The organism is Fulvivirga imtechensis AK7, from assembly GCF_000331535.1.
GTDB lineage: Bacteria > Bacteroidota > Bacteroidia > Cytophagales > Cyclobacteriaceae > Fulvivirga > Fulvivirga imtechensis.
In genome coordinates, this window is the sequence record NZ_AMZN01000006.1 from 230686 (window position 1) to 288356 (window position 57671).

At 42.9% G+C, this 57671-nt stretch carries 46 protein-coding genes (2 of these 46 only partly in view); 24 read left to right on the top strand and 22 right to left on the bottom strand.

Features of this window, described 5'->3' with window-relative positions:
- Positions 1-104, top strand: the end of a protein-coding gene (locus tag C900_RS02795) for a helix-turn-helix domain-containing protein (RefSeq protein WP_040495333.1). Its footprint begins 763 nt before the window's first position; the window shows 104 of its 867 coding nt (coding positions 764-867); the start codon falls outside the window, past its left edge; its stop codon occupies positions 102-104.
- 19 nt (positions 105-123) lie between these two features.
- Here the strand turns inward: C900_RS02795 and C900_RS02800 are convergent, their stop codons facing one another.
- Both C900_RS02800 and C900_RS02805 read right to left on the bottom strand, forming a co-directional pair.
- Entirely contained in the window at positions 124-348 is a 225-nt protein-coding gene (locus C900_RS02800; protein ID WP_009578054.1) for a ferredoxin, read from the bottom strand.
- On the bottom strand, positions 345-1592 hold the full coding sequence (locus C900_RS02805; protein WP_009578055.1) for a peptidase U32 family protein: 1248 nt from the start codon (positions 1590-1592) through the stop codon (positions 345-347). The genes C900_RS02800 and C900_RS02805 overlap by 4 nt, the downstream gene beginning before the upstream one ends.
- 173 nt (positions 1593-1765) lie before the next feature.
- Here C900_RS02805 and C900_RS02810 point away from each other — a divergent pair, with 173 nt between their 5' ends.
- The 5 genes from C900_RS02810 to C900_RS02830 all read left to right on the top strand — a co-directional run bounded on the left by C900_RS02810 (position 1766) and on the right by C900_RS02830 (position 8605).
- Complete coding sequence (locus tag C900_RS02810) at positions 1766-4447, top strand: cation-translocating P-type ATPase (RefSeq protein ID WP_009578056.1); 2682 nt, start codon at positions 1766-1768, stop codon at positions 4445-4447.
- 149 nt (positions 4448-4596) lie between these two features.
- Entirely contained in the window at positions 4597-5679 is a 1083-nt protein-coding gene (locus C900_RS02815; RefSeq protein ID WP_040495335.1) for an efflux RND transporter periplasmic adaptor subunit, read from the top strand.
- Positions 5680-5683: 4 nt separating this feature from the next.
- Positions 5684-6943, top strand: coding sequence for an ABC transporter permease (locus tag C900_RS02820; RefSeq protein WP_009578058.1), 1260 nt, complete (start codon positions 5684-5686; stop codon positions 6941-6943).
- Positions 6940-7629 carry an ABC transporter ATP-binding protein gene (locus C900_RS02825; RefSeq protein ID WP_009578059.1) on the top strand — a complete coding sequence of 230 codons (690 nt, stop codon included), beginning with the start codon at positions 6940-6942 and terminating at the stop codon, positions 7627-7629. The genes C900_RS02820 and C900_RS02825 overlap by 4 nt, the downstream gene beginning before the upstream one ends.
- 316 nt (positions 7630-7945) lie before the next feature.
- The gene (locus C900_RS02830) at positions 7946-8605 is read left to right on the top strand and encodes a YHS domain-containing protein (RefSeq protein WP_009578060.1); all 660 of its coding nucleotides are present in this window, start codon (positions 7946-7948) and stop codon (positions 8603-8605) included.
- Between the two features lie 8 nt (positions 8606-8613).
- Here C900_RS02830 and C900_RS02835 read toward each other — a convergent pair whose 3' ends face one another.
- The 3 genes from C900_RS02835 to C900_RS02845 all read right to left on the bottom strand — a co-directional run bounded on the left by C900_RS02835 (position 8614) and on the right by C900_RS02845 (position 11977).
- Positions 8614-9303, bottom strand: coding sequence for a peptidoglycan DD-metalloendopeptidase family protein (locus tag C900_RS02835; protein ID WP_009578061.1), 690 nt, complete (start codon positions 9301-9303; stop codon positions 8614-8616).
- Between the two features lie 75 nt (positions 9304-9378).
- Complete coding sequence (locus C900_RS02840; RefSeq protein WP_009578062.1) at positions 9379-11628, bottom strand: efflux RND transporter permease subunit; 2250 nt, start codon at positions 11626-11628, stop codon at positions 9379-9381.
- Between the two features lie 130 nt (positions 11629-11758).
- Positions 11759-11977: a hypothetical protein gene (locus tag C900_RS02845; protein ID WP_009578063.1), complete on the bottom strand. Its 219-nt coding sequence runs from the start codon at positions 11975-11977 to the stop codon at positions 11759-11761.
- A gap of 451 nt (positions 11978-12428) precedes the next feature.
- On the opposite strand from C900_RS02845, the gene thyA reads away from it, so the two are divergent.
- A complete protein-coding gene (gene thyA, locus C900_RS02850) occupies positions 12429-13223 on the top strand; it encodes a thymidylate synthase (protein ID WP_040495338.1) in 795 nt (264 codons plus the stop codon).
- A 4-nt stretch (positions 13224-13227) separates the two neighbouring features.
- On the opposite strand, the gene C900_RS02855 is transcribed toward thyA, so the two are convergent.
- Positions 13228-14163, bottom strand: coding sequence for an SMP-30/gluconolactonase/LRE family protein (locus tag C900_RS02855; protein WP_009578065.1), 936 nt, complete (start codon positions 14161-14163; stop codon positions 13228-13230).
- A gap of 70 nt (positions 14164-14233) precedes the next feature.
- Complete coding sequence (locus C900_RS02860) at positions 14234-15055, bottom strand: aminotransferase class IV (protein WP_009578066.1); 822 nt, start codon at positions 15053-15055, stop codon at positions 14234-14236.
- 167 nt (positions 15056-15222) lie between these two features.
- On the opposite strand from C900_RS02860, the gene sdaAB reads away from it, so the two are divergent.
- From sdaAB to C900_RS02895, 6 genes are all read left to right on the top strand, one after another.
- Positions 15223-15900, top strand: coding sequence for an L-serine ammonia-lyase, iron-sulfur-dependent subunit beta (gene sdaAB / locus C900_RS02865; RefSeq protein ID WP_009578067.1), 678 nt, complete (start codon positions 15223-15225; stop codon positions 15898-15900).
- A gap of 13 nt (positions 15901-15913) precedes the next feature.
- The gene (locus C900_RS02870; RefSeq protein ID WP_040495340.1) at positions 15914-17371 is read left to right on the top strand and encodes a TolC family protein; all 1458 of its coding nucleotides are present in this window, start codon (positions 15914-15916) and stop codon (positions 17369-17371) included.
- Between the two features lie 4 nt (positions 17372-17375).
- A complete protein-coding gene (locus C900_RS02875; RefSeq protein WP_009578069.1) occupies positions 17376-18785 on the top strand; it encodes an efflux RND transporter periplasmic adaptor subunit in 1410 nt (469 codons plus the stop codon).
- A 1000-nt stretch (positions 18786-19785) separates the two neighbouring features.
- Positions 19786-20544 (top strand): glycosyltransferase family 2 protein, encoded by a 759-nt coding sequence (locus tag C900_RS02885; RefSeq protein WP_009578073.1) that lies wholly within the window; start codon positions 19786-19788, stop codon positions 20542-20544.
- A complete protein-coding gene (locus tag C900_RS02890; RefSeq protein WP_009578074.1) occupies positions 20541-21368 on the top strand; it encodes a glycosyltransferase family 2 protein in 828 nt (275 codons plus the stop codon). The genes C900_RS02885 and C900_RS02890 overlap by 4 nt, the downstream gene beginning before the upstream one ends.
- Entirely contained in the window at positions 21368-22351 is a 984-nt protein-coding gene (locus C900_RS02895; protein ID WP_009578075.1) for a glycosyltransferase family 4 protein, read from the top strand. Before C900_RS02890 ends, C900_RS02895 begins: the two co-directional genes overlap by 1 nt.
- Positions 22352-22664: 313 nt before the next feature.
- Here the strand turns inward: C900_RS02895 and C900_RS02900 are convergent, their stop codons facing one another.
- Genes C900_RS02900 through accC form a run of 4 tightly spaced genes read right to left on the bottom strand, consistent with a single transcriptional unit; the run spans position 22665 to position 26941 of the window.
- Entirely contained in the window at positions 22665-23588 is a 924-nt protein-coding gene (locus C900_RS02900) for a CPBP family intramembrane glutamic endopeptidase (RefSeq protein ID WP_009578076.1), read from the bottom strand.
- Entirely contained in the window at positions 23585-24169 is a 585-nt protein-coding gene (locus tag C900_RS02905; RefSeq protein ID WP_009578077.1) for a Maf family nucleotide pyrophosphatase, read from the bottom strand. The genes C900_RS02900 and C900_RS02905 overlap by 4 nt, the downstream gene beginning before the upstream one ends.
- Positions 24132-25433: a DUF1015 domain-containing protein gene (locus C900_RS02910; protein ID WP_009578078.1), complete on the bottom strand. Its 1302-nt coding sequence runs from the start codon at positions 25431-25433 to the stop codon at positions 24132-24134. Before C900_RS02910 ends, C900_RS02905 begins: the two co-directional genes overlap by 38 nt.
- Before the next feature lie 8 nt (positions 25434-25441).
- A complete protein-coding gene (gene accC, locus C900_RS02915; RefSeq protein WP_040495407.1) occupies positions 25442-26941 on the bottom strand; it encodes an acetyl-CoA carboxylase biotin carboxylase subunit in 1500 nt (499 codons plus the stop codon).
- A 168-nt stretch (positions 26942-27109) separates the two neighbouring features.
- Between accC and C900_RS02920 the strand changes: the two genes are divergently transcribed.
- A complete protein-coding gene (locus tag C900_RS02920) occupies positions 27110-28357 on the top strand; it encodes an aminotransferase class I/II-fold pyridoxal phosphate-dependent enzyme (RefSeq protein ID WP_040495409.1) in 1248 nt (415 codons plus the stop codon).
- A 109-nt stretch (positions 28358-28466) separates the two neighbouring features.
- Positions 28467-28643 carry a hypothetical protein gene (locus C900_RS02925; protein WP_009578081.1) on the top strand — a complete coding sequence of 59 codons (177 nt, stop codon included), beginning with the start codon at positions 28467-28469 and terminating at the stop codon, positions 28641-28643.
- Positions 28644-28958: 315 nt separating this feature from the next.
- Here the strand turns inward: C900_RS02925 and C900_RS02930 are convergent, their stop codons facing one another.
- Positions 28959-29627: an HAD family hydrolase gene (locus C900_RS02930; RefSeq protein WP_009578083.1), complete on the bottom strand. Its 669-nt coding sequence runs from the start codon at positions 29625-29627 to the stop codon at positions 28959-28961.
- 163 nt (positions 29628-29790) lie between these two features.
- On the opposite strand from C900_RS02930, the gene C900_RS02935 reads away from it, so the two are divergent.
- Positions 29791-31014 (top strand): DEAD/DEAH box helicase, encoded by a 1224-nt coding sequence (locus C900_RS02935; RefSeq protein ID WP_009578084.1) that lies wholly within the window; start codon positions 29791-29793, stop codon positions 31012-31014.
- 78 nt (positions 31015-31092) lie between these two features.
- Here C900_RS02935 and C900_RS02940 read toward each other — a convergent pair whose 3' ends face one another.
- The 8 genes from C900_RS02940 to C900_RS02980 all read right to left on the bottom strand — a co-directional run bounded on the left by C900_RS02940 (position 31093) and on the right by C900_RS02980 (position 42771).
- The gene (locus tag C900_RS02940) at positions 31093-32241 is read right to left on the bottom strand and encodes a hypothetical protein (protein ID WP_009578085.1); all 1149 of its coding nucleotides are present in this window, start codon (positions 32239-32241) and stop codon (positions 31093-31095) included.
- A 71-nt stretch (positions 32242-32312) separates the two neighbouring features.
- Positions 32313-33845, bottom strand: a complete 1533-nt coding sequence (locus C900_RS30510) for an MFS transporter (RefSeq protein ID WP_009578086.1) — start codon at positions 33843-33845, stop codon at positions 32313-32315.
- A gap of 422 nt (positions 33846-34267) precedes the next feature.
- Positions 34268-35614, bottom strand: coding sequence for an alpha-amylase family glycosyl hydrolase (locus C900_RS02950; protein WP_009578087.1), 1347 nt, complete (start codon positions 35612-35614; stop codon positions 34268-34270).
- 266 nt (positions 35615-35880) lie between these two features.
- Positions 35881-38304 (bottom strand): glycoside hydrolase family 31 protein, encoded by a 2424-nt coding sequence (locus C900_RS02955; protein ID WP_009578088.1) that lies wholly within the window; start codon positions 38302-38304, stop codon positions 35881-35883.
- Between the two features lie 347 nt (positions 38305-38651).
- Positions 38652-38945 (bottom strand): hypothetical protein, encoded by a 294-nt coding sequence (locus tag C900_RS02960; RefSeq protein WP_157493862.1) that lies wholly within the window; start codon positions 38943-38945, stop codon positions 38652-38654.
- A gap of 500 nt (positions 38946-39445) precedes the next feature.
- Positions 39446-40246: a M57 family metalloprotease gene (locus C900_RS02970; RefSeq protein ID WP_009578090.1), complete on the bottom strand. Its 801-nt coding sequence runs from the start codon at positions 40244-40246 to the stop codon at positions 39446-39448.
- A 397-nt stretch (positions 40247-40643) separates the two neighbouring features.
- Positions 40644-42401 carry a M56 family metallopeptidase gene (locus C900_RS02975; protein ID WP_009578092.1) on the bottom strand — a complete coding sequence of 586 codons (1758 nt, stop codon included), beginning with the start codon at positions 42399-42401 and terminating at the stop codon, positions 40644-40646.
- Complete coding sequence (locus C900_RS02980) at positions 42394-42771, bottom strand: BlaI/MecI/CopY family transcriptional regulator (RefSeq protein WP_009578093.1); 378 nt, start codon at positions 42769-42771, stop codon at positions 42394-42396. The genes C900_RS02975 and C900_RS02980 overlap by 8 nt, the downstream gene beginning before the upstream one ends.
- A 991-nt stretch (positions 42772-43762) precedes the next feature.
- On the opposite strand from C900_RS02980, the gene ade reads away from it, so the two are divergent.
- From ade to C900_RS02995, 3 genes are all read left to right on the top strand, one after another.
- On the top strand, positions 43763-45382 hold the full coding sequence (gene ade, locus C900_RS02985; RefSeq protein ID WP_009578094.1) for an adenine deaminase: 1620 nt from the start codon (positions 43763-43765) through the stop codon (positions 45380-45382).
- 103 nt (positions 45383-45485) lie between these two features.
- Positions 45486-46190 carry a TVP38/TMEM64 family protein gene (locus C900_RS02990; protein ID WP_009578095.1) on the top strand — a complete coding sequence of 235 codons (705 nt, stop codon included), beginning with the start codon at positions 45486-45488 and terminating at the stop codon, positions 46188-46190.
- A gap of 59 nt (positions 46191-46249) precedes the next feature.
- Complete coding sequence (locus tag C900_RS02995; RefSeq protein ID WP_009578096.1) at positions 46250-47440, top strand: thiolase C-terminal domain-containing protein; 1191 nt, start codon at positions 46250-46252, stop codon at positions 47438-47440.
- 9 nt (positions 47441-47449) lie between these two features.
- Here C900_RS02995 and C900_RS03000 read toward each other — a convergent pair whose 3' ends face one another.
- Positions 47450-48859 (bottom strand): aminotransferase-like domain-containing protein, encoded by a 1410-nt coding sequence (locus C900_RS03000; protein WP_009578097.1) that lies wholly within the window; start codon positions 48857-48859, stop codon positions 47450-47452.
- 284 nt (positions 48860-49143) lie between these two features.
- On the opposite strand from C900_RS03000, the gene C900_RS03005 reads away from it, so the two are divergent.
- Positions 49144-50556, top strand: coding sequence for a pyridoxal phosphate-dependent decarboxylase family protein (locus tag C900_RS03005; RefSeq protein ID WP_009578098.1), 1413 nt, complete (start codon positions 49144-49146; stop codon positions 50554-50556).
- An 822-nt stretch (positions 50557-51378) separates the two neighbouring features.
- Here the strand turns inward: C900_RS03005 and C900_RS03010 are convergent.
- Positions 51379-51681 carry an antibiotic biosynthesis monooxygenase family protein gene (locus C900_RS03010; RefSeq protein WP_009578100.1) on the bottom strand — a complete coding sequence of 101 codons (303 nt, stop codon included), beginning with the start codon at positions 51679-51681 and terminating at the stop codon, positions 51379-51381.
- A 194-nt stretch (positions 51682-51875) separates the two neighbouring features.
- Between C900_RS03010 and C900_RS03015 the strand changes: the two genes are divergently transcribed.
- From C900_RS03015 to C900_RS03030, 4 genes are all read left to right on the top strand, one after another.
- Positions 51876-54182, top strand: coding sequence for a TonB-dependent receptor plug domain-containing protein (locus C900_RS03015; protein ID WP_009578101.1), 2307 nt, complete (start codon positions 51876-51878; stop codon positions 54180-54182).
- A 491-nt stretch (positions 54183-54673) separates the two neighbouring features.
- Positions 54674-55711: an HNH endonuclease gene (locus C900_RS03020; RefSeq protein ID WP_009578103.1), complete on the top strand. Its 1038-nt coding sequence runs from the start codon at positions 54674-54676 to the stop codon at positions 55709-55711.
- Positions 55712-55879: 168 nt separating this feature from the next.
- Entirely contained in the window at positions 55880-56521 is a 642-nt protein-coding gene (locus C900_RS03025) for a hypothetical protein (protein ID WP_009578105.1), read from the top strand.
- Positions 56522-56798: 277 nt separating this feature from the next.
- Positions 56799-57671, top strand: partial view of an amidohydrolase family protein gene (locus C900_RS03030; RefSeq protein WP_009578106.1) — the 5' portion only. Its footprint extends 843 nt past the window's final position; only the first 873 of its 1716 coding nucleotides appear in the window; it begins with the start codon at positions 56799-56801; its stop codon lies beyond the right edge, outside the window.

Below are 57671 nucleotides of genomic sequence, written 5' to 3' on the forward strand. Positions count from 1 at the left end.
TCGCCTTTCATACCGGCTTTGAAACCACCTCTCACTTCATCAGGTGCTTTCGCAAACAATTCGGGCTTCCTCCTTTGCAGTTTAGACAGCAGAATTGTGCATAACGCCAGATTCCTGTGGCCGCTATTCATTTACCTTTATTATATTCACAGGGCAATGCGTGGCGGCTCTCAGATTTTCCGGCAACTCAATATCACTGACTAAGACGGAATAGGTGTTCTTTTTCTGCTTTCCGCCAACAAGTATACTTTTTCCGTCCTGGCGGGATATACGCCAGCGATCGGGAGCAGCCTCTACACAGGCATTGCAGCCAATGCACTTGTCGCGATACTGGATGATCCTGATCATGAATTGCTTACGATTTTGTACAGTTTATCGTTAGGTCTTACTGCCTCGGGTAATGGCATGGAGAATGGTATTCCTTTCGAAACTGTTTCCACAGGCTGGTCTTCTACACGTAGTTCTGTAACGGTGGCCTGGACTATGCCGGTTTTTGGCCCTGTTATTAATATTTTATTTCCCTTTTTCAGAGATTGTGTTTCAATTTGAAATTCACCAACACCCAACTTGCTGAAATACTTTACACTCGTTCCTAAAAACACCTTTCTTTCTGTGGCTTTTGAACCATAGCTATCGCTCCATTCTCCCATCTTTTTCCCCAGGTAGTAACCATCCCAAAAACCACGGTTAAAAACTGTTGCCAGTTGATTTTTCCATGCTTCAATCCTCTCCTGCGTGTAGGTGCTACTGTTGATGGCGGCTACTGCTTCTTTGTAGCAACGAGTAGTAGTATATACATAGTCTGCTGCACGTCCTCGGCCTTCGATTTTCAATACCTTTACACCACTATTGATCACCTGGTCTAAAAAGTTGATAGTGCAGAGATCTTTCGCACTCATGATATATTCATTGTCGATCTCCAGCTCAATGCCTTCCTCTTTATCAGTGACAATATACTCTCTCCTGCAGTTTTGAATGCAAGCTCCTCTGTTGGCAGATGCATAGTGAGAGTGCAGACTAAGGTAGCATTTCCCCGAAACAGCCATACATAAAGCGCCATGAGCAAATATCTCGATCTCCACTAGTTTTCCGGACGGCCCGGTGATCTGTCTTCGTTCAATTTCACGAATAATCGTAGCAGTCTGGCTGAGAGTAAGCTCCCTGGCCAGCACCATTACATCGGCATACTCCACATAGAATTCTACTGTTTCTATATTGCAGATATTGGCCTGCGTGGATATATGGACCGGCATTCCTATTTTTTTAGCATAAGCCATGACTGCATGGTCTGAGGCAATAATAGCCGAAATGCCCGCTATCTTAGCCGCTGTAGCGATAGAACGCACCAGGTTCAGATCATGATCATAAATAACGGTGTTAAGGGTAAGATACGACCTGACATTACGATCTCTACAAAGCTTGCTTACTTCTTCTATATCTTCCAATGTAAAGTTATTGGAGGAGCGTGCTCTCATGTTCAACTGCTCCACGCCAAAGTAAATAGCATCCGCACCGGCCTTTAGTGCGGCACTGAGCGATTCAAACGATCCGGCCGGTGCCATTACCTCTACATTATTCCAATGATTCGACATTTGATCTGGTAGTTTTTGGTCGCAATTTTCTGAAATCTATCATACTTTAACTATGACAAAAGTCATATTTCCTCCTTTTATTGTCCGTTAGTTTTGATTTTGAATTTCAGAATGGAACAGAGGCGGTTATAGAAAGGAGCGACAGTTGAAGCGAGCTTTAGATTTTAAGAGATATGGAGGAAAAGTTATGGCATACATTGCCCGCTAATGAGGCTTTGAAGCAACTCAACTCTTCTGTTTCCGGACTTTCCACTGATGAGGCACACATTAGACAAAGCGCCTACGGTAGAAATGTGCTGCCAGCCAAACACAGACTTACTCTTTTCGAGATCATATTGCATCAGTTTCTGAGTCCTCTGATATACGTGCTGTTAATGGCAGCAGTGGTATCTGTTGTGCTCGAAGAATATTCAGATGCCGGCTTTATACTTTTAGTACTGGTTATCAACGCTGTTATAGGCACTTTTCAGGAATGGAAAGCTGAATCGAAGGCTTCTGCATTGCAGGAGATGATAAGGCTTAAAACGAAAGTAAAACGTGATGGAAAAGTATCGCTACTGGACAGTGAGGCTTTAGTGCCGGGTGATATTGTGATGCTGGAATCGGGTGACAAAGTGCCTGCAGATATTCGCATTGTAAAGGAGAATAACCTTACCGCAGAAGAAGCCATCCTAACAGGAGAGTCGATGGCAGTTAGCAAAGATGCCGAGGCTGTTGTGCAGGGAAGAGCTCCGGTGTCAGAGCAAATGAACATGTTGTTTGCAGGAACCACAATTACTACCGGACGTGGAACAGGCCTGATCGTATCCACCGGTAGTTCAACTGAAATTGGCAAGATCGCCTCTTCTCTCGAACAACTGTCTACCGGAAAAGCGCCGCTGGTTAAGCGTATGGAGATCTTTACAAAGCGGATAAGTCTTTTCATCCTATCTGCGTGCCTGATACTAGGTGTGGTAGCATATTATGGAGGCTTCCCGGTCAGAGAGATCTTCTTCTTTATTGTTGCTATGGCAGTATCGGCCATTCCGGAAGGCCTGCCTATAGCCATGACTGTGGCGCTTTCGATAGGCGCTTCACGTATGGCGAAAAGGAGTGTGATCATCAGGAAGCTGACCGCTGTTGAGGGGTTAGGGAGTTGTACGTTTATAGCTACCGATAAAACCGGCACGCTAACTGTAGATCAGCAAACGGCACGGGCTATACTAACAGAGCAGGGTAAAAATTTCAGGATTACAGGCGAAGGATATAATGGGGATGGTGTGGTAATGGATAACCTAAACAGAGAGGTGACCTGCCATAAAGATGAAGTACTGACACGCATAGCCAGGGCAATTGTGATTTGCAACGAGGGCTGGTTAGAACACGAAAATGGCAACTGGAATTATGGAGGAGATCCCATTGATGTAGCAATGCTGGCTCTGTCATTTAAACTCAAAACTTCACCTGAAAAGATCCTGAAAGAAGTGGAAAAGGTAATGGAAGTTCCTTTTGAGTCTGAAAGAAAATACTCGCTTGTTTACTACAAAGATCAGGGTAAACTAAGGGTAGCTATTAAAGGGGCAATTGAAAAACTTAGAGAGGGAATAGACAAAAAAAAATATGATCAGGTAATGCAGGAGGCTATGCGCTATGCAGAGGAGGGGTTTAGGATAATAGCAGTGGGAGGTGGGGAAGTGGATGAAATAAAGCCGATGGATGAACTCCCTCGTTTTGAGCTTCTTGGTTTTGTAGCCCTGATAGACCCGCTACGGCCGGAAGCGCGTCCTGCCGTTGAAGAGTGCCATCAGGCCGGTGTGGAGGTAGCCATGATCACCGGTGACCACCCTGCCACAGCACTGGCTATTGCAAAAGAGGTGGGCATAGCATATGGTAGTGACTCATTGATTTCCGGTGAAGAGTTTCAACAGGTGGTAGACTCGGGAGGTGAGCTTTTCAGTAAGGTCCTGGAAAACAAACGCATCTATTCCAGGGTTTCTCCTCATCAAAAACAGATCATTGTTCAGGCTTTGCGAGAGTCCGGGCAGTTTATCGCTGTGACAGGAGACGGGGTTAATGACGCCCCGGCTTTAAAAACAGCAAATATTGGCGTTGCCATGGGATACGGAACAGATGTTGCTAAAGACACCGCATCGATAATTATCAGCGACAATAACTTTGCTTCCATAGCGGCTGGTATAGAAGAAGGAAGGTATACTTATAGCAATCTGAGAAAGATCATTTACCTGCTTGTTTCCACAGGAGCAGCGGAGATACTTATGATAGGGATGTCCCTGGCCTTTCAACTGCCGCTACCTTTTTTACCCGTGCAGTTGCTTTGGCTCAATCTGGTAACCAATGGTATTCAGGATGTAGCATTGGCTTTTGAAGCCGGGGAGAAAATAGTAATGCGCCAGCCTCCGAGAAAGCCCACGGAAACTATTTTCAATCAACTTATGATCAGACAAACCCTGGTATCAGCATTGGTCATCAGCTTACTGACATTTGGGTTATGGTATCATCTTTTAACCCATCTAAACTGGGACGAACCAAAAGCTCGTAACATCATTCTATTGCTTATGGTCTTACTTCAGAATTTCCACGCTCTTAACTGCCGGTCGGAAACAACCTCCATTTTTAAATTGCCCTTTAGAAATAATAAGGTCCTCATCTTTGGGATCATTGCGGCTCAGACAATTCACATTATTGCAATGGATGTTCCTTTTATGCAGGAGCTACTGGCTTTGGCTCCTGTGTCGTGGGCAGATTGGTTAAAGCTTTTTTTAACGGCTTCTATCATTCTTGCAACCATGGAAATATTTAAAGTGATCAGCTTCAAAGTGAACAAAAAGCAGGTGAACAAAAAGTGGTATTTATGAATTCAGTAAAAGTTTTGAACCCTTCTGTCCCTATTTCGTCTGATGAATTATGAACAATATGACATTGATAAAGGTCATTATTGAATATGACCGTTGTTATATACGATTATTACCGGTAGCATTAGCTTCACACTATAAATAAATTAACCATGTTGCAAAGGCTTCTATTGACAATTAGCGTTGTGTTTACATTTGCGTCATGCAATAATGATGATCAGCGGATACAACCTAAGGTGGGTTCCATTACGGAATCCGTATATGCCTCTGTAACACTGCAGCCTGAAGGTCTGTATTCTGCCTACGCCGCAGCAAGTGGTATTGTGGCAGAGATTTATGTAAAGGAGGGAGACGCGGTGCAGAGAGGAGGTCGTATTATGCAGATCACCAATGATGCTCCGCAATTGAACATGGAAAATGCCCGATTGGCCCTTGAACTAGCCAGGAATAACTATAAAGGCCGGTCGGCAGTGCTAAAGGAGCTGGAAAAGGAGATAGAAGTGGCTACGCTCAAGCTGAAGCAGGATTCCATTAACTTTTTCCGGCAAAAGAACCTGTGGCAAAAAAATATAGGAACACAAAATGAGTATGATGCAAGAAAAATAGCTTATGAGATGGCTCAGAGCAATCTGCTGGCCTTGGAAAATAGATATGAACGCTCGAAAAATGAGCTCGAAACACAACTTAGACAAGCCGAAAATACCTATAGAACTGCTCTCATTGCTACCGATGATTACACTGTTACCAGTAAAATTGAAGGTAAAGTGTATGACGTATTAAAAGAACCCGGTGAGCTGGTGGGGCCACAGGAGCCGGTAGCCTCTATCGGGAGCGCGGAAGATTTTGTAATAAAAATGTTGATAGATGAAGTGGATATTGCCAGGGTTAAGTTAGGGCAGCGGGTATTAATTACGCTCGATGCTTATGGAAATCGTGTTTTTGAAGGTGAGCTCACAAAAATTTACCCACAAAAGAATGAACGTACTCAGACTTTTACTGCCGAAGCCAGGTTTAGCAAACCTCCTGGTACAATGTATCCAGGCCTTTCGGGAGAAGCCAATATTGTAGTTGAACACAAGGAGAATGCACTGATCATCCCCAGGAGCTATCTGATCAATGAAAATGCTGTAAAAACGGATCAGGGCGTTGTGGAAGTAGAAACAGGCCTTTACAGTATGGATGAAGTAGAGATCCGGTCTGGCCTGGTAGCCGGCACTTACATTTATAAGCCTTAGGCATATGAACTGGACGGTAATACTTTCGATATCGAAAACACATTTGCTCTCGCGGCTGAAGCAGTCATCCATTGCTGCTTTGGGGGTGACATTCGGTATTGGCACGTTTATCATACTCGTTAGTTTTATGACAGGCCTCAACCAGTTATTGGATAACCTGATACTCGACAGAACGCCTCATGTGCATATTTACAATGAAATTGAACCCAGTGCGCAGCAACCGGTGGAACTCTTAGAAGAATTTAGCGAGGCTTTCAATATTATACGATCAGTAAAGCCGAAACAGAACCAGGAGAAAATACATAATGCTTTGCCTCTCTTAAGCCATCTGAAAAAAGACACAAGGGTAAGAGGTGTAACGCCTCAGGTAAAAGCCCAGGTATTTTACCTGGCCGGATCAATCAAGCTCAATGGTGTAGTACAGGGGGTGGACATCATGGAGGAAGCACGGTTGTTTAATATTGACGATTATATAGTACAGGGTGAGCCACAAGACCTAGCCAGGAATGATAATGCTATTTTGCTGGGTGCGGGAATAGCCAAAAAGATGTCGCTGGAAGTAGGAGATAAGCTGCAGGTAGCCACAGCGGGTGGAGACCTCTTTCCTTTGAAAATTGTAGGTCTTTATCAAAGCGGGCTTGCAGAAATTGATAACGTACAAAGCTACACTAACCTGAAAACAGCCCAGCGAATACTAGGGGAAGGAAATAGCTACATCACAGATATCCATGTAAAGCTGCTTGACATGCGGAAAGCCCTGGAAATGGCTGAAGAAATAGAAGATCAATTCAATTTGTCTGCCGTGGATATCAATAGAGCCAACGCCCAGTTTGAAACGGGTACGACTATCCGGAATATCATTACTTATGCCGTATCCATAACCCTATTGGTTGTGGCTGGTTTTGGTATCTATAATATACTAAACATGATGATCTATGAAAAAATGAATGACATAGCCATTTTAAAGGCAACAGGCTTTTCAGGAAGGGATGTAAAAATGATATTCATCAGTCAGGCCATGCTTATCGGTGTAGTAGGCGGTGTGATAGGGCTTTTCTTCGGGTACATTGTGTCCGTGTTAATTGACCATACACCTTTTGAAACAGAAGCCTTACCCACTATCAGTACCTTTCCGGTCAATTTTAATCCACTTTATTATGTAATAGGAATTGTATTTGCCATAGCATCTACCTTCCTGGCGGGCTACCTGCCTGCCCAGAGAGCAAAAAAAATAGATCCGGTTGAAATTATCAGAGGACAATGAGTATAGAAGCCAATAATAAAGTACTGGAAGCACGAAACGTTAATAAATATTTTACTATTCCGGTATCCTTTCATGTGCTAAAAGATATTTCTCTATGTATTGAAAGAGGTGAATTTGTTTCCATTATGGGTAAATCTGGTTGTGGAAAATCAACGTTGCTTTACGTGCTGTCTACCATGGATACCGACTACACCGGTGAACTCTACATAGCAGGGGAGAAGATGACGGGGAAGTCTGGTGAAGAGCTGGCGGCCGTGCGTAATTCGGAAATTGGCTTTATCTTCCAGTTCCATTACCTGCTGCCGGAGTTTACGGTACTGCAAAATGTGATGCTGCCGGGCCTCAAGCTGGGCAGGAAATCTGCCGATGAAGTTCGCCACGATGCACTTGAAAAATTAAGACTTCTGGACATTGGAGAGCAGGCGGATAAGTTGGCTTCACGAATTTCCGGTGGACAAAAGCAGCGGGTTGCCATTGCCAGAGCGCTTATCAATCAACCGGACATAATTATGGCAGATGAGCCAACGGGTAACCTGGATAGCAAGAATTCCGAAAATGTATTTAACATCCTCCGCCAGCTCAGCCATGAACAACACCTGTCTCTACTGGTGGTGACTCATGACCATGACTTTGCAGAAAAGACAGATAGGATAATTATCATGGAAGATGGAAGGATCGTAGGGTGATGAACGGATTTCTTCTGAATTTGGTCTTTGTCTTGCCTGGTTAATTTGCTAAATTAACGTGAATTCGATATAAAAATGCTTGAAAATAGGCGGTCTTCCTATCCCGAAAGCTTTAATGCTTTAGTGAGAAGGGTCTTCCTAAGTTTTTAATTGCACCCTTGAACTGAGTAAGATTCTTAATTTTTCCCCGAGCCATGTTCAGGACAGGCAGAATGACTTAAATTGAGTTTTTTTGCTCGGTTTTTCTGATATAATCAGGTTTTGCTATTTCGAACTCACGTTAAATTAATACTAACTACAGTTTGTTTAACAATAAATGGAAAAGGACATAGCAATTCTGATGGCGGACCTTTCCGGTTATACGGCACTTACTGATGTGCATGGAGGTGCGTCTGCTGCCAAGATCGTAAGTCAATACATGGAGTTGGTCAATCATTCTCTTTGCCGGGATTGTAATGTGGTTCAACGAATTGGGGATCAGGTGGTGATCACCTCTGACCACCCGATGGAACTGGCAGTAACAGCCCAAAACCTTATAAAAGGTGCAATGCAGCAGCGACATTTTCTATCTGTTCATGCAGGCCTTCATTATGGTGCCGTTTATCATGAAGGGGGCAGTCTTTTTGGATCTACCATCAATGTGGCCTCAAGGATTATGAACATGGCGCGCCACGGTCAGGTCCTATGCTCTGAATCATTCATACTATCGCTGCCGGATAATAGTCCCTGTCAGTTTAACTCTGCCGGTAAACACCGGTTCAAAAATGTACTAAATGAAATGGAACTCTTCGAAATGGTTAATGACTTTACATTGTGCTTCCATATGGACCCGGTATGCCATATGTTGGTAGACCCGGAAAGCGAAGACTTTATCTGGTCTTATCGCAACAAAGACTATTTTTTTTGTAGCCCCCAATGCAAAGAGCTGTTTATGAACAACCCTGGGTTATTCATGGGAGAGGCCAGGGCCAATTAATCCATTACTTATTTCAACTTATAGATATTTAAAATCAGATTTGGATCGGGACATTGTTGCAGGTATTCTTCTCGCCTGGCAGCAGAGGCCACTCCGGGATAGTCTCCATAATAGTCTTTCATATCCCTGATGATCTGAAAATGAAGGTGAGGAGGCCAATGGACATTTTCATGGTAAGCTCCAAGGGTAGCTATTTCCTGTCCTGCACTAATTTCCTGCCCGGCTTCCAGTCCATCCAGAGAATGGGCGCTCAGATGTCCATATAAGGTATGAAAATCCACCCCGTCCAATTGGTGTTTTAGAATTATTGTAGGACCATAATCACCTGAAGCACTGTTATTTTTGAAGCTGTGTATAGTGCCTTTTAGCGGAGCATACACTGGTGTACCTGCCTGAGCCCAGATATCGATACCCAAATGAATGGATCGAACCTCTTCCGTGTTAAAAACAGCGCTCTTTTTGTAAATGATCCTGTCTTCGTTGTAGCCGCCAACCCCGGCTTCGGCACCCCTTTCCCTAAGCTTACCAAAAACATAGCTGTTGAAGGACTGCTCATCATCAATATCTACATCATCTAATTCCTTGTTGCTGGCAGAAAAGTCAAAAATAATAGTCTGCTCACGATTGAGATCAAAGGGAACTACCGGTATGAACTCCTGCTGATGGTGAAGTAATATATCTTCGAGACTTTTAGACATAATTTTTTCTTATCATATTAAACTTTTAGTGCGAACTAACCAATAATGATTTACAATTTACGATTTACGATTTATTTAATAACGCCTGAAAAAAAGCAATACTAAAACGGGCAGCAAACTAAGATCAATGATCAATGCAAATATCAGTGTAAGGCTGACCAGGAGTCCCGTATAAAAGGTGCCTCCGAAAGAAGACAATATTAATATCAGGAACCCACCGGACAAAATTATACTTGTAACAATAATAGCCTTTCCGGTAGACAAGTAGGTTCTTTTTAAAGCATATAGCAGTGATTTTCCCTTGGCTAACTCCAGCTTCAGTTTGCTGGTGAAGTGAATGGTATCATCCACAGCTATCCCAAAAGCGATGGTAAAAATAACAGAGGTGGAAAGCTTGAGTGTAATGCCAAATATTCCCATTATACCGGCTACTATTAGCAACGGTATTACATTGGGAATAAGCGTGATCAGGATCATCCGCAAAGACTTAAAAAGCAGGCCTGCAATAGCGGCAACGACAAGAAAAGCAATGCCCAGGCCCTCAAACATATTCCGGGCCAGGTATTCGTTATTTTTGTCTATTAGATTTGAGGTGCCCGTTACTCTGAATTTTGCCACTGTGGTGTCGGTATTCCTGGCAATGAATGCCTGAAGCGCTTTTGTATTCTCCAGAGAGATGGCGCTGCCTATATCTCCTACACGGCCGCTTATTCGTGCTGTTTTTCCGTCTTCAGTGATAATGCCTTTAAGGTCACCACCCCTCAGGAATCTTTTCAGGTACCTGTTTATTTGCTTCCAATCCCTTTCGGATGAGGGCAATTGGTAAGCACCGGATGCACCTCCATTCACAGCCTGATTCAATCCCTTTACAACTGTAACAGGTGATATAACATTTCCCACCTGGATCTCACCTTCAATATATTTCTGAACCATATTGATCTGCTGTAATACCGCGCTGTCAAAAACATTTGCACTTTGGTTTTGAGCGGTCACCGTCAATTCAAATGGTCTTGACCCACCAAATTCCAGATCGAAAAAAGTAAAAGCTTCCTTCAGAGGGTTATCTTCGGGCAGGTCTTCAATGAGGTACGTATTGATCGCTACTTTTGATATCCCATAGCACGACACGGCAATTAGTAGCAGGCTAATCCCTATAACGATATATCGTTTTCTTGCAATTCTGATAAATGAACGGCTAAGAAAGCCAAACCACGCAGATCTGTGCACTAGTTTTTTGGATATTTTTGGTTGAGGCAATAGCAGCAAAGAGGCTGGTAACAGCGAAAATGCAACTACAAATGCAATAAAAACTCCAATGGCGGTATACAACCCAAACTCCCGGATGGGATGGATACTGGCCGTCATTAGCGTAGCGAAACCCACCGCTGTGGTCAGCGTGGTTAAAAAGGTGGCCAGCCCTACTTCCTTTACAGTGGTAGTAAGCGCTTTTATTTTACTTTCCCCAAGCCTCAACTGCTCAATATATTTCGTATTAATGTGTACCACATCAGACATGCCCACCACAAACATGATCGTTGGCAGGAGTACCATGAGAATATCCAGAGGCTTGTTTACAAGGCCCATAATACCCAATATCCATAAAGTAGAGAGCATGACCACGATCAGCGGTATAATGATGCCCCACAATGACCGGAAGGCGATGGCCAGAAAAATGATAACCAATACTACGGAAGCAGATAAAAACAATACGAGCTCATATTGCATGGTTTCTATAAAAACCCTCTGTGCGTGGACCTTGCCTGCCAGGTGTACCTTAGGAAAATAAAATTGTGAAATTGAATGGTTGATATGGCTAAGAAATTGGTCTACCTCGTACTTTTCCTGCAGGTTATGATGATGGATAATAACCGCTGTTGATCTTGCATCATTTGATATCAGCGCCCCTGTCAATTGACCATTTTTGAATATACTAATACTGTCTGCGGTATATCGTTCCGGTAAACTGGGGTGGATCACCGGAATTTTATAAAAGCCGGCAGGCCCGATGACTGGTCTTTTGAAGTTTGTGAGCGATGCTATTGTTTCGATGTGTGACGATTTAGAGAGCATCCGCGTCAGCGAGTCGACTTTGCCAAGAAATGCGCTGTCGAAGACAGACGAAGAGTTCTGCAAGCCTATCAAAAGATAATTGTTGTCTGGCTCAAATGTTTTCTGAAACTCCAGGTAATACTCCAGCTCAGGGTCATCCGTAGGGAAGAAGCTTTCAAATACATAGTTAAATCGCAGGTCCTTTATAAAGTAGCCAATAAAGATCGTAATGATGAATAGCGTTACAAAAACAATGTAGGACAGTCTGCGATGCATCGGGCAGTGGCTTATTATTCGTGCAGCAAACCTACCTTATTTGCTTTTAACTGGCGCATAGTTTTCGGATGAATGACTGATTTTTTGGTCATTTGTCATAACGTTGCCTACTGCTTCTGCCGACTGACAATTATTTACTGGTGGCTTTTTTAACAATAAGCTCCGCCATCGTGAGCTTCTCTATGAGCATCTCTTTTTTTTCAATATTAGATTTTTTTACCCAGGCTATTGCTTCTCTGATCTCCTCAGCAGAATAGGGAATAGAGGTGGTTTTGCCATCATAGTAGTTTCTGACGGTTTCAATGATCCTTTGCCTTTTCGGACTAAATAATTGTTTGAAGAATCCCATAGATATACAACAGCCTAAAGTAGGCCTGTGTTATTTTTAATAAAACTAAAATAACGTGAGTTCGACACAGGAGAACCGGTTAAAGATATGCATATCAGAAAACAGCAAAAAAAATCTCTTTTTAAGGTCATTCTGCAAAATGAAGAATCTTACCAATAAGGGTGCTATTCACAACTTTGGAAGATCCTTCTCCCGAAAACTTGAAAGCTTTCGGGATAGGATGCCCGCCTATTTTTAAGGCTTTTATATCGAACACATGTTAAAATACTTACCAGATAGGTAATCAAGTCATTATTGGCATAGCATTTAATTTAAAGTTGATGGATGGTCTTTTTTTTCTGTGAACCGGATTACTCGCCTGTCAGAAGTAAAAGTTGAACTGGCATGTAAACCTATGCCTTAAAATTTTTATCTTAGTCCTTATTTTAAGCGTTATAATAAGATCAGAGATATGAGGCAGTATTTAGACTTGATGCAAGACATTATTGACAACGGGGCACAAAAGGGAGATCGAACCGGTACGGGCACTATGAGTGTTTTTGGTCGTCAGATGAGGTTTGAACTTTCAAAGGGCTTTCCATTGCTGACAACGAAAAAATTGCATATCAGGTCCATAATTCATGAACTGCTCTGGTTTTTAAGTGGCGATACCAACATCAAATACCTAAATGAGAATGGTGTATCCATCTGGGATGAATGGGCCGATGAAAACGGTGACCTGGGACCTGTGTATGGTCACCAATGGCGTAGCTGGCCAACTCCTGATGGGGGAAAGGTAGATCAGATATCGCAGGTTGTAGAGCAGATAAAAACCAACCCTAATTCCAGGAGACATATTGTAAGCGCGTGGAATCCTGCGGAAGTGGATAAAATGGCGCTACCGCCATGTCATGCATTGTTTCAGTTTTATGTGGCTAATGGCCGACTTTCATGTCAACTTTATCAAAGAAGTGCCGACTATTTTCTGGGTGTACCATTCAATATTGCCTCATATGCATTGCTGGTATACATGTTTGCACAGCAATGCGACCTGGAGCCGGGTGAGTTCATATGGACTGGTGGTGACGTGCATTTGTATTCCAACCACATAGCACAGGCTAAGACACAGCTAAGCCGTGAACCGATGGCTTTGCCTCAGCTTCATATCAATAGAAAGCCCGCTTCAATCTTTGATTATAAGTTTGAAGACTTTGAGATCGTAAATTATGAAGCACACCCATCTATCAAAGCGCCTATTGCAGTATAATTGGTCAGTCTAGTCTTACCCGGTATACCAGTGGGTTTTTAAGAGTAGACTTATCCTCTAATTCCTTATTGTCATTAAGTGCGGCCACATAGGTATTGGCAAGGAAATATAACCAGTTGCCTTTTATCACTCCTGTGGTAGGTAGATAAAAATCTTCGTGGCAGCAAGCGAGAACATTTACAGAGTCAATAGCATCTATATTTTGATTAAGCACAAACTGGTTGATTGATTCAGGCTTGGTGATGTTATGGAATCCGATGAGTGTATTTTTATAGGTATAAAGACCGTCATTCCCGATAATATAGTATACCGGGTGAGAGAGTGGCGTTATTTCCCTGGTTTTAAGATCAAGCTTTTGAAGCCCACGTACAGTTGAAATTATAAGTGTTCCCCCATCGGGAGATACGGTGATACCATTCGGACCTATCAACGATCGGGCAGGCACAAAAACTTCAAGGGAATCTTTGCCTGTATTCACCTTATAAATAGCACCACCGTCAGTATCGGTTATGTATATGTCGTTGTTATTGAAAACCAGGTCATTAAACAGGTGCCCGCCTTCCGCAGTGACATATTTCTTTGACAGTTTACCAGATTTGAGGTCGTAGCCGAACAACCCGGAAAAACCGGTGCTATCAGCGCTTTGGTCTAAAGGGCTACGGCACGTCCATAGTATTCCGTCCTTTACTGACATTCCAAGATAACCCCACGGCCCGTATTCATTTTCACCGGTAAAATTGCTGATCTGCCCGTTATTGTCAATCTTTATAATTTTGCTTTTGTAGATGCTTCCGATATAAAAGGCATCACCTGCAGGGTCATATGCTATTCCCTCAGGGATGAGATCAACTTCCGGGATCTCATATACCTTCTCCACCGGTTTTTGAGCAAATCCAAAATGAGCTATCAGTAGAACGAGTGCTATAAAAAGAGCCTTCATGGGTTCAGTCAGGGTTTGAGTGTCTTAGCTTCAACGTAAAGGGGCAGGGTGGGTTAAATTTCGAGATCAATTATTTTAGAAGAGCAGCTTTTATGCCGCTCAGGATCTCCTGAGATTCTGGGAAAAAGGCGCTGTCAATGCCCTGTATAGCTTGTAACCCCTGGCTATTGCTGGTGAAAACGGCATTAGCCGCCAATATTTCTTTCGCCAAAACCTCTACCTCCTGATAAGCTATATTTTCTTCTTTGCACCGATCCAATAAGAAGCTACGCATGACACCACCTACGCAACCCGTTTGCAGTGACGGAGTAAAAAGCTGGTCATCTTTTACCCAAAAAATATTAGATGAAACACATTCTGTCACATATCCTTTGGTATTAAGCAATATCAACTCATCCAGCCCTCTCTGATTGCGCTCCGAGGCGGCCAGTACAAAAGGCAGTGCACTGATCGTTTTATATCGGGAGAGCTTCCAATAGTGTAAGACCACCTCCTGAGAAAACGACACATGTTCCTTCAATGGCAAAAGGTCGGGTGATCCTTTGACCAGTAGCAAGGTATTTGCCTGTGCATCCCCTCCAAAATAGGCCTTTTGATACTCTGGTTTCCTCCAAACGATAAGCTTTGCAGTGGCATTTCCGGTTAGGTTGTTTGTGCCCATTAGTCGAAGTATATCCGCGCAAAGCTGGTCTTGATGAAGGTAGTCCGGCAACGACAACCCTATAGCTTCGGCCCCTCTTCTAAGCCTGGACATATGATAACTCAGGAGCCGGGGCATTTGATCCTGAATTTTGATAGTCTCAAAAAGACCGTCTCCAAACTGGATCGCCCGGTCATTAATCCCGCAGGCAATTTGATCTTTCGTGGGCAGGTTATTAAATAAAACTGTCATAGAAGTGGAAATAAACCAAATAGATGTGAACTTTGACCACTCAGCATTGGCTGAAATACTTTATCACCCAAAATGGAGGTTTATAAGGGTTATTAACCATTTATAATTTTCAATTGATGCGGCAGTAAATTTATCATTAATATTGAAACAATAATAATTTATGATCCATGGCAGAAAAAAGCAGTGTGTTTGATATGATCGGTCCTGTGATGATCGGTCCTTCAAGTTCGCATACCGCAGGGGTTGTGCGTATTGCACGGGCTGCTATTCGTGTGTTAGGGGGAAAACCGGAAAGAGCGACCATTACTTTTTATAATTCATTTGCCAGAACCTACGAAGGCCACGGAAGTGATAAGGCCATCATTGCAGGTCTGCTGGATTATAAGACCGATGATGAAAGAATAAGAAAATCATTTGAATTTGCGGAGAAGGAGGGGTTAAAGTATACTTTTAAATCCGTTGGGAATGCATCAGTATATCACCCAAACACGATCAAGCTCAACCTTGAAAGAGGAGACAGGAAAATAGAAGTAATAGGAGAGAGTAAGGGTGGGGGGGTGATCAATGTTGCTGAAATTGATGGCTTTAATGCTAATTTTTCCGCCAGCATGCATACCCTTATCATAAAGGCTGACGATGTTAAGGGTAGTATAGCGTACATAGCCAATATCATCTCGCATGACGACTGTAATATAGCTACTATGTCTGTTTCCCGTAAGGGTAAACATGATATAGCCTGTCAGGTGATTGAAATGGATAGTGGTTTAAAACCCATCACCCTGGAATATTTAAGAAATCAGAATTGGATCAAAGAAGTCATTTACATACCCGATATCGATTTATAATTTTATGATGAACATGAAAGTGATTAGAGCGCTGATAATCTTACTGCTGTGCTCGGTAGGGGCATTTGCTCAGGAAAAAACAGAATGGACTTTGCAGGAGTGCATCGACTATGCCCTGGAGAATAACCTGAATGTGATGCGCAGCGAATTGAATGTGGAAAGTCAGAATATTAACTACGATCAGGCAAGGTGGTCTCGTATCCCCAATGCCAATGCCAATGGTTCATATAGCTATAGCTGGGGTAGATCTATTGACCCTACTACCAACTTATTCGTAGACAACCAGCGCATTGTTTCTGCCAATGGAAATATTAGCAGTAATGTTACCCTTTTTAACGGACTAAGGCTACATAATACGGTAAAACAAAACAGGCTGTCCTATGAGGCGAGCCAAAAAGATCTGTTAAAAGCCAAAAATGATGTGATCTTTGATGTGATCACTTTTTATACCAATGTTCTTTTTTCACGGGAACTATTAGAAAATGCCCGTACTCAGTTAAAAAGTACTGATCAGCAGGTAGACCTCACCAAGAGGCAGGTAGACGTTGGAGCATTACCAAAGTCCAACCTCCTGGACCTTCAAGCTCAGAAAGCTACCAACGAGCTGAATGTGGTGAACAGGGAAAATGACTATAAAATGGCTAAAATTCAGTTGAAGCAGATACTTCAGTTACCTCCCAATACGGAAATTGATATTGTAGTGCCTGAAATTGATGTTGAGACGGAACCTGTAATGGAATTATCTGCGATTGAGATATACAAAATAGCACTTAATGCCATGCCTGAAGTGCAGAGTGCTGAACTGAGCAAGCAAAGTGCTGAAGTGGGAGTGCAGGCCGCCCGTGGTAATCTGTATCCGACCTTGTCGCTGCAGGGAGGTTTGACAACACGATATTCAGATGCTGCAGATCAACCCAGATTTGTACCTGATGGCGGTGAGCCAACTATAGACCCTACTCCGGTTATTGGCTATGTGCAAGGGAGTAATACCCCGGTAATATCCAATCAGCCACGAGTGACACCATCAGGCCAAATAGTGGATGGGTACGCTTTTGGAGACCAGATTGATGATAACCTGAGCAAGTTTGTCAGCCTTAACCTCTCTATTCCGATTTTTAATGGATTTTCTGCAAGAGCCAGTGTACAACGTGCGAAAATATCTTATGAGCAGGCGGAGATCAATGAAAAGGATACAAAATACCAATTATGGAGAATGATCGAGCAGGCTTATTTCGATGTAATAGCTGCTATTAAATCATACAATGCCTCAGAGACACAGGTAGCTGCACGTGAAGAGTCTTTTCGGGTGATGAAACAGCGATATGACATCGGTGCCGTTAATTTTACAAACTATCAGATAGCAGAAAATGACTTGTTTCAGGCAAAATCAGACCTCCTAAGAGCTAAATACGATTATATTTTCAAACTCAAAATATTAGATTTTTATCAAGGAAAACCTTTAGATTTTTAAACCAATGGCAAAAAAGAGAAGATCAAATAAATGGTTATACTGGGTGATCGGAGCGTTTGGTGTGCTGGTAGTATTTTTAATAGTAGGAAAATCAGCCGGCTGGATAGGAAACCCAAAAGAAATGGAGGTGGAAATAGCCTCTGCCAAAAGAATATCAATAACTGAAAAAGTAAGTGCATCAGGAATGGTGCAACCTGTTGTAGAAGTAAAGCTGAGCCCTGAGGTTTCGGGAGAGTTAATTGAACTGAATGTCGAGGAGGGTGACTCAGTAAAGGTAAATGAGGTTTTGGCGAAGGTGAGGCCCGATAATTTTATTGCTTCGAAAGCACAGGCCGAGGCTGCTCTGAATCAACAGCGCGCTAATTTAGCTTCTTCCGAAGCTTCTCTGGCCAGAGCAGAGGCAACATTTCAAAGGGCTAACCAGGAGTTTAAAAGACAAGAGCAGCTCTATAAAGAAAAAGTAATATCCGAAGCAGAGTGGGAGCAGGCACAACAAAATTTTGCAGTAGCAAAAAATGACCTGAAATCGGCTGAGAAGTCTGTGGAAGCAGCAAAGTATATTGTGCGCAGCAGTCAGGCATCACTCGATCAGGCCCAGGAGAATCTGAGAAGAACAACAGTTACTGCACCAATGGCCGGCATAGTTTCTAAGCTGAATGTAGAACAAGGGGAGACTGTGTTGGGAACGCAACAATTTCAGGGAACAGAGATCATGCGTATCGCGGACCTCAATAAAATGGAAGTACGTGTGGATGTAAATGAAAATGATATCATCAGAGTCACACTGGGCGACACTGCCATTATTGATGTTGATGCATATTCTCACCTGGACAAAGAGTTTAAAGGGGTAGTGACTGCCATAGCTAATACTGCCAACGACAAAGCCTCTGCTGATGCTGTTACCGAGTTTGAAGTGAGGATCCAGATACTGAATTCTTCGTACAGTGACTTAGTGAAAGAAGGCAAAAGGTATCCTTTTCGTCCTGGTATGACGGCTAGTGTTGATATTATCACCAACCGTAAAGATAACGTATTGGCAGTTCCATTGTCTGCTGTTACAACGCGAGACCTCAATAAGAAGGCATCCTTTGGCAAAAGACCACCGGGAGAAGGTGGGGATGAAAATAGAGAGGAAGTTGCCGAAAATACCGATGCCAAAGCTAAGTCCAAAGAGGATATCAGGGAAGTGGTATTTGTGAAAGCAGAGGGAAAAGCACAACGTAGATTAGTGAAAACCGGTATCAGCGACTACGAACACATCGAGATACTGGAAGGTGTAGAAGAAGGCGAAGAAGTGGTTTCAGGACCATTCCTGGCAGTATCAAAGAGGTTGGAAGATGGAGAATTGATTGCAGCTAAGGGCAAGAAAAAAGACAAGACTGAGAAGAAAACGGAAGATGCGCAAAGTGAGTAGGACATAACAGTTTCCGGAGGAAAATATGGACCTCGCCATGCGGAAAAGTGTGGCGAGGTTTTTATTTTTCATCCCCACACGCCTCCTCGCACCAGTTCCCGGACCTGTTCCTATAGCCGTTAACTTAAGAGTAAATGTAGCCCCAGAGGGGCGAAATCTTTGTAGCCCGGGGTGAAGCCCCGGGTGTAAAAAAGGAAGTTGATGTGCCACAGGAAGGCCCAACCATGGAACACAGGCTTCCTTGGCACACATGGCAGGAATGAGTTCGAAGCATTTGCCTTAGTAAGCATGGATGCGCCAAAAATAGCCTTCACATCTTCCTAAGCTTGAATATGGCGCATAAAAAATCTAATCCTATCCCGAGGCTTCACCCCGGGATACCAATATTGAATCCCGGGATGCTTAAGTTAACGGCTATGGGACCTGTTCCGGGACCCTTCAGAAAAGAACTTCTTGAGAGGTAGTATTGCAAGCCCAAACAATGAAATGGCGTATAAAAAATCCTATTTCTTCGGAGTTTCATAGCTCTTGACGAAGCTTCACTTCTGCTATCATTCAGCTCCAAAGGGCCCCGGAACAGGTCCGGGGACAGATAATTTGGATTTTTTAATAGAGGAAACCCCTCATAAAATCCATGCACTTTAATTTCATTGTCAAAACAAAAAAAACCGTTAAAACCCCTCGCACCAGTTCTGGCCCCAAAGTGCCAAGACCCTTCAGAAAAGAACTTCTTGAGAGATAGTCTTGCAAACTCAAACCATAAAATGGTGTATAAAAAATCCCATTTCTTCGGAGTTTCATAGCTCTTGACGAAGTTTCACTTCTTCTATCACTCATCTCCAAAGAGCCCCGGAACATTAGTCCGGGAACAGGTAGGTTTGGATTTTTTAACTACACCCTGAGATTTACCGACTCCCGATCATCGATAAACTAAATCTTCCGACCCCGACTTCGGTCTTCCGACTATTTCTTTCTACTTTTGCAGCTTAACTGCAATGGAATGGTGAAAATTTCAGGTGTCGTCATTACATACAACGAAGAACGAAATATAGAAGCTTGTATTTCTTCTATGCAAGACGTTGTTGATGAGATTATTGTGGTGGATTCTTACAGTACCGATAAAACACCTGAAATATGCGTACGGCAGGGCGTGAAGTTTGTTCAGCATCCTTTCGAAGGGCACATAGAGCAGAAGAATTTTGCTATGCAGCAGGCCTCCTACGACCACATCCTTTCTTTGGATGCCGATGAAAGGCTTTCTGATCAGATGAAGCAATCTGTTCTGTCAGCTAAGAATAATTGGCAGGCGGATGGATATGTTTTTAACAGATTAAACAACTATTGTGGCGCCTGGCTCAGGCATTCCTGGTATCCCGACAAAAAGCTTCGCTTGTGGGACCGCAGGAAGGGGATGTGGGGAGGAACAAACCCTCACGATAAAGTGATTGTTAAAGGAGAAGTAACAAAGCTTAAAGGAGACATACTTCACTATGCCTATCATAACCTTGAAGAGCATTATGAGCAGGTGAAAAAATTTGCGGTGATAGCAGCGCATGCAAAGTTCAACAAGGGTAAAAAGGTATATTTCATCATTCACGTACTCATCAATCCCTGGTATAAGTTTTTTAGAAAATATGTGCTCAGGCTGGGTTTTTTAGACGGGTATTATGGTTTTATTTTTAGCGGGCTGACCGCATATTTGAACTTTATGAAGTATTTACGCCTTTGGGAATTAAACCGTAACGAAAAAAGAAGATGAACCAGGAATTGAAAGTGTCGGTGGTTATTGCCACCTATAACATGCCTGACTGGCTGGAAAAGGTACTGTGGGGCTATGAAAATCAAACATACAGCAAGTTCGAGGTAATAATTGCTGATGATGGCTCCAAAGAAGATACCCAAAAGCTTATCAAAAGGTTTCAGGAGAATTCAAACCTGGATATTAACCACCTTTGGCACGAAGATGAGGGCTACCGGAGGCAAACCATTCTCAACAAGGCCATCATGGCTGCAAAATATGATTACGTGTTGTTTACTGATGGCGATTGTATTCCCAGGGCTGATTTCATCGAAACTCATGTGCGATTTGCTGAAAAAGGCCGTTTTCTTTCCGGGGGATACTGTAAGCTGCCAATGAATGTCAGCAGCCTGATCAGTTGTGAAGATATAAAGACACAGAGATGCTTCGATCCTAATTGGCTAAAAGAGAGAGGCCTGGACGGATCATCACAACTTAGAAAGCTGGGAGCAAAAGGGAAATGGGCTGATTTCCTGGATTATGTTACCCCTGCCAATGCCTCGTTCAACAATTGTAACACCTCTGCATGGAAAGCAGATCTTATTATGGTCAATGGGTATGATGAAAGGATGCAATATGGTGGTCCTGACAGGGAAATAGGTGAGCGACTGGAAAATGCCGGAATAAGGGGCAAGCAGATCAGGCACAGAGCTATTTGCGTGCACCTCGATCATGCAAGAGGCTATAAAACCCGGGAATCATTAGAGAGAAACTTGAAAATAAGAAGAGAAACTAAAAAACATAAAGTCATAAAAACGCCATACGGCATTGAGAAACACACCTGATGAATCCATTGAAAGTACTGATTGTCTTTGACAAACCGATTCCTGTTTTAAAGTATGGCGGTATCCAGCGTATTGTCTGGTGGCTTGGTAAAGAGTTGACCAGGCAGGGTCATAAGGTAACATTTCTGGTTGGTGAGGGTTCTCACTGTCCATTTGCCGAGGTGAAGATCTATGATCCGGAGGAACCACTGGAAAAACAGATCCCGGAAGATATTGATGTGATACATTCATATATACCCGTTATGGAGCCTTTAAAGAAACCGTACCTGGTGCATATGGAATCTAATACCAAAAAGCAGGAGTACGATATCAACACGGTTTTCGTTTCCAGGAACCATGCTGAAAGACATCATGCAGTTTGTTATGTACACAATGGTCTCGACCCTGATGACTATGGCAAGCCAGATTTCAAAAAGAAAAACTACCTGCACTTTTTAGGCAAAGCTGCCTGGCGGGTGAAGAATGTCAAAGGCGCTATTGAGGTAGCACAAAAAAGCAACTGGCGCTTACATGTGATTGGCGGCTCACGCGTTAATTTTCACATGGGTTTCAGGTTTACTATCGACCCCAGAATGAGGTTCCACGGTATGATAGGAGGAGAGCGTAAGAACAAAGTAATGAATGCTTCTTCCGGCCTGCTGTTCCCTGTGGTCTGGAATGAGCCTTTTGGTATTGCTATCACCGAAAGTATGTATTTCGGCTGCCCGGTATTTGCCACACCCTATGGCTCTATCCCGGAGATCGTAGATCATGAGTCAGGCTTTCTGACTGCGGACAAGGCTGAACTTATCAAACATTTGAAAGATCGTCCTGAGTATAACGCGAGGCAAATCCATGAGCGGGTAATGGAATATTTTTCCGTAAAGCAAATGACGGAATCATTTCTGAAGCTGTATGAGCGGGTGATGAATGGAGAACAGCTCAATCCTGCTATGCCATATTTTGAAAAGGACAGTGAGCCTAAATTTCTTCCATTTGGGTAAAGGGGCGCTGTTCTCAATTTTTAGTTCACCGTTCTCAGTTACGTCACCCACCTCTGTGTCTGTTTTCAGTTCACTGTTCGTCAGTTTACAGCCAAAAGCTCCCAATAACAAGTGACCAGTGGCTCACTCATCGGATGAGACTTGCTTTATGGAGACACTCATCCGAAGAATTCTTCCACCTTTGGCTTTCGGACTTCTTACCCACCTCTGTTTCTCCTCCCAAAAGGAGATGGATTAGCGTCAAAAACAGCAACAAGGAACTAGTAACCAATTACCAGTTAACCAGTGGTCAGTACTGACCAATAACAAGCACCTAATTCATCCATGCAAAAAATTCCATCATCCAGGCTACACCTACATGAATGATCACTCCACCAAAAATACTGCGGGTTTCATAGGCAATAACTCCAAGGATATATCCTCCAAAAATAGAGCTTATTGCTTCACCGGCTGGTTTTCCGAAGTGCAAAAAGCAATAGGTCACTACCATGGGAATGACCACATTCCGCCCCATCAGGGCGGTCAGTCCCAGGATCATAAATCCCCGGAAAACCAATTCAATAGTCAGAAAATTCCAGCCATAGGCGAGCTCATAGATAATGGCAGGCAGCCACTCGGGCCAGTCGAGATAGCGAAAGGCAGTGTTGGGTTTGTAGATCGGATAGAAGTTGCTGAAGTTATCAATAAATGTGGCTGCTATGATCAGGGGAACCATGATCAGCAACATAACGAAGTATGGACGGTAATCAAACCCTTTTACAGTAAGTCCGTAAAAGCTCCCTTGTCTTTTGTCTACTATCATATAGAAAAGCACCAGCGGAATAAGCGTGGTGAAGATGTTGATCAGATTCTTTAATACTTTCTTGGCCCAATAATGAAGTTGGTAATTGAGTTCATTGTTTACCAGTGTCTCGTGATAGTGAAAAGCGCCATCCAGGGCCAGAACCGCCAAAACAAATAAGCTCTTAATCCAAAATGACCTCTTACGCAGCAGGAAGTAGTCTCTTTTGAAATAAACCATGATCAGCGTTGCTGAATAGTAGGCAAAGCCATAAAACAGGAAATAGTAAAATATTCTTATATTTTGCCCGCTGTAACTGTCTATAACTGAATCTTCAAAATCGAAATAATAATTAATTGAGATGCAGATCGTCAGGAAGAGCGCAATGGAGAGGTAATAGCCAGCCTGAAAATCATCCTGCAGATGGCCTTTCAGGTAACGGAATATTTTTTTCAAGATTTGGGTTGGTTGAAATTCATTAATACCTCATAAACCTTGGCAATGGGCAGGCCAACAACATTAAAATAGGAACCTACTATTTTCCTGATACCAATCATTCCAATCCACTCCTGAATGCCATAAGCTCCGGCCTTATCAAAAGGCTCGTATTGACTGACGTAATATTCAATTTCGTTGCTAGTGAGCGTTTTAAAATAAACTTTTGTAGTGTCATCAAGGCTTACTTGTAGTTTTTTATCGGCAATACACACCCCTGTGATCACTTCATGGTCGGTTCCTGACAGCGCCCGGAGCATTTTGGTTGCTTCGTCAGCATCCTTAGGCTTTTCCAAAATTTCATCCTTCAGTTTTACGATCGTATCCGCTGTGATCAGTACTTCATTTTTCAGATGAGGAATATATGCTTCAGCTTTTTTCCTGGCCAGATATTTTGCAATATCATGCAGTGGAAGATCAGACGGATAGGTCTCATCCACCTCACTGGTTCTAACCTTGAAATTAAAACCGGCCGCTTTCAGCAGTTCCTGTCTTCTTGGCGAATTAGAAGCAAGAATGAGGGGGCGATTGAAATTCTTCATCTTTTATAGAGCTAAATAGGAAACCACAGATCACTTTGGGGTAAAAATAGGTTGACTTTTGAGGCATAGTGTAGCCGCTGTAGCACACTTCCTTTACATCAGCCATCGAAATATCATTAGTGATAATGGCCATTTGAGCTTCATTTTTGATTACCCTTGCCAGACAATCGCTAAAGCTGCGGTCAAAATCAATGTTCTCAGATGTTCGTTGATCTCTGCCAGGAATATTTAATACTTTTTCAATGATGAAGTAGTGCATTACAGTCAGGTCAAGCCTCTTGATCTTATCCGGAAAATCCCACTTCAATGTATCAATTTTTTCCGGTTTAAGCCTCACTTTATAAGCACTATCTTTAAAAAGCAGGCCAAATGCCCATTGTTTTCCAAGAATAATTTCATTGATGTTAAAAGCATCCTCAACAGGTTTAATAATAAAATCTTCTTCGAATTTTTTCATGATCTCTTGCTCACTGAAGTGAGGCAGGTCTTTGATCACCCGGTGGGTGGGTAGTATCCTTAGGTCATCGGCTTCTGTATTTGTGAGGTACATCAAATGGTAGTTATAGCCCTCATGGCCGGTGTGCTGCGGATTACTCTCCATCATTCTCTTTCTATACAGCAAAGATCCTTCATATCGGTGATGCCCATCAGCCAATATCACTTGCTTATCGTGCAGCATCTCAAGAAACCTATTGATCACACTGGCATCATGAATAATGCTCAAAACATCCCTAACACCCTGATAATCCTCCGTTTCATATAAAGGATACTTCATGCTTTCGTCCATGTACTGCTCCAGTTCAAAGGAAGGGTCTGTGTACAGTCCGTGAGTCGGGCTTACATTAAGCTGTGTTTTTTCCAGTAGATCAATCCTGTCATTGACTGCTTTCGGAATGGTATTTTCATGGCGAAGGATCACTTTTTCATCCCAGTCGTATGCTTTGATGTTACAAATAAATCCCTTTCTGCAATATTGCTTAGTACTGCCGGCCAACGAAAAATATTGATAATATACATAAATACCGTAGACAGGGTCCTGTTGGATAGCCCCTTCATCTTTCCACTTTTGAAGCAAAGTAGCGGCATTTTCAATACCATTATTCCCTTTAGGAACAGAAAGGTGAATACTGTTAAAGGGATTTTGATATAGCTTTTCTCTCTGTTTGTTAGAAACAACATCAAAAAGAGGAGAGGTTAGCTCATCCATTTGTGCAGAAAGCTCACCGTTATATCGCCATGCTCTCAGGGGTTTTATTTCAGCCATGGGGGTTCTTAAAGGTTTCTGGCTCTCATTTTCCACTTGCTGGTGGAGTTAGATCGAGCAGAGTTTTGTGTTTTGTGTTGTTTTGCGTTGTCCAATAATACAGCCGAAAGCAGTGCAGCTACTGCATGCTCATCATCATTTTCTTCTGTTTTTAGTTTGTCAGGTGAAAAATGATGATCAACAAATTTAGTATCAAAGTTTCCGCTGGTAAATGCCTCATGGCTAAGCACAAATTTGCCAAACTGAAGTGTTGTTTCTATCCCCGATATCTCATACTCATCGATAGCCCGAAGCATCCTTTGAATGGCAGTAGCACGGTCTTCGGCATAAACAGTTAGTTTTGCGATCATCGGATCATAATAGATAGGTATCTGCATGCCCTGTTCAAAGCCATCGTCAACACGCACTCCGGGGCCCTGAGGCCTTTTATAAATATTCAACGTGCCAATATCCGGCAGGAAGTTATTTTTTGGGTCTTCTGCATACACCCGAAGTTCGATAGCATGACCGTTGAAGGTAAGCTCTTCCTGTTTAAATCTGAGAGCATGTCCTTCGGCTATTCTTATCTGCTCTTTTACAAGGTCAAGACCGGTAATTTCTTCTGTAACGGGATGTTCTACCTGAAGGCGCGTGTTCATTTCGAGGAAGTAAAAATTGAGATTGTTGTCCACAATAAATTCCACTGTACCGGCGCCATAATAATTACAGGCCTTTGCAACACCCACGGCAGCTTCTCCCATGGCCTGTCTCACCTCAGGGGTAAGCACTGCTGATGGCGCTTCCTCGATCACTTTCTGATGTCTTCTCTGTATGGAACACTCCCGCTCAAACAGGTGTACTATATTTCCATACTGATCACCCAGGATCTGAAATTCAATATGGCGTGGAGAGGTAACGAACTTTTCAATAAAAACAGAGCCATCGCCAAACGCCGATTTAGCCTCGCTGATCGCTCTTTTCATTTGTTCTTCAAACTCCTCTTCCATTTCTACAATACGCATACCCTTACCACCACCACCGGCGCTGGCCTTAATAAGTATGGGATAGCCTATTTCTTTGGCAATATCCTTTGCTTCCTGCACATCGTCAATGGCTTTTTCCGTACCAGGAACCAACGGCACATCATATTTGGCTACCGCTGCTTTTGCTGCCAGTTTGCTTCCCATAGTTTCGATAGCTTGTGGTGAAGGACCTATAAAGATCAGGCCATTGTCGGTTACCAATTTTGCAAAACCGGCATTTTCAGACAAAAAACCATATCCAGGATGGATAGCGTCTACACCTAGATTTTTGCAGACTTCGATGATCTTATCCGTGCGAAGGTATGATTCTGCAGATGCCGGAGGGCCAATACATACCGACTCGTCAGCATGCCGTACATGGAGCGCATTCCGGTCGGCCTCACTGTATACAGCGACTGTTTTTATATTCATCTCCCGGGCTGACCGGATGATCCTTAATGCAATTTCGCCTCGATTGGCAATAAGTATTTTTTTTATCTTCTTCATGTAAAACAGGCCTGAAAAGTGAAGCACAATGGTACTTAAATATTTGCTATTTTCGAAATTGAGGCTTGTTAAAAATAAAAGCCGCTCGTTTGACAAGAACATTAATAGTGTTAGATTTGTGTGTTTTTTGAAAGTATAAGACGTTTTATAAATAAAACTTATTTTGTAGTGGATCTATTTGATAAATTAAAAGTAGAAGAGGGCGCTTTGGGTCAACATTCGCATCTTCCTAAAGATTACTTCATGTTCCCTAAGCTCGAAGGAGATATAGCTCCCAGAATGAAATTTAACGGGAAAGAAGTACTTACCTGGAGTTTGAACAACTATTTGGGGCTTGCCAATCATCCTGATGTACGCAGGGTAGATGCAGAAGCCGCTGAGCGTTGGGGACTGGCTTACCCGATGGGAGCCAGGATGATGTCGGGTAATTCTGTTTACCACATAGAGCTGGAAGAGAAACTTGCAGACTTTATTGACAAAGAGGCTGTAATGCTCCTTAACTACGGTTATCAGGGTGTATTGTCTATCATTGACGCCGTAGTGGATAGAAAAGATGTAATTGTATATGATGCCGAATCCCATGCCTGCATTATAGACGGTGTAAGGTTGCACATGGGCAAGCGCTTTGTATTTCCACATAACAACATTGAAAACCTTGAAAAGCAGCTTCAGAGAGCGAAAAGGATCACTGACGAAACAGGAGGTGGTATATTGGTGATCACAGAGGGTGTTTTCGGTATGTCCGGTAACATGGGTAATCTGAAGGATATCATTGCTTTGAAAGACAAATACCAATTCAGGTTATTTGTAGATGATGCTCATGGTTTTGGTACAATGGGAAAAACCGGTGCCGGAACAGGAGAGGAACAGGGTATACAGGATGGTATCGACCTTTATTTCTCTACATTCGCTAAATCGATGGCCAGCATAGGTGCATTTGTGGGAGGTAATACTTCGATCATTCAGTACCTGAGATATACCATGAGGTCTCAAATCTTTGCTAAAACGTTGCCTATGCCCCTGGTTATAGGGGCTCTTAAGCGTCTTGAGCTGTTAAAGACTAAGCCGGAACTTAAAGAAAATCTTTGGAAGGTGGTAAATGCTTTACAGTCAGGTTTGAAGAAACATGGGTTTGATATTGGTACTACAAAATCACCGGTTACACCTGTATTATTTAAAGGAGGACTGGGAGAGGGAGCCAACATGGCCATGGATCTTAGAGAAAACTATAACATATTCTGTTCAATGGTAATTTATCCTGTTGTTCCTAAAGATGTGATCATGTTGAGGTTAATCCCGACAGCCGTACATACACTGGAAGATGTAGAGGAAACTATTGCTGCTTTTGCTGCTGTAAAGGACAAACTTGACAATGGAGTTTACCGAAGAGAAGAAATTATAGCAATTACGAAGTAAAAAAATCAAAAAAAAGTCGGTTTTTAGTTGAAATATAAACAATTTGACTATATTGCCACCTCAAAATTAATAGTAGAAAATTTTCAATAACCTTAAAATTTTATCACGTATGAACAAATTTGCTCAACTTAGAGATTTAGTAATGTCATTGGAGTCTGACTTCGAAAAATTCTATGATAAGAACAACAATGCAGCAGGTACAAGAGTAAGAAAAGGTATGCAGGATCTGAAAAACCTGGCGCAAGAAATTAGAGTTGAAGTTCAGAACATGAAGAACAAAGGATAATTCCTTTTAAGTTGATAAATTAAAAGAGGGATGGCGCTAGGCTATCCCTTTTTTTGTTTAGGGTTTTAGAGAGCCATAGACTGAAATCATGTGTTCTGGTATTACGGAGTGAGAAACACAACTCAATCTCTAAGTGCATTTTGAAAATGTAGAGCTTTCCTAAGCCTCTAAGGATTAGGAAAGCTTAATCCTTGTTATATGCTTCTGAATTAAGCTTTACTAAACTTTGGAAGTTAAATAACGCACCCCCGGAAGTTTGTTTTAATTTCTTCACAAACCAAACGTGTTTTAGCCCGGAGCCGCCACACTCAGCCCTCAACACTCTGCCAGATAGTCATTGAGTAGCTGTAAAAGCTCATCAGGGTTCTTAGCTACCTTTTTCGCTCCCACTTCCAAAAGCTCCTCAGCATGGCCACTACTGATGTGACTGGCCCCTGCGAACCCGATAACAGCCATGCCGGCGGTTGCTGCCGCCTTTACACCACTCTTGCTGTCTTCAATTACCAGACATTGATCTGGTGACACCTTCAGTTTTTCGGCTGCATATAGATATAGATCGGGGTAGGGTTTGGGGTTAGCCACCATTTCAGCAGAGAAATAATTGCCACCAAAAGCCTCTTCAAGACCTACATGTCTCACCGCCTTTTTAACTTGCCAAAGGCGGCTGTTAGAAACTACTGCTTTAGGCAAAGTAATATAGGAAACCACCTCCTTCATTCCTGCTACAGCACGCAGTTGTTCGTAAATATCCCGGTCACATTCCTCAGCAAGAGCCTTTACATCAATCCGTTCCAGATCTTCGGGTGCCAACAGAGACTGGAATAATCCTGAGATGGTTTTGCCGGTATATTTGGCTATATAGTCTTCAATGGAAATATGAACATTGCACCTGGCAAACATCTTTGTGGTTACTTCGGCTGCTACTATTTCTGTGTCTACCAATACACCGTCACAGTCAAAAATGACTTGTTTATACCTGGCCATGGTCATTAAGTTTTTAATTCGGTGCAATGATAATGTTTTGTTGTCAAGGAATATGCATATTTTTGAGTAACTTGCGCAAATACTGAACGTTATCCCGAAAACCAAATCTATTTTTTTAATGTTTGGATAATGTAAGGTAAAGGAAAATAAAAGAAGGATACTATTGAAGTTTAAAGAATTGAGTCTTGATGACCGCTTGTTAGAGGGCATCGAGGCTATTGGTTTTGAAGATGCCACACCTGTTCAGGAAGCGGCAATTCCAGTAATACTTGAAGGAAAAGACATTATTGCATCAGCACAGACCGGAACAGGTAAGACTGCTGCATTTCTATTGCCGATCATCCATCAGATCATCCAGGTAGGGCATGACAACAATATAAAAGCGTTGATCATTGTACCTACGCGGGAGCTTGCTGTGCAGATTGATCAGCAGATGGAAGGGTTGTCTTATTTTACCTCGGTGAGTTCCATCGCGGTTTACGGTGGGGGGGATGGTAGTTCATTTTCCCGGGAAAAGCAGGCGCTTTCGGAAGGAGCCGATGTGGTAATAGGTACCCCCGGCCGACTTATTGCACACCTTAACCTCGGTTATGTAAAGGTAGATCAGCTTAAGCATCTAATTCTTGACGAGGCGGATAGGATGTTGGATATGGGCTTCCATGATGATCTGATGAAGATCATCTCTTATTTGCCCAAGAAACGACAAAATCTGCTTTTTTCTGCTACCATGCCTCCAAAGATCAGGGAGCTGGCCAGAAAGATACTGCATGAGCCGGAAGAGATCAACATAGCTGTGTCTAAACCTGCCGAACGTATTTTTCAGGCAGCGTTCATTGTTTATGATAACCAGAAGATACCTCTGGCAACACATCTCTTGAAGGCCAAGAAATTACAGAGCGTTATTGTATTCTGCAGTACCAAAAGCGCTGCAAAGCAACTGGCAAAGGAGTTAAAGGCCTTGAAATTTTCGGCTGAGGATATTCATTCTGATCTCGAACAAACCGAAAGAGAACATGTGCTACGCGATTTCAAAAACAGAAAGATCAATATTTTGGTAGCTACCGATATTATGTCCAGAGGTATAGATGTTGAAGATATCGAGCTCGTTATCAATTACGATGTGCCCAATGATGGCGAAGATTATATCCATAGGATAGGACGTACTGCCAGAGCGGCCTCCAAGGGAGTAGCCTTTACGTTTGTAAATGAGAAAGAGCAAAGGAAATTCCAGGATATCGAAACGCTTTTAGGGAGTCCTGTGCCAAAGGGTAAGCTGCCGGCAGCTTTAGGCGAAGGACCAGAGTACCGCGTACATAAAGGAAGGTCTGGAGGCCAGGGCAGGTCCGGTGGCGGACGAAGGAAGAAATCATTCCATAAGAAGAAATAGCGCTTAAAGCTATGATCTTCAAGCTGTAAGCTTCAAGCGAACCGAGATGGAGGCTTGCAGCTTACAGCCTGAAGCTTATCAATATCTTTTATAAAAGGAGTCTACAGCAGGTAAAAGCTGGTCGTAGATCGGCCTTGTAAATTCTATAAAGAGGTCTTGCGGGGGCGGAGGTGGCACCTCTGAACTCTTACATATTGCTAATTGTTCGTCCGAAAGCGCTCTTTCATCACCGTTAAAGCTGCCCCACTGGCTGAACCAGACGAATTCTCCGTTGAATTTTCTGTGTGTGAGTACTGCGTTGCTGTTTGCATCAAATACCTGCATGCTAAACAGACCTTTTGAGACCACTTCTTTTTTCCAAACAGTGAGTTTGGCCTTTACAGTACCATAGGCATCAGCCGTAGTACCATCTTCTAAGGTAACCTTTCCCACTTTGACACTGTCTCTTGTAATTGTTTCCGTATCCTTTAGGATATGTGTTTCGCCAACCACAAAATCATCAAACTGAAGCCTCAGGTATTGATCTACGTAGGGCAGATTTTCCCTTTTGGCTTCCCGTGGCGTATAAAAACGTACAAACTGATTGCTCCTGAATTGAGAATGGAGATATTCCTCAATTTTGTCCTGGAAAAAGCGTGCACTCAGGTTGTAGCGCGTAGGAACGGGAATTTGCTCCACTACTACCTTTAGTGTAGCTTTATACAGGGCTTCTTCCAGTTTATTTCGGACATCCTTATAGCCAGGGACAAAAGTGTTTACATCCTGAAAGTAGAAGTAGGCATTTTTTGCATCTTCCCTGGTATCGCGATTCAACGCCACTATACCGGCATCATAGCTTTCTTTAGCCGCCCTCTGCTTCATGTCAGCTATTTTGTCATAGTAATTCTTCGGATTAGGCACTACTTTCAAGGCCCCGGGTGATCGCCTGATCTCCTCATACATAACATTGACCTTTTCATAGCTCCTCAAAGCATCGCGGTACTTAAATTGCGCATTACTGGCAAGGCTGTTTTTAGCATCTTGCTCGATGGTCTGCAATGCCAAAGGATAGCCGGTTCGCAGGGTTTCCCTGGATTTTTTATGATCAGGCTTTTGTCGCAACCTGTTTACAGCCTTTAACACTGCATCGTAATAATCACCTCTTTCAAAAGCCTTCTTTCCTGAAGAACACTCAAAAAATAATAGGGGAATTACCAGTAAAAGAAAAAATGGGTAAAGCTTTTTCATAAGTAAGTTTTAGTGTCTTGCAAAATACAATTAACACAATTGATGCCAATTTTTCAACACTAAGACCCTTACTATGCAGCATTTTCCTTCATAAGTACCTCATCCTTATCTTTTACGATCAGACAGAGTAAGCCGGCAAAGATCATGGAGCCGCCGCCTATAATGAGCGCATAGATAAATTCGCTATTGAAAAAAGTGGAGACAAGAAACCCGAGGATACTAGCCGCAACTATCTGAGGGATAACGATGAAAAAGTTAAAAATCCCCATATAGTACCCCATTTTTTGAGCCGGAAGAGATGATGAAAGCATGGCATAAGGTATGGAAAGAATACTTGCCCAGGCTATGCCGACACCCACCATAGAAAGTATCAACCAGTTAGGATCCGTAATAAAATAAAATGAGATCAGGCCGGCTCCACCACAGCTAAGGGCTATCAGGTGAGTCATCCTTCTGCTGGTATACCGTGCCAGATAGGGAAGGAGAAGCGCTGCTATGGCTGCTACACCATTGTATCCGCTGAATAACAGGGAAACCCAGTCAGCGCCGTCATTATAAGCGAGACTGGTAGTGTCTGTTGATAAATAGATATGGCTGGTTACTGCTGAGGTGGTATAGATCCACATGGCGAAGAGGGCAAACCATGAGAAAAACTGAACAAAGGCCAGTTGGATCATGGTTTTTGGCATATTTTGAAAGTCTCTTACGATTTGGACAAAGCCATTTCTATACCGGTTCTTTTTCATGAACAGTGAAGCCAGAAAATAGGCAAACCCAAATAATGCCAGAACACCACAGAGTACATACAACTGGGGCTCCAGGTCCTGTGTGTAAAACCAGATGATGAGCGCGGCACAAATGGCCAGCAGCACCAACCCAATAGTCATATAAGTATTCGGAGAATATCGTATTACGATGGGCTGGTCTTTGTGTGATTCATGATGCTCCTCTTCATCGGGTGGATATTCTTTAGTAGAGAAGACTGTCCACATAACGGCCGTGAAAAATGCCAGGGCTCCTACGTAGAATGACCATTTTACATTAGTAGGGATCTGACCTTCTGCCAGTACGTCATCGGTAATACCAAAGATATTCGCAAATATCCACGGCAGCGCAGAAGCTACTACGGCACCTACGCCGATAAAAAAACTCTGCATAGCAAAGCCGGTTGTTCGTTGCGATGGTGGTAACATATCACCCACAAAAGCTCTGAACGGCTCCATACTGATATTGATGGAGGCATCCATGATCCACAGTGTTCCGATGGCTATCCATAGCGCGGGTGAGTTGGGCATAATGATCAGGGCAATAGATGCCAGAATAGCGCCAATGGCAAAGAACGGGCGTCTGCGGCCCCATTTTGGATGCCAGGTACGGTCGCTATAGTAGCCAATTATAGGTTGAACAAGCAGGCCTGTTACGGGTGCAGCCAGCCAGTAAAACGCCAGGTTTTTAGTGTCACCACCCAGCGTTTCAAATATTCGGCTGGTGTTGGCATTTTGCAGGGCAAAACCAAACTGTATACCTAAAAAGCCAAAGCTCATGTTCCAGATCTGCCAGAAACTCAATCTGGGCTTTTCTGATGATAAAGATACTTTCTCCATAGTCGGGGGTTAATTAATAAAAAGAGTTCGTACTAGCAACATCTTCTTATTCAAAAGGTGATTTTTATAAAATAATGAGGTTGTTCCGCAGTCCAACACTTATATCAACAGTCTTTCTGACCGAGTCCCGATAATTATATAATTATCGGGACTACTAAGATCGAAGATCCGCCTTATAGCTTAGGAAGATCCCTCGTTACCTCCCCGAGTCAAGCTCGGGACAGGCGGGATTACCGGTCTTTTGAGACAATCTCTTCTCCTAATTAGTGTCTCTAAGAAAACTCACAATTTATCGTCATTGCGAACAAAGTGCGGCAATCCCCTCTTCTTTGACGTGCATTAAGAAGGGATCGCTTCGATTCCTTCCCGTGGCAAGCCCGGGACAGGCGCGATGACGACAAAAATTTTCTTAGAGACACTAATTATTTGGCAATGACAATGTACTGATATGGTTTCAACTGCCTTACATTAGCCAAATCCACGTCTTCCCCGCTCATGTAATCCTTCCCTGTTCCTGATACCTGCAACTGTACTTGTTGTTCCTTGCTGCTAAGGTTAAGCACTACAACCACCTCGTTATTGCCTTTTTTCCTGGAATAAGCCATTACATATTCGTTGCCGGCATCAATTCTTTCAGGAATGGCTCCATATTCACCACTCCATAAGGCCTGGTTATCTTTTCGAAGCTTAACCAGTTTTTGGTAGAAAGGCGTCAGGTCCATTTTATCATTCCAATCAATGGAATCTTTTTCGAAGAAAGCAAGACGTTTGTCTAACCCCACTTCCTGACCGCTATAGATCATAGGCATGCCATAGGATGTGAAAATAAACACTGCAAAAGCCTTATGTCCATCGCCATACCTTTCGAAAACCGTACCTGCCCAGGCGTTTTCATCGTGGTTGGTAGTCATCAGCATTCGATAAGGACTGTGGCCATAGCGGGCAAGGTCCTTTTCCATCAGCTCAAACAGCGAGGCGGCAGATTCTTCTCCTTTGGCAACTGCTTCGGTGGCGTGTAGTACGCTCCAGTTATAAGTGGTATGAAACTCCAGGTGCATACGGGGTTCATCCCATTCCGCAAGCCAGAAAAGATCTTTGAGCGGATCTAATGCGTCTGTTGCTTCCTCCCAGAAGTACAGTGGTATCTCGTGGCCTGCATGATCGCACCTGAACCCGTCAATATCAGTGGTCTCAATCCAATATTTCATTTCATCGATCATAGCGATTCTGGTTTTCGGATTCGTATGATCCAAAAGAGCAATATCTGTCCAGTCCGCTTCATAAATAATATTTCCTATACTGTCTTTGGCATAATAGTCAGAACGTTCTGTTATCCACGGATGGTCCCAGGCAGTATGGTTTGGCACCCAATCCAGAATTACGTACATGCCAAGTTCATGGGCCTTGTTTACCATTTCTTTAAAATCATCCATAGTGCCAAACTCAGGATTAATAGCTCTATAATCTTTTATGGAATAGTAGCTACCGAGGCTGCCTTTTCTGTTTTTCTCTCCAATCGGCTGAACGGGCATGATCCACAAGATCTCAGTACCCAGCTCCTTAAGCCGGGGGAGGTGCTTTGAGAAGGCTTTGAAAGTGCCTTCCGGAGTATATTGCCTGATATTGACCTCATAGATAGTCATATTTTTGGCTAATTCCGGAAATTCCGTTGCTGCCATAGGCCCCGCTTCAGAGGCTTCTGGCTGCTTACATGCCAAAAATGACATAAAAAAGGCAGTGATAACCAGTGTTAGTTGTAAGTGTTTCATGTGTATATGTTTAGTATTGAGATATTAGCATTTAGCACCGAGAGTCTATTGTGCTACCAATTGTCTTTTGTGTTAATTTCTACTCAGGGACTCACGACTATGTACTCAAGACACTTCTAATTTGCCTATTGCTTTTCCAACCACCGACTATTCACCCTCGCCTGTCCCGATTCCTGTCGGGGACTTGCCCCGATCACTATCAGGCCTGGTATGGCTTTGCTTTATAGTTATTGCATATGTACGGGATTGATATTAAAAACTACATATTAATACAGGGTTACCTTAAACGCCTCGGCCCGGTTTTCGAATTCGACAAACCGAAGATCTTTTACCTGTAACGCTTCATTGGGTTCTGTATAAATAGGGTCGAAATTAGAAATCGGCTCTATAAAACGATAGGTAATTTCCTTGATCTCTACCATGGTTTCATTAACTCTTACCGAATCAAAATCGAAGCCATGCAGGCATACCCTTATCTTGTTATATTTGGATTTGTATTTTCCTTCTGCTTCAGACACAATAATGGAAGATTTGCCGGGATCATATTTGATAGTTCTCTTAAGGTAGCTGCCCTGTTGGTAGTTATAAGATTCACCATCATCTTCATAATATGTAAACTGGCCTTCCTCTTTACCTTTATAAACGTGAAGTTCCAGTACATCGCCCAAATCACAAGTATTGTCACCGACAGATGGCGCCACCGGAATAATGGATGATGCCTTTATAAAAAGAGGTAGCCTTTCAATAGGGCATTCGGCTATTATTGTCTCACCACCTTTGTATGTTCTGTCTGTAAAAAAATCATACCATTCTCCTTCAGGCAGGTATACTTTGGTCAGGTGTTTTGTGCTTTCCACAGGAGCCACCAGAATATTTTTGCCAAACATATACTGGTTGTGATATGCAGGGTCATAGATTTTTTGATCGTGCGTATAGTCTATGGCCAGACTTCTCGCTACCGGTGTGCCGGTTTGAGCAGCTTCGTAAAAGGCGCTGTACAGATACGGCATCAGGCGGTACCTGAGCTTTATGTAATTTCTACATATTTCCTCTACTTCTTCTCCGAATGCCCATGGTTCAGAATCACGACTGTTGATCATGCTATGACCTCTGAAGAACGGAGAGAATGCACCAAGCTCCACCCAGCGGGCAAATAAGTGTTCGCTGGCATTTCCGACAAAACCTCCTGTATCGAAACCGGTAAAAGCGACACCGGCCAGTCCCAGACTGTTGACCAGTCGTACTCCCAGGAGCATGTGCTCGTCTGTAGCTACGTTATCACCCGTCCATACCGCTGCATAGCGTTGTACTCCTGAAAATCCAGATCTGGTAAGGTTGAAAGGACGTTTTCCTTTAAGTAGATTCCTGGCTCCCTCATAGGTACTTTTGGCCATTTGCATACCATAAACATTCCTTGCCTTTCTTGAGGTGGCTTTTTCTCCTTCCATATCAAATTCAATCAGGTCGGGAAGCATTTGCCCCCAGGTAGCAATCTCGTTCATATCATTCCAGAATCCATGGATGCCGAGATCTACATAGTCTTTAAACTTTTCTTCCCACCATCTCCTGGTTTTTGGATTGGTAAAATCAGGAAAATGACACCAGCCCGGCCAAACCTGACCACTGTAATATTCACCATCCGGATACTTTAGAAATATATCCTGATGTTTACCATCTTCATAAGCTTCATAGCCTTCTTCTATTTTTATACCGGGATCACACATTACTACCACATGGAATCCCAGCGAGCGGAGATGGTCTATCATTTCCTTAGGATTGGAAAATTTCTTTTTATCCCAGGTAAATATCTTGTAATCCTCCATGTAGTGAATGTCGAAAACTATCACATCGGCAGGTATGTCTTTATCTCTGAAAGTCTGTGCTACAGTAACAGCCTCTTTATCAGGATAGTAGCTATAGCGGCATTGTTGATACCCTATACTCCAAAGGGGAGGGAGTGGCATTTTTCCCGTAAGGTGGCTATATGATTGAATGATATGATCTACGGAATCGTGATGAATGAAGTAGTAGTTCATATCACCGCTATCTGCCGAGAAGCTGGAAAAACGATTATTGGAAGCAGCGAAGTTGAAATGAGATTTATGTGTATTGTCAAAGAAAATGCCATAAGCCATCTTATGGTGGACGCCAATGTAAAAGGGTGTTGAGCAATAAAGAGGATCACTTTCGACCCCATAGGCAAAATGATCGGTATTCCAATGCTGGTAGCCATGTCCCTTTCTATCCAAAGGACCTGTTTTTTCTCCCAGTCCAATAAAACGCTCGCCATCCTGTAACTTTTTGTAAGTGGTAACCTGCTCACCGATCCAGGAGGTGCCAAAAACGTCATCTTCATTGATTATTTCACCTCTTTTATTATAAAAGGTGAATTTTACAGGTTGCTTGTCAACCTTTAAGGTGATATCGCTGGTTCTTATAGTCAAATAATCACCAGCGTCTTCAAGTATGTAGTCTTCAAAATCCGGCTGAACAACCACGGCATACGAATGGTCATCGTACAGCTCATTACGAGTGATGTGTATCCGAAAAATATGGGGTGAGTATACTAATATTTTAAATTTCGAAGCTTCCGTTTTTCCCTCAATGCCATTTGTTATTTCTTCATATTGCATAAGGTTTCCAAGTCCGTTATTGAGGTTGTCTTTTGTCGATGGATGTGATATGATCATTAGTTGTTAATTTACAGAAAAAATGCTAAAAAAACCGGTGTTTTTTCACCTGCGATCAAAACGAAAATAAAGATATTATTGGTTAAAAATCGTCCATTCCGCTCAAAAAAATCACGCAAACGATTGCGTTATCGGTTGTATGAAAAAATCTATGTCAGGACAAACAGTGATTTGCATAATATAATTCTGAAATCGCAGAAAATTATTTGTTCAGAACTTAAGTGGATTGCAACCTATTTGGGAAGCAGATTATTCAACTGGCATTGGTCTTAAAAGGCCGGATAACTTTTGCCAACAAGCTAACCGGCCCGGGTTTAAGATTTAACTACGGAAAGCCCATTTATGACCTAAATATTTTCTTCTTCCAGCTCTCTGATGAGGTTATCGACAGCTTCAACGAATTGAGTTTTCTGTTGAGGGTCGTTCAGGTACAGGTTTTTTAATTGACGGGCTGTATAGTCATTAATGATAAAATGGTTAAGAAAAAAGTCGATTTTATCCTCTTCATTTTTTAATCTTTTGTATGCAGTCCGTTGGGTTGGGCTTTCTAGAATATATTTTACTTTATCAATAAGGAAGCTGCTTTCAGAATGATTCCTGCTTGCTTCCTCGGATCCTGAGGGGGTTATCTTAGTCGACATAGAAATCATTTTTTGGTGGTTTTTAAAGTTGCTGAACTTTTCTTAACCCGAAGAAGCAAAAAAATGCTGAATCGATAAAATGCTATGATGGGATGATGAAGGTGATTCTTATAGGTAAAATTACTCAATTTTATAGGTAAAATTACCCAAGCTTCCACATTGTGTTTTTCTATTAAAGCCTTGACTTTCATGTATTTCCGTATAAAACGTATTGTGGTGGGTATGTTGAATTATTTTTTTTAGTTTTTTTATTTCATGATATTAAGGCCTGTTAGATCAATCGCTGATAAAACACTTACGTCTTAGTTGGACTTGATGCAAGTAAAACCCCGGCCAATTTGGTCGGGGTTTTTTAACGAGGGTCTCTAAGAAAACTCACGATTGAAACATCAACTATAACAAAATGTAACAACCCTTTCTGTGTAGAACTTCATTCAGAGAAAAGTTGCTCCTCCATGTTATTATTGTCGCGCAAGAGTATTTTTAGAGACACGGGCGTTTTAGTAAAGGTAATCTAAGGCCGTTTTGTCATTGGCATTGAAAGGACGGTCGGAACCATCAGAGCAGGCCAGCATCCAACTGGCGGGATCTCCCGTAGTAGGAGTGCCTGGAATATGGTTAGCGCCCACACCACCATCTCCTTCGTTACTCGTGCTTCCTCCGCAGCTATAGCTTCTGTCCATGTAGTCGGTGTGTCGGAAGCCGATGCAGTGTCCCATTTCGTGAGCAATTGTAGTGGTGAGCGCACCGATATCGCTTACGCCATCGTAGTATGAGCGGGTAAGCAATATCTCATTGTGTGGATTACCACTGGCTGTCGGAAACCCTGCAGAACCAAGGATGCCAAACCATCCATACCACCATGGAGAAGGCTTGATAGCTATATCGGCCCCGGAGGAGCTGGTCACTCTTTGGAATGTAAGATTTAAGCCTTCTGCATTATATCTTGCTATTGCAGCATCAGTGGCATTAAAATACTTAGATGAAAAGCTGGTGCTTACAAACACTTTGATCACTCTAGGCATTCCAGTTACCAGGTTGTCGGTGTGGTATTGTTCTTCAATGGCAAGTATGTTGGCAGGCCTCATCTCGTCAAGCCTTGATTCAGCAATAACAATGTCTCCCTCTACCACGAGAGAACCGTTGTACTTGAATACATCGGTGGTTTTAAATCCAAGGGAGGCTAATTTGTTAAGGGTTTCCGGTGATACCGGCTCTTTTTCGGGGGCAACGCTCTCTTGCTCACATGCGGCAAGAAATACCATAGCCATAGCTATGGCCGCTAGTTTTAGGTTTTTCATAATACAATTGGTTTAGGTTTGAAAATCGTTGAGATGAAATTACAAAACGATCGGCTAATATGCTCCTCGAAATGGCTTCGGATATTACATGGAAAAGGAATGGGAGGGGATTATGGGAACGGCAGTGAGATTGGGGGTACGTGTTGCGCTGTTGCTAAACGCGCGCCAGCTTATGTCAGCTATTGCTGATAAAAAAAGCCCGCTCATCCAAAGATCAGCAGGCTAGCTATTTAGTCTTTGTAAGAAAACTATAGGTGTCTTTAAGAAAACGTCAAGATCAAGGCTTGCGAAGGCCCAAAAAGCGGAGCGTACTGAGGTACGTGGGCATTTTTGGGACGAGCGTAACGCAGACATTGGCGTCTTTCTTAGAGACACTATTTAGTTCGAGTTATTTATATTAACAATCATCCAAAGGAAGATTCTTCGTTTCAAAGCCGATGAAGCTGAAAACCAGTACATCCGTATGGTCAAAAGCAGTAATTTTAAAGTTGCCGTTAATGTCGCTTACTGTGCCAACATGCGTTCCCTTGATAACAATATTCACTCCTGGCATCGGTTTGCCATCCGGCCGTGTTATTATTCCGGTTATAGACAGGCCATCCCGTTTGGTTTGAATAGTCATCCGGCTATCGGGTGAATCTTGTGCTTTGTCAACTGCTATTTTTGCCGCTTCATTACCTAAACTAAAGGTTATAGGCAGCACAATCCTCTGCTTTACCAACTTGCCGCGTTGAGATGCAGGTTTGAATGGTTCGATCGTTTCCATAGCAGCAATCGCAGCTTGGCTTAATGTCTGATCAGGGCTTTTTACTGCTTCAATATTGGTCAGGGAGCCATCGGTGTCAACGATAAACTGTATATATACCTTACCTTCAATACCGGCTTGTCTCGCTTTTTGCGGATATTTTAAAACTTCTGCCAACTTTCTATACATTTCCTCATATCCTCCTTGTGGCATGGCTGGCTCTTCCACAATTGTGAATGCTTCATCGCTGTCTGCATTCACAAAATTCTTCAGTGGTCCTGATTTATTAACTATTATACCAATCCTTTCCCTCTCCTTCCACACCTTTATGTATGCGATCGTGTTGGGGTCCAGGTTTTTGAGTTTTTGCAGTTCTTTCTGGGTAGTGCCATCAGTTTCTATATATACAAAATCTGCTTTTGGATATTGCTTTTGCAATCTGTCTAACTCCGGTTCCAATTCAGCGGGTAGTGTTGTTTGCGAGGCTGTTTCCATCACGTCATTCACATCTTGCATCACTTCATCATTACAACTGAATACTGTCACAATAAGGAGAATGATAGGAATAAGACTTACCCATTTCCAGGTTTGCAGTTTGGTTTTAGGCGCTTTCATCATTTTGATTCTTTTTAAGGTTATAGATCGGTTAAAGTGATGGCCTATTGACAAGCTCATTTGCTTTAAGGCCATTTTTGCCAAAAGGCTACTGTATTGCTGCTCATCGGTACTTTGCAGGACGGACTGATCTGCCAGGTATTCGTGTACGTTCTGAATGCTTTGCTTCATCCACCAGGTTACCGGATTGATCCAGAAGATGATCTTCACCAATTCCATGACCAGTACATCCCACGTGTGGCCTTGTTTAATATGCACGATCTCGTGGTCGATCACACGTTTCTTTTCCAAATCAGATAGCAGAGCAGTGTTGTCAAAAAACAACATGTTGAAAAATGAGAATGTCGGCAGTTGTCCATCTGTAGGGATAAGCAGGTATCCTTCGGTTTTTGTGATCGCTTTCTTTTTCAGTTGGCGGAATTGAAATATCTGGAACAGTTGGTAAAGAAATACTGTCAGCAATACGATAACAACAGACAGATAGCCAAATCCCGCCCACATTATCCACGAAATGCCGCTGGTAGAGGCTTCAGGGGTGCTATTGTTCTGAACACCAATCACCAACTCGGGAAGGGTGAGCGCCTGTAGGTCCGATACGATCGGCACCGCATTTTCTCCGGCAAAAGGATTATCGAAATGCAGTAGCGGCAGGATCAGTGCCAATAGCGCGGTGCCGGTAAGGTAATAGCGCGAGAAGCGAAAATGGGTATCGTTTTTTAATACCAGGTAATAAAAAAGACCCAACACAAGAAGACAAATATTGGCTTCCAGGATATAATTGATATAGCTATTCATTGTCTTTACCTTTTAGATCATCTTTTACATGCTTCATCAGTTCGTCCACATCTTTTACATCGAGATCATTTTCTTTGGCGAAAAAGGATACCAAACGTTCGAATGAGCCGTTGAAGTAGCCGGAAAGAAAATTGTTGAAGTAGAATTTACTATAGTTATCCTTTTCGATTATCGGATGATACTCATGCGTTTTGCCATAGGCAGTATGCCCCACAAATCCTTTTTGTTCCAGTATCCTCACAATAGTGGATACGGTATTGTAGGCCGGCTTTGGCTCCGGAAGCTTTTCTATAATGTCTTTTACAAATCCTTTTTTCATTTGCCAGAGGATCTGCATGATCTGTTCCTCGGCTTTGGTCAATTCTTTCATAGGTAATAGCAGGGTTAAAAAAATATCTCGTAATGCATTGATCCAAATCTAAAACTAATTTTTTAGTTTTCAAACTAAATTTATAGTTAATTAAGTTTGAAACGTGATAGGGGCAGGAGAGTACCGACATCGATCATCAGTAACCCAACGACTAATGACCAGCAACCAGTAGCCAGAAACAAGAAACAAGGAACAAGCACCCAGCCCATTCATCTCCAATATCTGCAGTTTACCTGCCTACCTGGGAGTTTTAGCGTTACCGGCTTTTCAGAATAGTAGCTTATCCATACCTTAGTGTCAATAAAGCCAACTATAGACAACGAAAATCCCCTGGAGCAAGGTTCTTCAGGGGATTTTTTCGTTCTACTTGGTGGGAGCAGTCTACCGGCATAGTCAGTTAATATCCCTGAAGGTGGATCAGGCAAAAAAGTTGGGGACCTAGAGTAGTTAACAATTTGACCTCTTAACACCTCACCCCTAACAGGCTGAAATACAAGCTCAGCAGAATCGCCCTCTCCTCAAGGAGAGGGATGTACAGACAGTAGTAAAACAACAGGATTTTGATGGGTGAGGTGTTGTGAGCATAAAAAATACTGAGAGTCTACTATATACTTGCTGATCTCTTCAAACCAGCATCCTATTTTAAAGGAACAGTGTGATCAACAACATTTACATCACCTCCCCAGAAATATTGCTTGATCCCTGAAGGTATTCTAACCACAGAGATCCCGGGGAAAGAATTGAGTTAGCGAAGGATCGTTCTCGGTGTTCCTCTCTTAGCCCCTCTAAATCCTCTGCGGTTGATTATTGCCTAAAATTTTTAACAGAAACTTATCCCGACCACAAAATATTCCTTTATTATTGAGCAGCCGAACCAGTCATGAGTATTTAGTCGTGAGTATTGAGCGGAAGACGGTAAATACGCCCGACAAAATTAACGTACTCTGGTCTCAATACTCAATACTAATGTCTCAATACTAAATATATACAAATGAAAATATCAGGTCATATCATCGACATTCCCAACAGGTGCATATATAAAGGAGAGATCGAGGTGGAAAACGGAATCATTAAGAGCATAGCGGAGAAGGAAGTAGTAGAAGATCAATACTTGCTGCCTGGATTCATTGATGCCCACGTTCATATAGAAAGCTCAATGATGGTGCCTTCTGAGTTTGCCAGGATGGCCGTGGTACATGGTACGGTAGCAACTATTTCAGATCCTCATGAGATCGGCAATGTGCTGGGCGTTGATGGGGTGAATTATATGATCGATAACGGGAAGAAGGTGCCTTTCAAATTTTATTTCGGGGCGCCTAGTTGTGTGCCTGCTACACCTTTTGAAACAGCAGGAGCCGAAATAGATGTGGATGGGGTGGAAGAGTTGTTGAAGAAAGATGAAGTGAAGTACCTTGCAGAAATGATGAACTGGCCCGGTGTGCTTCATGGCGATCCAGTAGTGAAAGCAAAAATAGCGCTTGCTGAAAAATATGGAAAAGTGATTGACGGACATGCTCCGGGATTAAAAGGCGAGCAGGCCAGACAATATATTGAGGCCGGCATTAGTACCGACCACGAATGTTTTACGGCAGAAGAAGCGCTGGATAAGTTGAAACATGGCATGAAGATCATCATTAGGGAAGGCAGCGCAGCTAAAAACTTTGAGGCCCTTATCGGGTTGATGGAAGAGCACTGGGAGAATATGATGCTCTGCTCCGATGACAAGCATCCCGATAACCTGGAAGAAGGCCATATCAACCTATTGGTGAAAAGAGCTTTAGGCAAAGGCATAGACCTGTTTAAAATACTTCAGGCAGCATGTCTCAATCCCATTGACCACTACAAGCTAGAAGTAGGGAAGCTTCAAACCGGTGATCCTGCAGATTTTATTGTAATAGATAATCCTGAAAATTTCCGGGTAAAGCAGACCTACATCAATGGCGAGCGGGTAGCCGAAGGAGGCAAAACCCATATCAAACCGGCTCAAAATTCAATAGTGAATCAGTTTGAAACGGATTTCAAGATTGCTGAGGAATTTGCCCTGGATGCCGATGGCAAAAATATCAGGATCATCGAGGCATTGGACGGTCAACTGATCACTAACGAGCTACTGGATACCCCAAAGGTAGAAGGTGGCTATGCAGTGTCGGATACGGAAAGGGATATTTTAAAAATAGCCGTTGTTAACAGGTATAAAAATGCTGTGCCTGCCGTTGCTTTTATCAAGAACTTTGGCCTTCGTGAAGGTGCTATTGCCTCGTCCGTTGGGCACGACTCTCACAATATTATTTGTGTAGGAGTAGACGACCATTCGATGGCGCGTGCGGTGAATATGATCGTTGAGGCAAAAGGTGGTGTCTCAGCAGTGAATAGTGATGCTTTGGAAATACTTCCGCTACCCGTTGCAGGTATTATGTCGGAGCGGGATGGCTATGAAATTGCCAAAAAGTACAAAACCATCGATAAAATAGCTAAAAAAATGGGTAGCAAGCTTGATTCTCCATACATGACACTTTCATTTATGGCTTTGCTTGTTATTCCATCATTGAAGCTCAGTGATAAAGGCCTTTTCGAAGGCAACCGTTTTGAATTTGTCAATGTGTTCGGATAAAGACGATTTAAGTCTTTTTTAAAGGCTTTAGGCCATTCGTGCCAAACAAACTTTCTGCTTGTGAGGTTAGGAATACTGATTGTAGCTAGAAAATGCGTCTGATATGGCCAATCAAAAAGACGATACTCCATCAGTAAAACAAAGTAAAGTACCTTTATATATCTCTCTCGGCATCATTGCTGCACTTGTGCTGAGTTATTTCTTTATTCCAGGGGTACAGGATTTTTTCAATAATGCCTGGCGTATACTTACCAGTGACGATGAGCAAAGAATAAGTGCCTGGGTAGATCAATTCGGTTTCTGGGGGCCAATTGTAATTATCTCGGCCATGATACTGCAAATGTTCCTGATTGTGATCCCCACTCCATTACTCATGGTGGTTTCCGTATTAGCCTATGGCCCCATCTGGGGAGCGCTATTGGTGTTAGGGGCCGTTTTTTGTGCCTCATCCATCGGTTATGCCATTGGCGCCTATCTCGGCCCAGCGATAGTAGGAAGGATATTAGGCCGGAAATCGGAAAAGAAGGTGGAATCTTTCATCGAAGACTATGGCTTTTGGGCTGTAGTGGTGACGAGGTTAAGCCCTTTTTTATCCAATGATGCTATTAGTTTTGTAGGGGGGATCCTTCGCATGGGATATTGGAGGTTCATTGGCGCTACGTTGATAGGCATTAGCCCCCTCGCTATTTTAATTGCGCACCTGGGGCAAAATAGTCAGCGTCTGAAAGATGGACTGCTATGGGGATCGATAATCAGCATAGTGTTGTTTATTGCTTATGTGTGGTGGGATAAAAAAAGAAAGGGCTAAGTCTTTCCATTCCATTCCAAAGGGCTTATTTTTCAGCTTAAATAACAGGAGGATTTACTATGACTGCAGTAAACATTATTGGCGCTTACCACTCAAAATTCGGTAAACTGGAGGAAGAATCACTTTATAGCCTGTATGAAAAGGCGATAAAAGGCGTACTTGAAGAAGCACGGTTAGGGGCCGAAGACATTGACGCAGTCTTTGTAGGCAATTTTAGTGGAGGCACTTTCAATAACCAGGAAAATATAGCTTGCTATGGTGTAAATGCCTTACCCGCTCTGCGTCATAAGCCCATGTACCGTACTGAAAACGCTTGCGCTTCCGGTTCGTCAGCAGTACACATGGCCGCCATGGCCATACAATCGGGCATGATAAAGAGGGCTGTGGTTATTGGCCTTGAAAAAATGACCTCTCTGGAGACGGCAGGCGTATCCAGAAGCCTGGCGCTTGCTACCTACTGGCCGGAAGAGGGAGCACAGAATGTGACTGCTCCCTGTATGTTCGCACAGCTTGCGCGGGGGTGGATGAAGAAATATGGTTATAGTGAAGATAAGTTAAGACCATGGTTGGCTGAGGTAGCCGCAAAGAACTATGCTCATGCGGCTCAAAATCCGTTGGCTCATTTGCAAAAACCACGCTCCAAAGCGGAAATACTTGATCTGCCTGACGAGAAAAATCCTGTTATCGATGCTCCGTTACGCCTGCACGACTGTTCTTTGATCTCGGATGGGGCTTCTGCATTGGTGCTGCAAGCCAATAATCTTGGTAGCAACGGATCTCAGCCAGTAGCGCTTACAGGTTTTTATAATGCCAGCGATTATCTTGATAATTTCGGAAAGAAGAAATCCGACTCTTTTCTGGAGGGAGCTTCTGTAGCGGTAAAAATGGCATTACGACAGTCAGGTATGTCCATAGACGACATGCAACTGGCGGAAGTGCATGATTGCTTTACCATTACAGAGCTACTTCTGTACAGCGCCATGGGGTTGGCCGCTCCTGGGAAGGAATTTGAAGCGCTTGAAAGTAAACAGGTGTTTGCAAATGGCCGGTGCGTGATCAACCCATCGGGTGGATTGAAGGCCAAAGGTCACCCTATAGGCGCCACAGGAGTGTCAATGCATGCCAGTGTTTACAGGCAACTAATAGGAGATGCCTATGGACTGCAAGTGCCCGATGCAGAAGCGGGGATGGTGGTGAATATTGGCGGATCAGGTACTTCTAATTGTGTTTCGGTATTAAAACGAGTTTAATCCCTTTCATTAATAGCGCGACCGAACTATATCACCTAAAGTTTTCAAGGCCTGATCAACCGCCGGAGTAAAGGGCAGTCCAAAACTTATTCGCATATAGTTGCTAAAATCGTATTTTTTAGAAAAAATTTGGCCCGGGGCGAAGCTAATACCCCATTTGAGGGCTTCATGGTAGATGTCCCATGTATTTGCTCCTGGTTTTAAGCTTACCCAAAACACATAACCTCCTTTGGGCTGTGTTACTCTTACATCATCGGGAAAATAGTCATGAATAGCCTTTAAATACCTTAGCGATTGCATATAGAGCGCCTTTCTCAATGCTCTTATATGCAGGTCATATCTGCCGTTTTCCATAAAATGAGCCACCGCTGCTTGTGTAAGGGTAGGGGAAGCAACAGACTGGTTCAGCTTGAGGTGAAGTACTTTGCGGTATTCCTTTCCCGCGATGATCCAGCCCACGCGGTACCCGGGAGCCAGGGATTTGGATACAGAAGAGCATAGAATGACATGATCAGCGGTATCATAGGCCTTGCATGTTTTAGGTCTGAAGTCATCGAAGTGTAAACTACCATAAATATCCACTTCTATAAGCTTTACGTTGTACCTCTGTATAAGCTGCACCAGTTGTTTTTTCTTTTCTTCAGGTACACAGGCACCAAGTGGATTGCCGAAGTTAGTAACAAAAACGCAGACCCGGATCTTGTCATCAACCAAATGCCTTTCAAGCACTTGTAAGTCAATACCGCTATGTGTATGCGTTTCTATTTCAACGGGTTCCAGTCCTTTATTTATAAGCGCCTGATGAATGCCGTAGTAAGTAGGGCTTTCTATAGCCACTCGGTCTCCACGGTTAGTAGTTGCCTGAAGCGCCAGGTTGATCGCCTCAAGACATCCGTTAGTGATAATTACTTCGCTGGGGGTTATTTGTGCACCTGCATCAAAAACCAGCCGGGCAATCTGCTTTCGGAGGCCTTCATTGCCTTCAGGCCTTTCATAGGATAGCGCCTGCTGTGGATAATTATTGAGCACATGATGAACAGACCGCTTCATTTTGGCTAACGGTAGCATGGCTTCCGATGGTGCGTTTATGGAAAAATGGGTCATATTAGGGATGACGGAATGCTGCAAAACAGTTGTGATCATATCGTCAATTTCATGAACCGGTTGCGGGTTTTCAACAAAGGTGTCTGTACATCCGCTGATCTGTGCCGGATTAAATTTGACATAATAGCCTGATCGGGGACGCGACTCAACCAAGCCCTTGTTTTCCAAATCGATGTAACATTGAAAGGCTGTACTTTGGCTCACTCCCTGTTCCTTACTCAAAACCCTTACAGACGGCAACTTATCTCCGGGCTGCAGTGTTCCTGCCGATATCATTTCGACAAAGCGGGTCGATAGCTGATGATATAAAAACATGTTGGTTCAGTTTACAGTACAGTTCTCAGTTCTCAGTTCTCAGTTCTCAGTTCTCAGTTCTCAGTTTCTCAGTTCTCTGTTCACAGTTTCCTGTTTGTATATTATAAAACCGGTCACAGGGTTACTAAATTACTTCGGACTTCCGACTTCCGACTTCGGACTTCGGTCTTCGGACTTCGGTCTCCCGACTTCCCAATCTGTTATGGTCAAAATTACAAAATCTGTATCTGTTTTGCTTTTTGATGATGCATTAGTTTTGTGTTATTACGAAATGATTATAAAAAATGGATTCGACAGCACTAAAAGAGACGGTATTAGAAAAAGATAGCCGGATATTGCCCGAAATAATGGATCGGGTTGTGCAGTATGCATTGGATTATCTGCGGAAGATCGATGATTTTCCTGTGGGGCGAAATGCACCGGTTATTCCTCATGATAGCTTGTCAGATGATAGCATGGGGCTGAAGCAGGCGTTTGGAAGGTTCATTGACCAGTATGAGCAATTGATGGTGGCGTCCTCCGGTCCGCGCTATTTTGGTTTTGTTACCGGTGGCGTTACTCCGGCTGCTCTGATGGGCGACTGGCTGACGTCAGTATTTGATCAAAACCCTCAGGGATTTCAGGATCATGGGGATATTTCGGCTAATATTGAAAGGAACACGATCACCCTGCTGCTCGAACTGCTCAGGTTACCTGAAAGTTTTACCGGTGGGTTCGTGACAGGAGCGACTATGGCTAATTTTTCATCACTGGCAGTTGCCCGGCAGTGGGTGGGCGAACAAATGGGTAAGGATATTGCCCGCGAAGGTATGGATCAAAAATTACATATTCTATCCGCCACTCCTCATTCTTCATCTGTTAAGTCATTGGCCATGTTGGGTATAGGGAGTAACAACCTGATCAAGATAAAAGTACTGGAAAACAGGGAAGCCATGGACATTAACGATCTGGAACAGCGACTGACAGCACTTAAAGGGCAACCCGCCATTGTTATTTCCAGTGCCGGTACTGTCAATACCGTTGACTTTGACGATATGCAGGCGATTTCAACCTTGAGGGAGAAATACAACTTCTGGTGGCACATTGATGCCGCATTTGGAGGTTTTGTGGCTTGTTCATCTAATTTTTCTCACCTCCTAAAAGGCTGGGAGCATGCCGACAGCATAACGGTTGATTGCCACAAGTGGTTAAACACCCCTTACGATGGGGCTGTATTTCTGGTAAAGAAGGATCATGCTACGCTTCAGGTGCAAACCTTTCAGAATTCTAATGCACCCTACCTGGGAGACCCGCTGGCCAAATGCTCCTACCTCAATTTCCTTCCCGAGAACTCCCGCAGGCTTCGCGCACTGCCCGCCTGGTTTACCCTGATGGCATACGGCAGGGAAGGGTACAGAGAAATTGTGGACAACAACATAAAACATGCGCAAGAATTTGCCCGGCTGATCCGTCAGTCATCCCGATTCAGGTTGCTGGCAGATGTGAGGGTGAATGTGGTAGCTTTCACACTTAATGAACAGCAGGTGGAAGCTGAAAAAGTCAACAACATTCTGAAAAAGCTGAATGAGCGGGGTAAGGTATTTATCACGCCCACTATAATGAACGGAAATGCCGGCTTCCGTGCTGCCTTTGTAAACTGGAGAACAAAGATGGCTGATGTGGAGCTGCTGATGAATGAGTTGGATGTGGTGTCTTAAACTCACCCTTGTCAAATCTCTGTCTCCGTCAGTACAGTTATGAACCGTCTGACGGTTTAAAGCCGATGTCTTGACCTATTAGCAGGCACCGATTTTACGCTGCACCCACGTGAAGAGGGAACCCTGATTTTAACTTTTTTCTTTCGGGAACATTTTGCCTCTTAGTGTGGCTAAAGAAGGTTTGGGTTAGTGGCAGTAGCTAGGTGTCTGACGGTTCAGAACCGTCTGACACCGGAGTCATTTTTAAACTCACCCCCGTTCAAATCGTTGATTTGAACTTCCCCTCTCTAAGATTTTAGAGAGGGGTTAGGGGAGCGTTGACCCATTAAACTACGTCATCCTGGAATTTTCGCAGAGCAGCGGAGAAAATATTCAGGATCTCCTGATCTGAGGCATAAGCTGATGCCTGGGTAGTGCCAATAGCGAGGGGATTCCGGATCTTCACTGCGTTGCGTCCGGGATGACGAGGTGGGGGTGTTTTTATGTTACTACAAAATTTTCGTAGCCGCAATGCACCAATTCCCCACCCTGGTGCCACTTTCAAAAACTCCGTGCCCCGTCAGGACGGTTCGAAACCGTCAGACGGATCAAAAGCCAATGTCCCTTCCATTAGCAGACACGATTTATCCTGCACCATGTGAAGAATTCGGGTTTTAAGTTTTTCCTTTCTGGTACATTTTGCCGCAGTAGCCGTTAAGAAGTTGGGGTCGTGGTCTTAGAATACTGACGGTTCAGAACCGTCTGACACCGGGTTTAAAAATAGTATTGCAACCTTCAGTGCTTTGTCCGGGAGCACGTAAATGGTGGTCATTTTAACCCAATTCATGCCACATAAGTAAAAGCACCCATTTTCTCTTCCTGCTCATAAAGCTTCTCAAAGTTTCCGCTCATGTTTTCATATACCTGACTGTGGCTGGCGAGAAATTCTTCATAGGCAGCTTTTGACTGCCACCTGTCGATGAGCAAATACAATATGCTTTCCCGGTCATTTTTAAATAACTGCGACCCGAGGTAAGCTGGTGATTGGCTGAATAATCCGGCCCAAGATCCCTGCGCTCCATACTCATGCTCGAACTCCTGTCTGAGCTCAGGTACAATTTCGTATTTCCAGGTGATGATGTACATTAAAAGAGAGGTTTTAGACAAAAATTATTTGCACGGGCAATATAATATATAATTGTAATTATTTTATATCACTTAATCGATAGTATTGAAAAAAGTCTTATTTGCACTTTCAATTTTCCACAGTTGCCAGCTAGGTTTTTCCCCTCTATTTCTATATATTATAAGATTACAACGTCTATAAAAGGTTAATTTTTATGAAACACTTACAACTCATGCGCCTCTTTTTTATGGGGGCATTTTTTGCACTTAGCCAAGTTGGCTACGCACAGGAAGAACAAACGGAAGACGAGAACTTCATGTTTGAGATGACCCTCGAAGAACTTCTGCAAGTGGAAGTTACCACGGCCTCTAACCGGGCGGAAAAGCTCAACAAAGCACCGGCAACCATCATTGTGATCACCGAACAGGAGATCAACGAAAGGGGGTACCTTGAGCTATATGATGTGCTTCATGACCTGCCCGGCTTTGATCTGTCGCGTGCATTTGGTGATGACAATTACTACGCCTACGTGAGAGGCTACCGAAAGACGACCAGCGACCAGATGCTGCTGATGATCGATGGTATTATTATGAACCATTTATATAATAACAATATGAATGGCTATGCCCAATACCCGCTTCAGAATGTCAAGCAGATCGAGATCGTATACGGACCAGCTTCAGCTATTTACGGTCCGAATGCTTTCACCGGGGTAATCAACCTGATCACTAAGAAAGATGGCGGCAGTTCGGTACTTACCTCTGTTGGGCAGAACAACACCAATATAGTGGACCTGCATTTTTCTCAGAAAGTGGATGACCTGAGCATCAATATGTCAGGCAGGCTGTACCAGAGTGCCGGGCCTGACCTGGAGGGGCGTACCCCGATGCTCGAAGAGGAGCTGTTTACCAACCCATATTACTGGGGTGACTTTGCACAGACTGATTTTACCGGATACAACAGTCCGATGGAGAGCAATTTTCTGAACACCAGTGTAAGCTTTAAAGGACTTACAGTAGGGTGGATTAACTTTTTCTACGAATCAGGGCTGGGTTCCGAGTTTGCCGGAGGTACTTCTTTAAATGCCGGCACCTGGCAGTTTAAAGAAAATACCTTTTACGGCAAGTATGAGGTGAGCAACGATAAGCTTTCCAGCAAAACCTTGCTACGGTACAGAAGGAGTGATATCCCTGGTAGCGCTGCTTTCCTTTGGAGGTGGCTGGAGCAGGGTACAGACACTGTGGTGGTAGCTCCAGGAGGAGCCTTAACCGACTATGGGCTTAACATCCCCAACACGGGAGCTACTGACGAGACTTATGTGGTAGATCAGAACTACCAGTACGCGGAGTATTGGCAGGCAAACAATGCCGGATACTCTCTGTTCCAGGATTTTGCATACAATGCCGTCTCTAACCTGGTGGTAAACTTCGGCTTCAAGTATGACAGGAGAATTCTTAACAGGGACTACGTGATCAACACCTCTGAAGTAATGCGGGAGTATATCCACCGGCGGGATGATCCGAACCGGACACCACTTAATGAAGCGGTGGAATCTACCTTTCCATTCCCGGCACGGCCGGATGATGCTACGCTGGACCAGGAGAACCACAATACACTGGATGACAGAGGGGTCTATGCCCAGGCACAGTATTCTCCTTCCGAAGTGATCACACTTGTAGGTGGCTTGAGATATGATTATAACTCCGTTTGGAAGGAAGTATGGAGCCCGCGGATAGGGGTGGTGGCACAGCCTGCTCCGGGCTTTGTGGCGAAGGCATTCTTCGGTACCGCCTTCCTCGAGCCCTCTGCACGTATCCTGTATGGTGGCTGGCAGGGCAGCTTGTCTAACGATGATCTGGTGCCTGAGAAAATGCGCACGTTCGAAGTTTCTGCTGCATATACCAAAAGTATCTGGTCTGCCGGTATAAATATGTTCTACAACACTGCTCCGGATGCTATCGGACAGGTGCGCGTGCCGGGAGTAGGCCGTGTACCTGTGAATCTAGGCTCGAGACGAATGATTGGCGTGGAAGCCAACGGTAAAGTATTGCTAACAAATCAGGGCTCCTTCCTGTCAAAGTTCAGAGGCGATCTGTATGTGTCGTATATCAAGTCTGAAGAAGACCTGGGCGACACCGGTGACTTTGAAGAAACAGGAAACATGGCGCCTGTAAAAGTGAAGGCTATCCTTACCGGGTTTATCAAAGATCGGCTAAGCATCAGCTTGCAAAACAGGTACATCAGCGAGATCAATACGGTAAAAACCAATCCGCTGGGTAAAATAGACCCTTATTTTGTCAATGACCTGTATGTGCAGTACAACGATGTGCTGGTAGAAGGTATTTCGCTGGGAGTGAAAGTGTACAACCTGTTGGATGTTGACTATTTCCACCCCGGCTACAGAGATGCTGATGCCGGAGAAAGCGGAGTGGACAATGCCCTGCTTAACACCAGTTGGTACAACTCGCGCTTACCACAACCGGAAAGAACATTCATGTTTACATTCAAATACAGTTTTTAGTTTTGGTTATTAGCTGTAAAAAGCTGCCCTCGGATCCGTCCGGGGCAGCTTTTTTTATTGATAGCAGTTTCGGGAATAAGAAAACAGGAGTTATTAGACCTGCCAGTGCCCGGATATATTCCGGGCTCCCGTGGAAAAGGCGAAAACTGAAGTATAATTAACGTGAGTTCGATACAAAACGCTAAAAAAAATAGACGGTCATCCTGCAAGAGGAAGGATCTTCCTATCGGTTCTACTATATCGAACTCATGTTAATTAATGAAAAAGCTATAGGATGCTACAGTTACCCCACCTTAGATTAGTTGAAGTTATAATTTATAATATTTTTAATAAATTATTTGATGGAGATTTGTATTTTGAGGCTTGGAAATGTTGTTGGCCAGTTGCGGTGAAGTGTTTTATAAGTGCTTATAAACATTTGTAAATGCGAGCCAGAACTGAAAGAAGTACTAGATTACTATCTAAAAAATGTGGCTAACAAAATGAATTAGATGGCCAAAAAAGATACAAGGGAGAAATTATTTAAGCTTTTTTCAGCTAACTTAAATGAAGTAAAGCGACACGCTTCAATATCATTAGAACCGGATTTTGAAGATGGTTACATCTGCCCACTATGTTTTGATGTTTTCTTTTGTAAAGACCTATCAAATGCTTCTAAAAATCCGTTAACACTTGAAGACGTTCCTCCTAAATCATTAGGAGGCAACCCAAAAACATTAACCTGCAGAGAATGTAATTCTAAAAGTGGTCATGAGTTAGACACTCACTTACTCATTAGATTGAACGAAATTGATGCTAGGAATTTTGCGCCAAACTCAAAATACAGAACTACATTTTCAAAAGATGGAAATAAGATTAATGGACTTATTGAGGTTGATAATAATGGAGAATTGAGTCTGTACTTGGAACCGAAAATTTCAAATCCAGATGAAGTTAAAAAATTTATGAATGAAGTCTTCCCCACAAGAACCATATACAATCCGCTATTAAATCCTGACAAAATGTTTGATCGGTACAATTCAGAAACCTTTAACATTAAACTTCCAGATCAATCTAATGAACGCAGAGCTGAGATTGCAATTCTTAGAGCTGGGTATCTACTTGCCTTCAGTATATTGGGTAACGCATTTTTGATTAACAGTGGGCTTTATAAAGTTCGAGAGCAAATATTAAATCCTGATCAAATAATTCTCCAATATCCATTTTGGATAAAATATGAATTTCCTGAAGAAATGCTTGGACTTAATATTATCAGTTCACCCAAAGAACTTGGATGTTATCTTATGATTTTCAATCTGAAAACTAAAAGTTCAAAAAAACAGTTTGCCATTGCTCTGCCGGGTCCTTCTTCACCTGGAATAGGGGTTTATAAAAATATAGACTCCTTTCTATATCAAGACGGAGATGGGTTTCAAAACTTACAGTTAGTACATATTCCTGATTTTGCTTTTGTCAGAAATACACAAAATGCTTGGGGAGCACATTTAATTTGGCAGAAGTATTTCGAAAACGGTAATAAAAGTGGCTAATAAATGCTATTGAATGAATGGGGTTTTATCGATCACGATATTTTAGTAGGAATTAAAAAGTTCGCCACAAGTTTTAAATTTAAACCATGGCGTGGCTATGTGCGAGAGGAAAGGTTGGAGCTTTCTAATCCCCACGCATCATAGCTTGGCGCTATATAAGAAAATTTTATGGACATCACGTTATCTTCAATAGTTGGATTTTTGGGTGGGTCTCTTTTGACATTGATCGTCAAAGAGGTGCTTAACCAAATAAATAAAAAAATTGATTACAATCGTGATCTCAACAAAATCACATACCAACGAAAACTTCAAATAGCAGAGAATGCCATAGCATATTATTGGACCTATTTAAACAAGGCTATCGAAATTCAAAAATCTGTTGAAACTCTTGTAAAAGCGGCTGAAAATGAAGAGTCCGAACAGGACATAGATTTTATTGAGCAAATGCTAGTTAAAAATTCTCAGTTAATGGAAGAATTGGGAAGTCACAAATACTATGATATTAATTCAATTCACCTCTATTTTGATTTGGACGATTCAGATAAATGGAATGAAGAAGATTTAACAAACCTTTATGAGTGCTTAGCGGAAGCTCGATTCCATAATATTAATCTACAGGAATGGTTAAAAATTCATAATCACTCAAACGAAAATCATAATGATCAAGGGGCTGAGCATGCTTGGAGTCAAATTGAACTTATACTACCAAAGTATACGAACTCACTCAAATCTTTTGCCGATATTCTTAAGAGGAATCGCGTGGCGATGTTAGCGTCAATCAATAAAATAAAAGAGGATATTGGTAAATAAACTGAAGCCGTACTAGAAAAAAGACTCGCTTCACGACCCTATTCTGCCTCTTTGTTGGTGTTTTCACCAACAAACAATAGAATGCAGTATATTATTTTTCCTGCAGAGGAGCTTCAATTGGTGAGTTAGGGTTTCTAGTAATTAAGTACTCTTCTTTAACTTTTTATCAAAATATTTTTATTTTAACGATCAATATTTTTGCTTAGGGATTTAAGAATTAGTTTGCTTTGATTTATAGGTGAGAACACCAACAAACCCTTCTCAGACAAAAGGTAATATGAAAAAACTTGTAATAATAACGGCTCTTCTGTTTACCTGCCTACATCTTTTTGGGCAGGAAATAGCCATACGAAATGTAAATGTGATCGATGTTGAGAGCGGTAAGGTATCCAAAAATTACGGGGTGTTGATTGCGAATGGTAAGATCTCATGGATTGGGCCGGACAAGAAGATGAAGTTTAGAGAAGGCACCCAAGTAGTAGATGCAACTGGTAAATATCTCATGCCGGGATTGATTGATGGTCACATTCATTTTTTCCAGTCCGGGAGCCTTTATACTCGTCCTGACGTGGTGGATTTAACGGCACAGATGTCTTACCAGGAAGAGCGGGAGAATGGCTTCAACAACAGTATTGATTACCTGAAACGATATTTACGCTTGGGCATCACCACGGTAGTGGATGTTGGAGGACCATTCAACAATTTTGTAATTCGTGACAGTATTTCGAAAACAATTGCCTCTCCCAACGTTCTTGTCACAGGTCCTCTTTTTTCCATTGTTGAAAGAAAGCAGCTCGAGCTGAATGATCCGCCAATTGTAAAAGTTGCTTCAAAAGCCGGAATAGATAGTCTTTTTAACAAAATGCTGCCATACAAGCCAGATTTTGTCAAAATATGGTATATATCAGGGAAGAATTATCCTGCGGAGGAATCTTTTCCACTAGTGAAATATATCGCTGAATTATGTGCAAAAAACGATCTGAAACTGGCGGTGCATGCCACTCAATTGAAAACTGCACAATTGGCAGTAGAGGCTGGAGCCAATATCCTTGTACATAGTGTTGAAGATGAGGTTATTCCGGATGACTTTATCAAAGTATTAAAGAGTAAGGATGTCACCTATGTCCCCACATTGATAGTAAGGAGCAAC

Bases quoted from the DNA above. Each gene is read 5' to 3' on its own strand.
- C900_RS02800 (WP_009578054.1), bottom strand. From the start codon at position 348: ATGATCAGGATCATCCAGTATCGCGACAAGTGCATTGGCTGCAATGCC.
- C900_RS02805 (WP_009578055.1), bottom strand. From the start codon at position 1,592: ATGTCGAATCATTGGAATAATGTAGAGGTAATGGCACCGGCCGGATCG.
- C900_RS02810 (WP_009578056.1), top strand. From the start codon at position 1,766: ATGGAGGAAAAGTTATGGCATACATTGCCCGCTAATGAGGCTTTGAAG.
- C900_RS02815 (WP_040495335.1), top strand. From the start codon at position 4,597: ATGTTGCAAAGGCTTCTATTGACAATTAGCGTTGTGTTTACATTTGCG.
- C900_RS02820 (WP_009578058.1), top strand. From the start codon at position 5,684: ATGAACTGGACGGTAATACTTTCGATATCGAAAACACATTTGCTCTCG.
- C900_RS02825 (WP_009578059.1), top strand. From the start codon at position 6,940: ATGAGTATAGAAGCCAATAATAAAGTACTGGAAGCACGAAACGTTAAT.
- C900_RS02830 (WP_009578060.1), top strand. From the start codon at position 7,946: ATGGAAAAGGACATAGCAATTCTGATGGCGGACCTTTCCGGTTATACG.
- C900_RS02835 (WP_009578061.1), bottom strand. From the start codon at position 9,303: ATGTCTAAAAGTCTCGAAGATATATTACTTCACCATCAGCAGGAGTTC.
- C900_RS02840 (WP_009578062.1), bottom strand. From the start codon at position 11,628: ATGCATCGCAGACTGTCCTACATTGTTTTTGTAACGCTATTCATCATT.
- C900_RS02845 (WP_009578063.1), bottom strand. From the start codon at position 11,977: ATGGGATTCTTCAAACAATTATTTAGTCCGAAAAGGCAAAGGATCATT.
- thyA (WP_040495338.1), top strand. From the start codon at position 12,429: ATGAGGCAGTATTTAGACTTGATGCAAGACATTATTGACAACGGGGCA.
- C900_RS02855 (WP_009578065.1), bottom strand. From the start codon at position 14,163: ATGAAGGCTCTTTTTATAGCACTCGTTCTACTGATAGCTCATTTTGGA.
- C900_RS02860 (WP_009578066.1), bottom strand. From the start codon at position 15,055: ATGACAGTTTTATTTAATAACCTGCCCACGAAAGATCAAATTGCCTGC.
- sdaAB (WP_009578067.1), top strand. From the start codon at position 15,223: ATGGCAGAAAAAAGCAGTGTGTTTGATATGATCGGTCCTGTGATGATC.
- C900_RS02870 (WP_040495340.1), top strand. From the start codon at position 15,914: ATGAAAGTGATTAGAGCGCTGATAATCTTACTGCTGTGCTCGGTAGGG.
- C900_RS02875 (WP_009578069.1), top strand. From the start codon at position 17,376: ATGGCAAAAAAGAGAAGATCAAATAAATGGTTATACTGGGTGATCGGA.
- C900_RS02885 (WP_009578073.1), top strand. From the start codon at position 19,786: ATGGTGAAAATTTCAGGTGTCGTCATTACATACAACGAAGAACGAAAT.
- C900_RS02890 (WP_009578074.1), top strand. From the start codon at position 20,541: ATGAACCAGGAATTGAAAGTGTCGGTGGTTATTGCCACCTATAACATG.
- C900_RS02895 (WP_009578075.1), top strand. From the start codon at position 21,368: ATGAATCCATTGAAAGTACTGATTGTCTTTGACAAACCGATTCCTGTT.
- C900_RS02905 (WP_009578077.1), bottom strand. From the start codon at position 24,169: ATGAAGAATTTCAATCGCCCCCTCATTCTTGCTTCTAATTCGCCAAGA.
- C900_RS02910 (WP_009578078.1), bottom strand. From the start codon at position 25,433: ATGGCTGAAATAAAACCCCTGAGAGCATGGCGATATAACGGTGAGCTT.
- accC (WP_040495407.1), bottom strand. From the start codon at position 26,941: ATGAAGAAGATAAAAAAAATACTTATTGCCAATCGAGGCGAAATTGCA.
- C900_RS02925 (WP_009578081.1), top strand. From the start codon at position 28,467: ATGAACAAATTTGCTCAACTTAGAGATTTAGTAATGTCATTGGAGTCT.
- C900_RS02930 (WP_009578083.1), bottom strand. From the start codon at position 29,627: ATGGCCAGGTATAAACAAGTCATTTTTGACTGTGACGGTGTATTGGTA.
- C900_RS02940 (WP_009578085.1), bottom strand. From the start codon at position 32,241: ATGAAAAAGCTTTACCCATTTTTTCTTTTACTGGTAATTCCCCTATTA.
- C900_RS30510 (WP_009578086.1), bottom strand. From the start codon at position 33,845: ATGGAGAAAGTATCTTTATCATCAGAAAAGCCCAGATTGAGTTTCTGG.
- C900_RS02950 (WP_009578087.1), bottom strand. From the start codon at position 35,614: ATGAAACACTTACAACTAACACTGGTTATCACTGCCTTTTTTATGTCA.
- C900_RS02955 (WP_009578088.1), bottom strand. From the start codon at position 38,304: ATGATCATATCACATCCATCGACAAAAGACAACCTCAATAACGGACTT.
- C900_RS02960 (WP_157493862.1), bottom strand. From the start codon at position 38,945: ATGTCGACTAAGATAACCCCCTCAGGATCCGAGGAAGCAAGCAGGAAT.
- C900_RS02970 (WP_009578090.1), bottom strand. From the start codon at position 40,246: ATGAAAAACCTAAAACTAGCGGCCATAGCTATGGCTATGGTATTTCTT.
- C900_RS02975 (WP_009578092.1), bottom strand. From the start codon at position 42,401: ATGAATAGCTATATCAATTATATCCTGGAAGCCAATATTTGTCTTCTT.
- C900_RS02980 (WP_009578093.1), bottom strand. From the start codon at position 42,771: ATGAAAGAATTGACCAAAGCCGAGGAACAGATCATGCAGATCCTCTGG.
- ade (WP_009578094.1), top strand. From the start codon at position 43,763: ATGAAAATATCAGGTCATATCATCGACATTCCCAACAGGTGCATATAT.
- C900_RS02990 (WP_009578095.1), top strand. From the start codon at position 45,486: ATGGCCAATCAAAAAGACGATACTCCATCAGTAAAACAAAGTAAAGTA.
- C900_RS02995 (WP_009578096.1), top strand. From the start codon at position 46,250: ATGACTGCAGTAAACATTATTGGCGCTTACCACTCAAAATTCGGTAAA.
- C900_RS03000 (WP_009578097.1), bottom strand. From the start codon at position 48,859: ATGTTTTTATATCATCAGCTATCGACCCGCTTTGTCGAAATGATATCG.
- C900_RS03005 (WP_009578098.1), top strand. From the start codon at position 49,144: ATGGATTCGACAGCACTAAAAGAGACGGTATTAGAAAAAGATAGCCGG.
- C900_RS03010 (WP_009578100.1), bottom strand. From the start codon at position 51,681: ATGTACATCATCACCTGGAAATACGAAATTGTACCTGAGCTCAGACAG.
- C900_RS03015 (WP_009578101.1), top strand. From the start codon at position 51,876: ATGAAACACTTACAACTCATGCGCCTCTTTTTTATGGGGGCATTTTTT.
- C900_RS03020 (WP_009578103.1), top strand. From the start codon at position 54,674: ATGGCCAAAAAAGATACAAGGGAGAAATTATTTAAGCTTTTTTCAGCT.
- C900_RS03025 (WP_009578105.1), top strand. From the start codon at position 55,880: ATGGACATCACGTTATCTTCAATAGTTGGATTTTTGGGTGGGTCTCTT.